The sequence below is a fragment of the Leucothrix mucor DSM 2157 genome, assembly GCF_000419525.1.
In the GTDB taxonomy this organism is placed as follows: domain Bacteria; phylum Pseudomonadota; class Gammaproteobacteria; order Thiotrichales; family Thiotrichaceae; genus Leucothrix; species Leucothrix mucor.
Genome location: NZ_ATTE01000001.1, coordinates 1,611,744 through 1,669,414 on the forward strand (window position 1 = coordinate 1,611,744; position 57,671 = coordinate 1,669,414).

Genomic DNA, 57,671 nt, shown 5'->3' on the forward strand with positions numbered 1-57,671 from the left:
TTTTCTTGCTGGGTTCACTGCCCGTCGACGGCGTAAATAAATAATCCAATACCTCCGCTTGCCGTGCAGATTGTGCATCCAATGTTTGAATGCCATGGGCTTCTGCGGAAGGGTCGAGCACCAAGCGCCAACGGCTTAAGTTCTGGCGTTGCTGACGTGAGAGTTCACTGAGTTTTTTCATATTAGTTTTCCGTGCTGGAGAAGCAAGACCACTGTTTCATAATACCTGCAACCTGCTGATCCAGTTGTGCGAATACCTGTAAACCATCTGGAGTCGCCGTATCCAGCTGAAGCTCCTCAACTTCCGTTAATCCATAATGCTGTGCAACGGCATCACCCAAACGATTGCGTTGTGACCTTGAAAAGTGCTCAAATCCAGCTCGTAAATGCACGAGCATCAGGTCAAAGGTTGTTTGGTCGACGCGCTCCAGCAATGAATCAATGGCGGCAATCAGTGCTTTAGCGCCTAACAGTATCGACGTTTGTGACGTGGTCATGACGCCCTGGATAAACTGACTGCAATGCACAACCTCTTCCGGCGGTGCATAACGATACTGTTCAATATGCGCGGCTAAAGCCTGTCCATCACGTTGTTTTATCTCCATCAGCACTCCCCAGAAACTACCTTGTAAAAAGGGAGCCTGATAGCTGTCTGCGGCTTGTTGCAGGTATTCGATAAATAAGTCTCGATCAAGCCCTGGCAAATCATCACTAAGGTAGGTCTGAGTCAGCTGCAATAAGCCTTGAATAATCGCTGTATCATTTTCTCCGGGTGTGCTGCTAATCAGTAGTAAGCTATGCGTGGCCCGCAAAAAACACTGCTCCAGTAACGGCTCCAGCGATGGAATCTGATGATCCAGTCGCGCGAGTTGATGCCTGCAGCGCTGTAAGTTGGCGACACTGTTAGCCAGTGATATGAAGTGTTGATCTCGTTGTAAGGCTTGTTGACACAGGCTATGCGCTTTCATGATGACCTGCGGTAAGTCCATCTTCAGTGCATCGAGCAAAGTGTGACTGATCGCCTGCATGGATTGCCGTGCATTGGCGAGCTGGTCATTAATATGACCGAGTATGACCGTCTCAATCGTATCGCCATAAGGGCTAAGCCTGATTAGGCTTTCCTCGGTACCCACCTGAAACTCACAGTGCCATGTTTCGGTAAATATCAGATTGTCGTCATCCGATGAAAACTGCTGTTCAGAAAATGGAATGCTGAGATAACTCAGCCGGTGTAGAAACGCACTGGTAGAGCGCCCATTTTCCGTACGGATATCAAGCTTACATTGCCAGCCATAACCCTTGTTCTTGTTTAATTCATACCGCGCTAATAACTGATAAAAGTGACTCACCAGCGGTAATTGGCCGGCACGCGGCGTAATGTATCCGCGCTTTATACCAATCAGGGCTTTATCCAATGCGCGTTGCAGGGCCAGGCCTTCTTGTTCAGGGTTCCCTTTACAACAGCAAGTGATGATTGCATCCAGTATGTCATCGAGGATTGGCCGCATCCGGTTACGGAGTTGGCATAACATAAGCGCGTGTTGGCTACTCGATAAGGTATCAGCAGCGGATAAGCTTTCACCTTGCTGGCGGGCGCTATGGATCAGATATTGCATGGATTTATACAGGGCTTCTTCGTTCAGCTGTTCGGCGATTAGGTTTTGCCATTGCAGCTGGTAAAAGTAGGGCGCGCGATTGCCCGCCTGATAGCCACTTTGCTCGGATAGCCGCTCGTAGGTGTAAGGCACCAGCGTGTGATAAGCCTGTCCAATATTATCTTGATAAGCGATGTGGCGCTGATGTTGCTCCATAAATAGGTGCAAGCCACCACACACGACCATTGCCTCATCCGGTTGTTTTAGGTGTTGCTGAATGTGTTGCCACATAAACGCCTCGCGCTTCAGCGTATCTGCGCTGAGCTGCGTGGTTGCCCGTACGGCCGCGCAAAAGCAGGCCAGTTGATAGCGGAACTGTTCTGGCTCAATGGCATCCCGTTCAAAATGCGCATCCCAGCATTCATTCCAGCTTTGATAGCCACCGTTCTCTACTAACTGCTGATAGAAATGACTCGTGAGAAAAGGCGTGATGTCATCCGACTCATCGGCTTCATCGCTATCAGAGTTCGCTTCGGTGAATGACGGACGCATATACGCAGGCAGGTCAATCAGAATGACTTCTGCGCCTATTTCCTTGGCGAGCTGAATCGCCACGTATTCAGGTGAGTAACTTAGCAGCGGGTGCCAGGTGCCCAAGCTGGGCATGATGTCGGCTGAGGGCGTATTGATGTTAGCCAGACCAAGCTCATTATGTTGGTCGCTAAAGCTAGAATATAGCGCCACGGGCGGCTTGGTTTGAGGGTCGGTGAGTAGGGGTAGTACTTCTGAAAACGAATAGGGCAGTTCAATAAAGATTTGTTTGGGACGACGCTTGAGAATGGCCTTACGCAAAAAATAAGCACAGTGAGGCGAGTGATGGCGTATCGGAAACCAATACAGTGCCTCATCCAGACGCGTTTGTACCTGATCTTGCAGTTGCTCAATGAGCGGCTCATCTAAACCGGCTTGCTGCCAAAGCGTGTTGATAGCGGGCACCTTATAGTGCCGCGCGAGTGGCCGCGTAAAACTTATCCCACAAGGCGCTATCGGCTGCCCGTCGTTTGGCGACGAGATTCAGGTATTCGCGCAGGGTGTTGCGGTCCGCTTCATCTTCTTTAACCACCGCGCCCACCAAGTTTGCGGCGATGTCATCGATGCGTACTTTACCGCCACCTAAATACTGGGCATGAATGGCAGCATCCAGTAAAACAGAGATACTTTCAGCCGTTGATAAGGTGCTATTCACCTCGGTAATCTTCACTCCCTCGGTCGTTCGCCCCTGCCGTAACTCCCGAAATACCGTACTGAGTAGTTCAATGATATTAGGCTCAATGTCTACCTGTAGCTGATACTGGCTACTCAATTCAGTGATGCGTTGTCGAATAATCGCCTGTTCGGTGGCGCTATCCTTAGTCATGGGAATATGGATGTAATTAAAACGGCGTTTTAGCGCAGCTGATAACTCATTCACCCCTTGATCTCGTGAATTAGCCGTGGCTATGACATTAAAACCGGGCGTTGCCCAGACCATATTGTCATCCGGTAGCTCAGGGACTGCGATGGATTTTTCCGAGAGGATTGAAACCAGACTGTCCTGCACATCAGGCACACAACGCGTGATTTCTTCAAAGCGTAATAGGCCACCTTGCTGCATGGCGGTCATGGACGGCGACGGGATGCGGTTTGAGCTGCTGTAACCTTCGGCAATCACCTTGGCGATATTCCAGGTGTATTTAATATGCTCTTCTGTGGTGCCCGCCGTGCCTTGAATCGTTAGCGTTGAGTTGCCACTAATGGCCGCAGCCAGATTTTCAGATAACCAGCTTTTACCAGTGCCCGGATCACCGATTAGTAGCAAGGCGCGCTCTGAGGTCAGCGTAACAATGGCACGCTCAACTAAGCGATGATCCCCAAAAAACTTGGTAGGAATCTCCACCTCAATGGTTTTGCGTCCTTTTTTTAAGGTTTGAGGCTTGCCACCCACAATAAACTCCAAGACCTTACGGGGAGATAGCTTCCATGAAGGGGGCGCAACATCGGTATCATTCTGTTTTAAGGCAGCTAACTGCTCGCTGTATTGTTGCTCCAGTGGCGCTCGGAGTACCTTGTTTTTAGTGGCCATATTGTTACCGTAATTTTTTTAATAGTGTTTTATAGTCTGTTTTATCCTGACCCAACATCAAGTGGCGTGGGCCATTTTCTTCCAGCACGCTGAGTGGCTGTAACACTCGCTGCCCCAACTCGTAATGCATCAATGCAAATAAAGGTGGATGCGATGCTGACTTTTTCAATGCATTGAGTGCCAGTAATAAAGCCTCGCCTTCGGTGTAACTGCTGACCAAGGCAATGTAATCCGTGCCTGCTGCTCTGATATCGATGACGTAACGATCTTCAAAAGCCGGATCATGGCGCGTATCACCCATTTCCCAGGTCTCTAATAAGATCTCACTTTGCAGATCAATCTCCAGATCAAAAGGGCTTGGGCAATAGTTTTTTAACTGCGCCCGAACAGTTTCAGGGTTTTCGCGTGCTAGCGTGGAAAGTCCATCCTGATGCGCTATGGGGTGTAAGGCTGTCACAGTAGAATCTGGCGTTAATGTGAGCCTTGCTCGCTGCTCGGTTTCATGACTTATTTTGACATGACTAAAACGAATAGCGTGAGAAAGCAGGAAGCGAGGGTAATAGTTTTGTGGTTGGCTAAAATCGAGAAAAGCTTCAGGGTGAACAGTCGCTTCCTTGCCTTTGGACGCTAGCGAAAACACCAAAGAAAATATCAACGTTTTACCTGCTAAGGCATGCTCTTGGTCGAGCACTCGCAGTCGAAACTCAAAGGCTGCAAACACATTGGCGATCAGTTTTTTGGAGACACCTAAGGTAATCACTTCGAGGTCATCCAGAGTTTCAGTGGAGGGCGTTAGATTTAGCGATTGCCAAAGTGTTTCGTTCTGTTGCTGCATGGCTTCCTGTAAGCCTTGGCACATCAGCCAGCTACGGTTTAAAAAGAACGATAAGCGTCTCGCGGAAAAGGCATCATCTTGCTTAACATAGCGCTGTATTTCCTGAGTTAATAAACGCAGATTAGAGCCTAAACGCGTGACACCTAAGCTGGAAATATGACTAAATGATTCACCAAATTGGGCGACGGTATGATCGGAGCTGGTGCTCATGCCTGTTTGCAACAATCGCTCAATGGCCGTACTGGTTTGGGTGAGGGCAATAATCAGTGCCTTGCCTTGAGAAGAGTCTGCACAAATTAGCTGCATTATATATCCACTCCAAAACCTTGCTCATCATCACTTTCAACGATGTCGGCTAAACAAGCCTGCTGGGTAAATAAGCGCTCAAATAGAAAGAGTGCGGTTTGTAATTTTAGGCACGCGATGGCCGCATCGGACTGTTGGTGAATGGCTTCGGAGAGTTGCTTTAAGCAATCGGCGAGATAAGTCGCATCTTGTGATGAAAAAAGTATTTGGGCTTGTTCCAGTAATTGCAGCTCGGATTCATCGACCGAACTTAAGCCGCGTAATAGCAGCCTGTCGAGTAAGCTTTTTAGGTAAACCAGAGTGTTTACCACTTCTTGTCGAGTGTCAGAATCAATCATTTTTATTTTTATAAATAGAACAGATCGGGCAATATTAGCACAGATTAGTGGACGATATTATGGGAACCCATTCCAATAGACGGCATGGGCTAAGTGGGTCTAATCATCTCTTGTAATTGGCTTTTTGTAGCGTATTGTTAGGTTTAGATCAAATAGCAATTAAATCAAGGATTTTCTATGTCTCCACGTTTTCAGGTATCCAGACTATCACTTTGTTTATGCCTAGCACTCTTCGCGCACCACGCCAGCGCGGATGAGAGTGAAGCGCTTGCTGATAAACTGAAAGCAGTTGCCATTTCAGCTCAATCAATAGAATCCAATAAAGACTCTAATTTACGGCCCGTTGTTCTGGAAACAGAGCGTAAGTTAGTGATGCCTGCCTATTTACGAACAAGACTTCCCGAATCAGCCATAGCGTATGCCAGAGTGCCAAATATCTGGAGCGCTTTAGGAACTGCGAGTAACGATGTGCTTGATTCTGCTAACGGCTCACAAGCATTCGTAAATGCCACTCGCTCGATAAAAGAGGGATTTGTCGAGACATTAATCCCAGAATTCCCCCAAGGCTTACGCCAACTTGTAGAGCTAGTACTGCAACATACAAACTCTCCCATAGAAGCCGTTGCATTGAAAAGTGCCGCTTCAGGTCCTCTTCCTGCGAACCTACTTATCACCACTGCAGCAGACTTTGAATCACTTGATGTGCTTAAAGAAATATTGACTGAAATAGCGTCACGTTCTCCTAAAATAACAATCCAGCAAGCATTGGACGAAGACGGCTTTTCAGAAATAATCGTTGATGATTTAAAAGTACAAATCGTTTGGAGCAAGACACTATCCCGCCTGTTTTTCTTCATTGGCCAAGGCGCTACAAAAGAGAGTGTGATAAGCCTCGCCACTAATTTGAAACTCAATGAAAGTCACACAATGCTCGTCGCAGAAAAAGACATTGATGATAGTGAGCAGGGTAGTTTTCTTTGGGTAGGTCCGCCGCAGCTAATCAGTATAGCCAAGAAAATAGGATTCTCATCAAGTGATCTGTCTGTGCTTTCAACAGCAGGGGTAAACACCATGAGCAGTGCCGCGGTAGGTATTGGCTCTCACAATGGAATCAATCATTTGAAGCTTGCTTTTGACATGCAAGCAATGGGCTTGAGAGCACTGATCCCCAGCATTGATACTTTTCCGACCTTTAACTTGAATGGAAAAACCAGCCTGGTTGCGACCATAGGCCTTCCAGAAAAGTCACACATCATGGCTTATGAAACGATGATGTCAATGGGCTCACCGGAGAGCATGGCGGGCTACAACCAATTCAAAAAAGCCTTTGCAGAGACCGCGGGGTTTAAGCTGGAAGATATCTTTGACTTTTTTGGTCAAGACATCAGTATTGTGTTTGGCGAAAGCGGCACCTTTTTCGCAGTGCGTTTAAGCAATGAAGCCGCATTCAAAACAGTCCTTGAAAAGTCGGTTAAAGATTTTAATCTGGCCTATGAGCAACGAGAAATATCTGGCCACACCTACCATCATCTACAGCTACCAAATATTTCTCTTGATGAGGCAGTAATCGCTAATCTAACCAGCAGCAATGGTATTGTTGCTAAGCGACTGCTCTCTGTTCCGACGCATTTGTATTGGGAGCAAGAGGGTGAGTATTTAATTATAGCCAGTCTTCCCCAAACATTGATGGATCGACATAATGTGTCACCCTCTGTACCAGCCAATGAGTGGCTCAAGGATACCCAACGCGTCGACCCTGATGGGGCATTGCTGATGGTCTCGGCCGTCACTGAGGGCGTTCCTGCGTCTGTTTATCGTACGCAACTGTCCATGCTCAGCTTTTTTGGAGACTTAACCGAGCGGCCTGTGGATCTTTTTAAATTACCCACGCCCAGAGAAGCCAAGCTCCCCAAGCAAGGCACTTATGGGTTAAAGCTAACGTCCAGTGACACAGGACTTGCGATAGAACTTTCTTTTGAAGACAATCCCTTTGAGTTGTTTGGCGGCAGCACTTACCTCAGCACTGCCGTTGCAGGTGCTGCAGCACTCATTGGAATATCCGCACAAGAGGAATACGAAAAACAACAGGTTCGACAAAAAGTAGCCGTTGGCTTTACTGCAGCTAAAAGCGTCAGCGATGCACTCGACCAGTACAAGACTAAATACGGTAACTACCCAGACCAAGCAACCATAGATTTACTTGATTTAGAAAGACAAGAAGTGACTTATACGCTATCTATTGAAGATACTACCGGCATCGTGAAAATTGAGTACCACATCAATAAGTACTTGGGTGGAGACGATCAATTAATACTGCAGCCACCCTCCGGTGAGTCATTAGAGTGGGTCTGTGAGTCAGGTATTTTCTCTTGGTATTTACCGGAATCATGCCTGTAATACGGGTTGATATCAGTAGCGACAGAGCCAACAAACGAAAGTGTCGCTGGCTCTGCGCACTGTCTACTTATAGCGATAATGGAAAATAACACCCCCTAAAATTGCACCAATGACCCAAGCATATACAAAGCAGCTTATTTGCTAAATTTAATCAAAAACTGATATATAATCCGGCGCTTTAATACTACTTTAGAGAATAATCATAATGAAAAGTAAGATACTAACAGCCACCCTAGGCGTAATAGTGATGACGGGTTGTGCACCTTCATTTCTTATAGATAAGAACCTAGAAGCACAAAATTCAGCTCGTATCAAAAACGCCGTAGCAAAAGACTATACGCTGAACACTCAAAAAGCCTATTTAACCAAAGTTGACGGCGACACGATTGCTGAGATTCCACGAGAGTTTTTCCACTTTGTAAAATCTGGCAGACGCCAGTTAACTGCTCGGTGTTTTTACAAGCTTAACTCATTTAAATCTTACATCGGCGAAGAAACTATCACAGCAGACTTAGTTAAAGGGCGTTCATACGAGCTATTCCCCATTGTTGATCTTAAGAAAGTCCCGAAGGATGAGACTTGTAAGGTTGGCATCAGAGATATTACCGCTGAATAAAGGGTTATGAGAAGGGGCTTATCTAGCGTTTAAAATTCAAGCGCACTTTAGGCAAAAATTGATTCTAGTCAATCCGCATAGGCGCAGCTTCGGCTAAAGTCTGCGACCGTCGATTAACCAGCCAGCCAATAATTATGAGCACAGAACTTCTCTCACCTGCCGGAACCCTAAAAAGCATGCGCTATGCCTTTGCCTATGGCGCAGATGCGGTCTACGCAGGCCAACCACGTTACAGCCTGCGGGTTCGCAATAATGAATTTAAGCACTTAGAGAACCTGCAAGCGGCGATCAATGAAGCCCATGCACAGGATAAGAAGTTCTATCTGGCCAGCAATATCGCCCCGCATAACAGCAAGGTCGATACCTACCTGAAAGATCTGGAGCCGGTGATCGCCATGCAGCCGGATGCGCTGATTATGTCAGACCCCGGGCTCATTATGATGGTGTGCGAAGCGTGGCCGGAGCAAACGATTCATCTCTCGGTACAAGCCAATGCGGTAAACTACGCGGCGGTAAAATTCTGGGCGAATCAGGGCATTGAGCGCGTCATTTTATCGCGCGAGTTATCCATTGATGAGATTGAAGAAATTCGCCAGCGCGTGCCAGAAATGGAGCTTGAGGTGTTTGTGCACGGTGCGCTGTGTATTGCGTATTCCGGGCGCTGTTTGCTGTCTGGCTATATGAGCCATCGCGATCCGAACCAAGGGGCTTGCACCAACTCTTGTCGTTGGGAATACAACGCGCACGATGCTAAAGAAAATGAAATTGGCGATCTGGTGGCGGTCGATACCAGCGCAATGGGGCAATGGTCGCCGCACGATGAAGTGCAGCCGGTATTGCTGCAAGAGAAGAACCGCCCCGGTGAGTTTATGCCTGCTTATGAAGATGAGCACGGCACTTACATTATGAATTCCAAAGATTTGCGCGCGGTGCAACATGTCGAGCGGCTAGTGAAAATGGGGATTCACTCCCTGAAAATTGAAGGACGCACCAAGTCGCATTACTACGTCGGGCGCACCGCTCAAGTGTATCGTCGGGCAATCGATGCGGCAGTGGCAGGTGAAACCTTTGATATGAACCTGATGACGCAGCTGGATCATTTAGCTAATCGTGGCTATACCGAAGGCTTTTATCGTCGCCATGTACCGAGTGAATATCAGAACTATGGCAAAGGCGCGTCGGATAATCCGAATCAGCAATTTGTGGCTGAGGCGATTGCCTGTGATACGCAAGCTGGGTGGTTAACGCTGGATGTGAAAAATCGCTTTGGTTTGAAAGATGATATGGAATTGGTCACGCCAGCGGGTAATATCCGCTTTAACTTGCAGCAGCTGGAAACACAGACTGGGCAAGCGATTGAAGTGGCACCTGGCTCTGGGCATGTGGTGCGTATTCCATTGGATAATTTGGCAGGGGTGAAGTTGGCTGAAGATGGCGGGTATGCTTTGTTGATGCGGCATATTGGCTAATGCAACTCTGACTTACCTTGGAGAGGTTAGATTTACTTTTCTAGCAATTTGCCAATGGTGGCAATCGGCAAGAATAAGTTATCTAACTTCTCCGGCAGGCTAAGAAAACCAAACTGTTCGTAATATTGCTTGGCAGCGTTATGTTTGGCGTCAACAAATAACCCAGCTATACCCAAGTTCTGAGCTGCCAATAATGTCTTCTCCATTGCGTCAATCATCATCAGCTGGCCATAGCCTTGCCGCTGCATTTGGTTATTAACTGCTAATCGGGCTAATTTGGCAGCTGGGATAATCGCTGGATATTTCTTTGCGGATTTCTCTGGAATCTCAGCTGAGGCTACTTCACAAACAGTTATTGTCATATAGGCAAGAATGTCGGAAGGGGCAGCTGAGTCAATGAGTACGAATGTTCTCGAAATACCTTTGTCGATGTGCTGTCTGGCAACCTTGACCAAATAGTTATCTAGTGCTTCATCACCACAACTGAACTGAGTACGATTATGCTTTTTAGTGAGTACTTCAATATTTAATGACAAAGGAATTAACCTATCTTTAGTCGATAGTTAGCAAGTGCTTTCTTTAGCTTTTGATTCGGCTCTGGCGGGCTATCCAAGGCATCAAAAAATAGCTCACTGTCCCTTCTTCCAAGATAAATTACCCGTTCTTTTTCGATAATGGCTTCTGCCTTCTCTAGTGCAGCCTGTACCAAAAATTGGTTTAAGGTCGCGCCGACTAGCTCAGCAGCAGCGCTTAGTGTGCTTTTCACCTCATCATTAACCCTTGCAGTGATGCGATCATTTTTTATTGTAGACATCGGTCCTCTCCAGTGGTGTCATAATGACACCGTATTTCTTTTTATGGATATAGTCAAGTCAACTAGGGGCGATTCATTGTCATTTATTGATCCAGATGACCAACAAATGCAAATTGTATTAAATATCATTGGGTCGAGAGTAGATACCTTATCGAATCCTCTAGCGAAAAATGATGAGCTCTGTAGCTCAATGATAGAGTTTGGAAAATTACTTATCAAAATAGGTGAAAGTGGGCTTCCAAAGTGATTCAGGCGCTGCGCCGGTGGCCGCCCAAACTCCATAATTTCTCCACGTTTAAACCTGACCACTGGATGTCTATCAGCGCATAATGTTGTCTTAATTTTATTGTTAACTACTTGCAAACCAAGCAACGTCATTAAGAGAGTTAGTTATGAAATACCGATATTCAGCTTATGCTTTACCTCTAACAGCCTTGCTCAGCCTATCGCTAAGCAGTGCGCAAGCAGCTAGTTATCCGCTAGTCGATACCATGCAGGATAAGTGCTTTGATGTGGCGGGTAATGCGATTGGATGCCCAGCTCCGGGCGCAGCGCTGTATGGTCAGGATGCGCAGCACAAGCATTTGCCAGCGTCTTATACCAATCTGAATAATGGCACGGTGAAAGACAACAATACCCAGCTAATCTGGCAAAAAACGCCCACCAATCAGCGCTTGCAATTTGCAGAGGCAAAAACTTATTGCGGCTCGCTTAGCTTAGGTGGCTTGTCTAATTGGCGCGTACCCACCATTAAAGAACTGTATTCGCTGGCCGATTTTCGCGGTGAATTGCTCAAGCCAGAGCAGGGCAAGCCGACGCCATATATCGACACCACCGCATTTGACTTTAGCTATCCAAACCCACCGATGGTATTTGCTGGTCAGTACTGGAGCAGCACGCTGTATGTAAAAGGGCCGGTAATGAATGGTAAGAATGAGGGCGCATTCGGCTTTAATTTCGCGGATGGTCATATTAAAGCTTATGGCACGGGTTTGGACTTTTTTACGGGCAAGGCAGCGGCCAGCAGTGGCTTATCTAATGGCCCAAAAGATGGCAAAGCGCCGGGTAATTATGTGCGCTGCGTGAGCGGTGATGAGAACAACTATGGCATGAATGCCTTTGTTAAGCATGACGATGGCACAGTTTCAGATACGGCCACAGGGCGTGTTTGGCAGCAGGCGGATGATGGCGTCAGGCGCGAATGGAAAGAGGCTTTGGCCTATTGCGAGGGCTTGGAGCTGGCAGGGTATAAGGACTGGTATTTGCCGAATTCTAAAGAGCTTCAAAGCATTGTGGACTACGATAAGAAGGATTTTCCTGCAATTAATGAATCGCTATTTGGTATCACCAAGGACTCTGAAACACTGGATTATTGGACCAGTACCACCTTTGGCGATATTAAAAGCCATGCCAATGTAATTGCTTTTGGAAAGGCACTGAGTAAGGCCGGTGACCAAACTGAGTATACGGATTGGCATGGTGCGGGTGCGCAGCGCTCATCCATAAAATCATTGGCAGATACCGCACTGACCGAGGAAGATACCTGTTCGGTGAATGCCTGTGATGTGGATCGGCCTGATAATCTGGTGCGTTGCGTGCGGCTTGGTTCCTAAGCTAATGCGTAATTAAGGTTGAAGCGCGCACCTCTAGCTCAAAGCCAAGGTCAACAATTCTAGCCTCATTACTGAGCGGCTCTTTCTGGGCCGCCAGTATCATTTCAACGGCTGTTTTCCCCACTTCAAATCGTGGCGTGTGCACGGAGGTTATCTCCGGATAAATCTGCGACGTGGTTCCCAAATCATTAAAGCCACAAATCCCAAAATCGTCCGGAATCCGAATGCCTTTACGTTGGCATTCAAAAGAAGCACCGACTGCCAAGTCATCATTGCTAAAAAAGCCTGCATCGCACTCTGGCACATTGCTGAGTAATTGATTAAACAACTTACGGCCAAGTTCGGCGCTGGAAGGTTCTGGGGTCGTGACTATCAGGCGCTCATCAAGCAAGCCGTGGGATTGCATCACTTCGCGATAGGTCATCATCCGTCGTTGAGTTCGAAGGTCCATGCGTGCGGCGACAAAGCCAATTTTCTTAAAGCCTTGTCCGATCATGTGTTCTAGCGCTTGGGTCGTGGCGTCTGCATTGGAAAACCCCACAATCATATCGAAGGGCTGATCGCTTAAGTCCATCACCTGTACCACGGGGCATTGCGCTTGGGTTAACAAGGCTTTGGAGTAGGGCGTTTGATCGATTCCGGAAATAATCAGGCCAGCGGGTTTTACGCTTAAGAAGCTGGCGAGTTGCGCTTCTTCCATTTGCTGGTTGTATTGCATATTACCGATCTGGATATTAAAACGGGTGTCTTTAGCGGCTTCATAGGCGCCGGCCAATACATCGGCAAAGACGCTATTGGAGAAGGAGGGAATCAGCATGCCGATAATGTTTGAGCGGTTGGAGGCCAGTGTTGCGGCGGCAGAGTCTGGCACGTAGTTGAGCTTTTTAACCGCAGCGGCCACTTTCAGGCGCATGGCTTCAGAGACCAAGTCGGGCTGGCGCAGGGTGCGGGATACGGTAATCGGGCTAACTCCGGCTTCCTGTGCGACATCTATTAGCGTTGGCTTTTTCATCCTCTCCCCATTAAATTTTGAGCCGGATTTTACATTGAATTCAATGCTATAGCAGCTACTTAATAAGCATCTCCAAAATTATATTGGTTGACTTATGATTGCGCTATCATATACTTGCCACAAATGATTGCGCAATCATTTTCACTCCGGTTTATTTATTCAAGCAATGACCGGTTCAATGTTCCATTAGGAGGAAACATCCATGAAACAATTACTTAGCACACTATTAGTGAGTGCGGCAGTAAGCGTTAGCGTTGCAGGTACAGCATTTGCAGCTGACTATAATTTCAAATTCCAGTCTTCAGACCCTTCAGGAAATTCAAACTTTATTCTGCAACAAGGGTGGACTGAGCGCGTTAAAGCAATGTCCGATGGCAAGATTGAAGTGGAGTTGCTGCCGGTAAACTCAATCGTGGCGCACACTGAAACTCAGGATGCGATTGCCGGTGGCATTTTAGATGGCCACATCACTGATACCTCGTATTTCTCCGGTCGTGATCCCGCTTTTGGTTTGATTGCTAATCCGGTTGGTGCGTGGTCTGCACCGCAAGAAATGTTTGATTTCATGGCGACCGGTGGCGGAAAAGAGCTAATGAATGAGCTGGTTGAGCCCTATGGCCTGCACTTTATTGGCGCAACAACACCGGGCTTGGAAGCGTTTATTTCCAAGAAACCACTGAATAGCGTTGCGGATTTAAAAGGCTTGAAAATGCGTGCGCCAGAAGGTTTGGTACAGCAAGTGTTTGCAGCCGCAGGCGCATCGCCGGTTAATCTGCCGGGCTCTGAAGTGTTCACTTCCTTGGATAAAGGCGTAATTGATGCGGCTGATTATTCGGTGTATTCCACTAATGACGCGCAAGGCATGCACGATGTCGCGCCGTTCCCTGTATACCCAGGTTTCCACTCTATGCCATTGGTAGAGATCTCGATGAACAAGCAAAAGTGGGACAAGTTACCGGCTGATTTGCAGGAAGTGATGGAGAAGTCAGTCACTGAGTTTGCAAAATCCCAAGTGGCAGCGCTATCTGAAAAAGATATGGCCGCGGTTGAGAAGGCGAAAGCTGGTGGCAAGGTGACCGTGTCTGACTGGTCAGCAGAAGAGCGCGCTAAGTTTCGTACGATCGCCACTAGCCAGTGGGTCAAAGTTGCTGAGCGTTCGCCCAATGCAAAGAAAGTTTACGATGTCTTGACGACTTACCTGAAAACCAATGGCTTGATGAACTAAAGCCGCCTCGCACGATGAATGACAGGTGGGTCGGGTGAGTGCCCGATCTGCCTGATAACGCTAAGGAGCTTAACATGCTTGAGCAGGGAACAGAGAGACCTGACGAGGTGGTCGAGGTCGCTATTCCGGAGTCGGGATGGCTTGGCAAGGTCGTAGATAAAGTGGGGATCGTGTTTGCGTTGGGCATTCTCGCTTCAATGGCGATTCTGATTAATGAAATCGTGTTGCGCTATGTGTTTAACGAGCCGACCAATTGGGCACACGAAACCACAATATTCCTGTGCGGGACCGCGTTTATATACGGCGGGCTTTACTGCACGGTACGCGACAAACACATTCGCGTTGTACTCATTTATGACATGGTGCCGGCTGGTGTGCGGCGCGTGTTTGACTTTGTTATCTCGGTCATTTCAGCGGTGGCCAGCGGCATGTTCGCTTGGGCCGCTTGGGTGATGGTAAAGCGCGCGGCGTTTATGCCCGATGGCAGTTTTCGATTAGAGCGCTCCGGTAGCGCGTGGGACCCGGTGTTTCCGGGTTTACTGAAAGTCTTTCTATTTGTAGTACTGGTGCTGATGGCTATTCAGTTCTTAGTGCTGGCAGTCAATTATATGCGGAGAGCTAAATAATGGAGTTTTTTGGTTCACTGCAATCGCTGGGGATTGAGTACGGCACCTTGGTTATGTTCGGGCTGTTACTCGCGCTATTAGTTAGCGGGATTCCTCTGGCTTATGTGACGTTATTAGTCGCACTGGTATTTGCGCTGGGTTGGTTTGGGCCGCAGGTGGTGCCACTGATTACCAGTCGCGTGTATTCCTTTGTATCCTCGTTTGTGTTTGTCTCGGTGCCCATGTTTGTGCTGATGGCCGCGATACTCGACCGCTCCGGCATTGCCCGCGATTTGTTTGATGCGATGCGCATTATCGGAGGCCGGTTACGCGGTGGTATTGCGGTGCAAACGATTCTGGTTGCTGTTGTGCTGGCGGCCATGAGCGGCATTATCGGGGGCGAAATTGTTCTGCTGGGCTTGGTGGCTTTGCCGCAAATGTTGCGCTTAGGCTATGACAAGCATTTGGCGATTGGTGTGGTATGTGCCGGTGGTGCGCTGGGTACCATGGTGCCGCCATCCATTGTACTGATCATCTATGGCTTAACGGCGAATGTGTCGGTGGGCGATCTGTTTACCGCTTCCTTTTTACCGGGCTTAATGCTGGCAAGTTTCTATGTCGCCTATGTGTTGATTCGCTCTTACCTGAATCCGAATTTAGCGCCGATCCCAGAAGCGGAAGACATTCCAACCGCTGAAAAGATGCGCTTAATGAAGGGCCTGTTTTTACCAATGTGCGTAGTCACGGGGGTCTTGGGTTCTATTTATGGTGGTATTGCCAGCGTGACCGAAGCCTCAGCAGTCGGCGTGGCGGGAGTCATCCTATCGACCGTGGTGCGCGGTGAATTCACCTTTATCATGATTAAAGATGCCGCGCTGCAAACCTTGCAAACGGTTGGCATGATCGTCTGGATTGGAATGGGGGCTAGTGCCTTGGTTGGTGTATTCAATCTCATGGGCGGCATCAATTTTGTCTCCGATCTCATTACTGGCGTGTCAGACAATCCAACCATTATTTTGCTGTTTATGATGCTGATTTTGTTTGTGCTGGGTATGTTCTTAGACTGGGTGGGTATTGCGCTTTTGACTATGCCGATCTTCGTGCCGATTATTGTGACGCTGGGGTATGACCCGGTTTGGTTCGGCGTGTTATTTGCCATGAATATGCAAGTGTCGTTTCTCTCGCCGCCGTTTGGGCCCGCCGCGTTTTACCTCAAAAGTGTGGCACCCGAAGGCATTACTTTGGCGACTATTTTCAGATCATTGCTGCCATTTATCGCACTGCAAGTGTTAGCGGTGGCGTTGCTGATCGCCTTCCCCGGAATCACCGGGCGTTAAAGGCGAGGCGGATTAAAACAATGACTGAACTCAATACAGTATCAATTTATAGGATGATGGAAATGACAACAATTGCAATGCGTGGGCTTTGGCTTAAGGAGTGTAACTAATGACATTTGTACCGGCTAAATGGCCTCGCAAACTGCGCTCTACAGAATGGTTTGGTGGCGTTTCCAAAGATCATATTTATCATCGCAGCTGGATGAAAAGCCAAGGCTTACCGGCAGACTTATTCGATGGCAGACCGGTGATTGGTATCTGCAATACCTGGTCGCAGCTAACACCCTGTAACTCGCATTTACGTGACTTGGCTGAGCGGGTAAAGCATGGCATCTATGAAGCCGGTGGCTTGCCGATGGAGTTTCCGGTGTTCTCTGCCAGTGAAAGTGCGCTGCGCCCAACGGCGATGATGTATCGCAATTTGGCGGCGATGGATGTTGAGGAAGCCTTGCGAGCAAATCCATTGGATGGCGTGGTGCTATTAGCAGGCTGTGATAAAACCACTCCGGCTTTACTCATGGGTGCAGCAAGTTGCGATATTCCGGCGATTATGGTTTCTGGTGGTCCAATGCTCAATGGCTGGTTCCGTGGTGAGCGCATGGGCTCAGGTACCGCCATTCGCCAAATGAATGAAGATATTAAAGCCGGCAGAATGTCGACCGAAGATTTTCTGGAAGCTGAGCAGTCGATGTCGCGTAGTGCCGGTGGGTGTAACACCATGGGGACCGCCTCGACCATGGCGAGCATTGCTGAAGCACTCGGCATGGCGCTCTCAGGTAATGCGGCGATTCCGGCAGTCGATAGCCGTCGTCGGGTGATCGCGCATTTAAGTGGTCGCCGCATTGTTGATATGGTTAAAGATGACTTAAAGCCTAGCGATATCTTAACTCGCGATGCCTTTGAAAACGCGATGCGGGTGAATGGCGCAATTGGTGGCTCTACCAATGCGGTTGTGCATTTATTGGCGCTGGCAGGGCGGGTAGGCATCGATATCACGCTGGATGACTGGGATATTCAAGGGCGCGATATTGCGACGATTGTGAACTTGATGCCATCCGGCGAATACCTGATGGAAGAGTTTTTCTATGCCGGTGGCTTGCCTGTAGTGATCAAGGCGTTAGCGGATGCGGGCAAGTTGCATTCTGATGCGCTGACCGTTTCTGGCCTTTCAATTGGCGAGGAAGTTGAGGGCGTTAAAAACTGGAACGAGGATGTGATTCGTCCCGTTGAACGCGCACTGACTCAGCAAGGTGGCATTGCGGTGTTACGCGGCAATCTCTCGCCCAATGGTGCGGTATTAAAGCCATCTGCAGCGTCTCCTGAGCTAATGAAGCATCGCGGTCGGGCAGTGGTGTTTGATGATATCGCCGACTATAAAGCCAAGATCGAAGATGAAGACTTGGATATCGATGAGACCTGCGTGATGGTGCTGAAAAACTGCGGCCCTCGCGGTTATCCCGGTATGGCCGAAGTTGGCGATATGGGCTTGCCGCCGAAGATATTGCGTAAAGGCATTAAAGATATGGTGCGTATTTCGGATGCCAGAATGTCGGGAACCGCGTATGGCACGGTAGTGCTGCACGTCTCGCCAGAAGCGGCTTTAGGTGGTCCACTGGCTATCGTTAAAAACGGCGACATGATTGAGCTGGACGTGGAAGCACGACGACTGCATTTGGATATCTCAGATGAAGAGTTTGCACAGCGAATAGCGGATTGGGAACCAACCATTCAGCCGCCTGCCAGTGGCTATGCTAAGCTATTTTTCGATCATGTCGAAGGGGCTGAAACTGGGGCCGACTTTGACTTTCTGAAAGGCTGTCGTGGCTCTGCAGTGCCTAAAGAAAGCCATTAAGTAATGGTCAGTAACGCACCAAACAACACACCATTTGATAAGCACAGCTCATAATAAAGGAACCAAATTAATGACAGTACCAAGTTGGATAGGCGTGGATTGGGGAACCAGCAACCTACGTGCCTTTGCAATTAATGCCTCCGGTAATCTCCTTGCCGAAGGCGGCTCAGATCGCGGTATGGGCACTTTGGAGCCGGATCAGTTCGAGTCGGCGTTGATCGAAGTTATCGGCCCATGGTTGACGGAAGGCAAGGTCACGCCTGTGTTTGCCTGCGGCATGGTTGGGGCGCGACAAGGCTGGGTTGAGGCGCTGTATCGCTGCGTGCCTTGCGAGCCGGTTAGTGGCAGTGGCTTGACCACCGTTCCCACTAATGATCCTAGGATTCAGGTACAAATCCTGCCCGGTTTATCGCAAGCCGAACCCGCTGATGTGATGCGCGGTGAAGAGACGCAAATTGCAGGCTTGCTTGCCGATCAACCGCAATTTAGCGGTGCTATCTGCTTACCCGGAACACATGCGAAATGGGTGCGAATGGAAGCCGGACAAGTACAGCAATTCCAGACCTTTATGACCGGTGAGATGTACTCGGTATTGTCCAAGCATTCGGTATTGCGCCATAGTATTGCGGCTAATGCGGAGCTGGATAAAGAGGCCTTTTTAAGCGCCGCGTTAGAAGCTGCTGCTAAGCCTGAAATGGTCGCCAGCGCCTTATTTAGCCTGCGGGCGACGTCATTGCTGCATGGCACATCACCCGAAACGAATGCGGCGCGACTCTCTGGCTTGTTAATTGGTCAGGAGATTGGCATTGCGCGCAGCTACTGGGATGGCAAGCCAGTTGTTCTAATCGGCGCGACAGAAATCACCCAACTATACGCTGAGGCTTTACAGGCCTTAGACATCAATTCAACGATTATCAATGCGGCTAAGGCAACCATAAAAGGCTTGTTTATCGCCGCGACACAACACAGAGAATTAAACTAATGAGCAGAAATTTGATTGCGATTCTTCGCGGCATCCAACCTCATGAAGTAGAAGCAGTTGCTGAAGTTTTGATTGATGCGGGCATTACCAAGATCGAAGTGCCACTAAACTCACCAGAGCCATTTGATAGCATTGAGCGAATCATCAAGCGCTTTGGCGATGTTGCAGAAATTGGCGCAGGGACTGTGGTCAAGGTTGCAGATGTGCAGCGCTTATCTGGGATTGGCGCGCGCATGGTGGTATCGCCCAACTGCAATGTTAAAGTGATTGAAGCGACTAAAGCGGCGGGAATGAGTTCTTACCCTGGCGTAATGACGCCGACCGAGTGCTATGCCGCGTTGGATGCAGGGGCTGATGGCTTGAAGTTTTTCCCATCATTTTTGGTTGGCACCAAAGGCTTGGAAGCGATCGCGACTATCTTGCCAGCGGAAACAGAGCTGTTTGCTGTGGGTGGCGTAGGGCCGGACAATTTTGCGGAATGGGTAGAGGCTGGGGCGACTGGCTTTGGGATTGGCTCAGCGTTGTATAAGCCGGGTAAGTCGCTGGAGTCGATTGAAGCGGTGGCTAAGCAAATGGTTGTGGCATTTGATCATTGTATGGCCAAGTAATATTAGTATTCTGGCTACGGCTCAAATGTAGATGGGGCGCAATGCAGGAAGTTAATCTGTATTGCGCCCAATCTTTATGCCAAAAAATCTCAGCCATGCACCAAACTAAGCCCCGCCACATCAAACAAATGCAGCTTATCGGCCTTAGCAGTAAACGCAACTTTATCACCACGCTTTAGCTCAATAATACCGGGCAACTTCGCCACAATCGGCTCTTCATGATCTGCGATATTCACATACAGCATGGTCACTTCACCCAGCGACTCAATAAACGACACCTTACCCTTTAAGATGCTGTCTTCAGCATCGCACAGGGTTAAGTCCTCAGGGCGTACCCCAAAGTGAACAGGCTTAGCTTGTTGCGCCGCATCGACTGCAATTGGCAATTTAATCCGATGCTTATCCACCAATTCAATTTCACTACTTTCGCCGGTAGCCGTTACCGTCGCAGGTAAAATATTCATTGCTGGCGAACCAATAAATTGCGCCACAAATAGATTCGCAGGGCGGGTATACAGCTCTAGCGGGGAGCCCACTTGCTCAATAATTCCTCGTGATAACACCACAATCCGATCAGCCAATGTCATGGCTTCCACCTGATCATGGGTTACATAAATCATGGTAGTTTCAGGCATGCTTTCTTTGAGGTTGGCAATTTCTAAACGCGTTTTTACCCGCAGCGCCGCATCAAGGTTGGATAGCGGCTCATCAAATAAAAACACTTTCGGATTACGCACAATCGCACGTCCAATAGCTACCCGCTGACGCTGCCCACCAGACAAAGCTTTCGGCAAACGATTCAAGTATTCCGTCAGCTGCAGCATCTCTGCTGAGTCACGCACACGCTTATCGATTTCCGCTTTGCTGGCTTTAGTAATCCGCAGGCTAAAGGCCATATTGTCGTACACGGTCATGTGCGGATAGAGCGCATAACTTTGGAAGACCATGGCGATGCCGCGCAATGAGGGCGGTACTTCATTTACGCGCTTGCCATCAATTTGCAGCTCGCCATCAGTGATGGATTCCAGCCCGGCAATCATGCGCAATAACGTTGATTTACCACACCCTGAAGGGCCAACAAACACAATAAATTCGCCTTTCTCGATCTCCAGATCGACGCCGTGCATTACTTCGACTTTACCGTAAGATTTCTTGATATTGGTGAGTTTCAATCCGGCCATCTTACAGTTCCTTAGCGTCGGTGTTAGTGGATAAATGCAGGTGTGGAATGCGCACAATCGAAGCACTCCAGGCAGGTAGCGCCAGTGATTGATCGCTGAGTGTGCTATTAAACAGCCCATGCTCAGCAATGTTTTCAGCACCCACGGGTAGCTCTACTGTCACCGCCTGGTCGCTAATATTAAAAGCGCAAAGCAGGCTTTCATTATCATCGTGACGTACAAATTGCAGTAGCTGATCAGTCGCCTTTAGCTCACTTAACGCACCTTTTGCGAGTACAGAATGTCTACGGCGCATGGCTAGAGCAGATTGGTAGAAATGAAGCATTGAGTGCTCTGCTTCTTGCTGTGTATCCACACTTAAAAAGCGGTGTGGTTCGGCCAGTGGCAGCCACGGTTGATGGCCACTAAATCCGGCATTCAGCGCTTCATGCTCCCAAGGCATTGGCGTGCGGCAACCATCGCGGCCTTTGAATTTTGGCCAGAAGGTGATGCCATACGGGTCTTGTAAATCCTCAAACGCCACATCGGCTTCTGGTAAACCCAGCTCTTCACCTTGGTACAAACACACCGAGCCACGCAGGCATAAAATCAGCGTCGTCATCAGGCATAGGTAATCATGTTGTTGTGGGTGATGCTCAGCCCAACGCGTCGCATGGCGAACTACATCATGATTGGAAAAAGCCCAGCATGACCAACTCTCCGGCGCTTCAGTCATAAAGCTGCGTAATACCGCTTCGATGCGTGGCGCATCGGGCGCATCACCAGATAAAAACTCAAAGGAGTAACACATTTGCACACGCTTATCGCCAGCGGTGTAGTCCGCCAGTATTTGCATGCCGTATTGCGCATCGCCCACTTCACCGACGGCAGCAGCTGCAGGGTATTCATCCATCACGCCGCGCAAGCGCTCCAGAAATTCAATGTTCTCTGGTTGGTTTTTGTCGTAGAGGTGGTTCTGGAAATTATAAGGATTCACCGAGGGCGCAATGCTGCTATTGCGTTGGCTATCGGGTAGGGCAGGATTATCCCGCAATAATTTATCGCAGAAGTAGAAGTTAATAGTATCCAGACGGAAGCCATCGACGCCACGGGCTAACCAGAAGTCCGCCACATCCAATAAAGCATCCTGCACCTTAGGGTTATGGAAGTTGAGGTCGGGCTGCGAGGTTAAAAAGTTGTGCATATAGTACTGGCAACGAGTGGTATCCCAAGTCCAGGCTGGGCCACCAAAAATGGAGAGCCAGTTATTGGGTGCGGTGCCGTCTGGCTTGGCGTCTGCCCACACATACCAGTCATGGTATTCATTATCCCGACTGCTGCGACTTTCTTTAAACCACTCGTGTTGATCAGCCGTGTGCGAGAGCACTAAGTCAATCATGATTTTCAGGCCGAGGTGATGCGCCGTTTTAATCAGCTCATCAAAGTCATGCAGATTACCGAAGATTGGGTCGACGTCTTTATAGTCAGAGACATCGTAGCCAAAGTCTTTCATTGGCGACTTAAAGAATGGCGAGATCCAAACGGCATCTACACCCAATCCTGCAATATAAGGCAGGCGCTGGGTAATGCCTTTTAAGTCGCCAATCCCATCGCCATTAGCGTCTTGATAAGAGCGAGGGTAGATCTGATAGATTACGGCGCCACGCCACCAGTCTTTATCAACGTCTGGAACAACTGAAATATTTGAATTCAAGGTCTAGCCTCCTTTAACCGAGCCAGCGAGTAGTCCACGGACCAAGTAACGCTGCAAGCTGAAAAATACTAATAAGGGAACAGTGATGGTGATGAATGCGGAAGCGGTCAGGATTTCCCAGTTACCACCCCGCGAGCCGAGCATTTCACGCAAGCGGCCGGTTAGTACTAATTCATCCTCGCCATTGCCTAAGAACACCATCGCAATCAACAGGTCATTCCATACCCAAAGGAACTGGAAAATGGCGAATGACGCCAGCGCCGGAAATGATAATGGCAGTACTATTTTTCTGAAAATGGTGAAGTGATTCGCGCCATCAACACGCGCTGATTCCATAATTTCACGGGGCAAGCCAGCGATATAATTACGCAGTAAATAGATGGCAAGTGGTAAGCCAAAGCCGGTATGCGCCAACCATATCCCGAGATAGCCTTTTGCACCCACGCCAAAGAATGCACCAACGCCGTTGTACATTTGGAGTAGGGGGATGAGCGACATTTGCAGCGGTACAACCAGTAAGCCAACCACGGTTGCGATCAGGATTGCACGTCCGGGGAATTGCATCCAAGCCAATGCATAGGCAGCAAAGGCGGCGATCAATATCGGAATCACGGTGGCGGGAATGGTAACCGTCAACGAGTTGATAAAGGATTGTCCGATGCCTTCAGAACTGAGTACTTCGCGGTAATTATCCAGCGTAAAGCGTGGAGGAATATCGGCGGTATAGAATACCCGCTTACCCCGCGAACCGGTCCAAGGCTCGGGCGAGCTGAACTCGTATTGGCCATCGGCTTGCACGGTGAGTTGCTGACCTTTGCGCATTTCTGCGGTCACGCCTGGGGGAAATTCAGCGGGGTTTTGTGACTGCCAACCAAAAGCAGAGACCACACCAGTACCTTCCTCGAATACATTGCCCGATAAAATATAGCGGCCATCGCGCTCGATTTGTTTATCAGGGTCTAGCGAGCGACCGACTAAATTTTGCTGCGAAGTCGCTAGTGACGTCCACCAGCCAGAGACTGCCAGTTGGTCTTTATCACGCAGAGATGAGATAAATAATCCGGCGGTAGGAAGGGTCCACATAATCACCAGAATCAATACGCTGAGGTGTAAAAAAACAGTGACAGCGGCACGGTTTTTCGTTGCTTGTAACATCTTATCGTGCTCCTGAATCCTGATTAGCCTGACGAATATTCCAGATCATAATCGGAACCACCAATATCATAATAACCACCGCAATCGCGGCACCTCGCCCGAAGTCACCGCCACCGCGGAACATCCAATCGAACATGAGGTTCGCGAGTACTTGTGTGCTCCACTGGCCATTAGTCATAGCGAGTACGATGTCGAATACCTTAAGCACTAGGATAGTGATGGTGGTCCAAACCACGGCAATCGTGCCCCAGATTTGCGGGATCATAATTTTAAAGAAAATCTGAAAACCATTTGCGCCATCAATCACCGCAGCTTCAACCGTTTCCTCTGGAATGCCTCGCAATGCGGCCGATAAAATCACCATGGCAAAGCCGGTTTGTACCCAGACCAAAATGATCATCAGGAAGATATTGTTCCAAAATGGCACGGTAATCCATGCTTGGGCATCGCCACCAAAATACTGAACGACGGCATTTAACAGACCAATTTGCTCAGCACCTTCGCCACGATAATCGTAGATAAACTTCCAGATAATGGAGGCACCGATAAAGGAGATGGCCATCGGCATAAAGATTAGGCTTTTGGCGATATTACCCCACCAAACCCGGTCGGTCAGGGCGGCAATAATCAGGCCAAAAAAGGTGGAGAGCGCCGGTACCACGATCAGCCATAACATATTGTTTTTGAATGACTGACGGAATTCTTCATCATCAAACAGCCACAAGTAATTGGCGAGCCCGACGAACTCCTCACTGCTGCGCCCATAGAGCGACAGTCGCAGCGATTCAAACACCGGATACACCAAGTAGATCCCGAGTGCCAGCAAAGCCGGCCCCATGAATAACCACGGGCGTATCATTGCAATGCGGCGTAAATTGCGCGAGGCAACATCAGGAGATTTCCCCTCAATGCTGTAAATGCGGTCCAATAACACATTGGAGCCGACAAAATATAAAACACAGCCAGCAATGCCAAGCAGCATGACTAGTAGGGCGGATAGGATTTGTTCCATAACTTTCAACGACTAGAAGGTTAGGTAGCGGATAAGCCAGACTCGAAAGTGGAGTCTGGCTTAGGTCAGAACGTGCGGGGCTTTACTTTTTCAGGTCATCCCAAGTCTTTTGGATGGCTGCGCCGACTTCGGCAGAAGATTTGCCGCCGGCATAATCAACCATGCCAGTCCAGAACGCACCGGCACCGATTTTGCCCGGCATCAGATCAGAGCCATCAAAGCGGAAGGTCGTGGCTTCCAGCAGAATATTACCTTGCTTCTTCAGCGACTCATTGGCGTACAGCTCAGGGTTAGCACCCTTGAATGGAGTCAGGAAGCCTGATTGCGCCATCCAGACTTCATGCGCAATCGGCGTTTTCAGGAAGTCGATAAAGGCCGTTGCTGCCTTGGATGGGTTGGTAATCGCGAATAACGTACCTGCGCCCAATACCGGCTTACCCAAATCCTTTTCTGCATAAGCAGGGAAGTAGAAGAAGTCAGCATCTTCGCCCAGCTCAGTGCCTTCAGGAAAGAAGGATGGAATAAATGACGCTTGGCGGTGCATGTAGCACTTTGGTGGCGAGCTAAACAAACCTTTAGGGCTTTCACGGAAGTCATTAGTCGCAACAGAAGCTGAGCCACCATCGACGTATTTATCGTTACGGGCGAACCAACCAAACTCATCAATGGCACCCAATACTTTAGGGTCATCAAATTTCAGTTCATTGCTTACCCACTTATCATAATCTTCAGGAGATTGTGTGCGCAGCATCATGTCTTCAACCCAGTCGGTTGCAGGCCAGCCTGTCGCACCACCGGAACCCAGACCAATACACCATGGCTTGCCACCATCGGCAGCAATTTTCTTGGTCAACGCTTTGAGCTCTTCCATTGAAGTCGGGACTTCATAGCCCGCATCCTCAAAGTTCTCAGGGATGTACCAAGTCAGTGACTTCACATCGACTTTATAAAAGAAGCCGTAGTATTCCTTTTCGCCTTCTTTATTGGCGTACGTTCCCAGATCAACCCACGACTGGCCCGCACCGTAATTCTCAGCAACCCAGGCTTTCGTGTCATCACCTAATGGTGAGAGCAGGCCTTTGGAAGCTAGGTCAGCAGCCAAGCCAGGCTGAGGGAAGATGGAGATATTAGGAGGGCTACCCGCTTGGGTATCAATAACGATTTGCTGCTCAAAGGAGTCAGAGCCTGCGTACTTTACTTCAGCGCCAGTGGCGGCTTCAAAGTAGTCGATGACGCTTTCGATTAAGTCTTTATCGGGGCCAAGCCAAGGGCCAAATACCGTGATTGACTCACCTTTAAGGTCGGTTTTCTTTAGGGCTTCATAGCTATCCCAGTTAAAGCGCTTGTCTTTGCCTGGTGCAAATTTAAGCTTTGGGGTATCTGCCATGACACTGCCACAGGTCAGGCTAGCGGCAATGGCTGCCGTAAGTAAAAGTTTGTTCATCGTCTGAGTATCCTCCCGGTAACTCCAGTCAAAAATAGAAACTATCAATTCTAAAAGTCTGGCCTTATCCAAAGCGCTTTGGTTTTGCGTTTGGGTAATCTGGAGCCTATAGGAAAACAAAAAGACAGGATTAAGTCAATGAAATGTTAAAAATCTGCAATATAACCGTGAGGCTTGTTAGTTTTATTGGCTTGGGCTATATTCGGTAAATTGAAATAACCAAAGCGCTTTGGGTGCTTTGATGAAAATCAGGTGGCTATGAATCTCAAACAACTTGCTCAGCATCTTAAGCTTTCGCCGACGACCGTTAGCCGTGCGTTAAATGGCTACCCCGAAGTCAGTGAACGGACCCGCGAGCGAGTCATGAGCGCCGCCGCGCAACACAATTACCATCCGAGTCATCATGCCACCAGCCTTGCGATTGGTAAATCCCGAGCCATCGGCCATGTGGTGCCGCTGACGGAGCATAGGATGATTAACCCGCATTTCTCGGACTTTATTGCAGGAGCAGGGGACGCCTACGCCAAAGCGGGCTTTGATATGTTATTGAGTGTCGTGCCTGAGTCAGAGGAGGAAGCGGTCTACCGACGCTTCGCCAAAGACGGGCGAGTCGATGGCGTGATTGTGCATGGCCCTTTGGTTGAAGATTCCCGCATTGAGTTATTACAGTCTTTAGGATTGCCATTTGTGGTGCATGGTCGCACCTTGGATGAGGAGTCTACCTACAGTTGGATGGATGTGAATAACTTCCGCGCCTTTGAGCGGGCGACTCAGTTTTTGATTGATTTGGGTCATCAACATATCGGCTTAGTGAATGGTTTTGAATACATGAACTTTGCTGCACGACGCCGTGATGGCTACTTTAAAGCCTTGAGAAATGCTGGTATTCAACATGACCCTGAGTTGCGCTTTAGCGGGGAAATGGTCGAGCCGCAAGGCTATCAGGCGGTGCAAGCACTAATCGCTGCGAATAAAGTCCCAACAGCTTTGCTGTTTTCCAGTATTTTACCGGCACTTGGTGCGGTACGGGCCATGCATGAGCATAATTTAGTGCCGGGCAAAGACATTTCATTAATTGTCTATGACGATCAATTATCATTTCTGCAAAACAGTGGCGACATTCCGATGTTTACCTCACTGCGCTCATCGATTCAGGATGCAGGGAGTAGCGTCGCGCAAATGTTAATCGACATGATTAATAGTAACGATACCCAACCCCGAAATTTACTTTGGGAAGCCGAGCTGGTGCTTGGTAGTTCGACTGCGCCGCCGCGTTCCTTGTAAATGACAGCGCTCACCGCCAACTCTTGTTAATAACTACCTAATAAACTTGACCACTAAATCTCGACTGATAACCGCTATCACTAACCCCAGCCAATTTTAGAAAACGGATAAAACCATGACTATTGAATTCACACGTAAAGATTTTCCCGAAGGTTTCGAATTTGGCGTAGCAACCTCAGCCTATCAAATTGAAGGTAGTCAGTTTGGTGGTTGCGGCCCCTCACAATGGGATGACTTTGCGCTCACGCCGGGCAATGTGGTGCGGGGTGAAAATGGCTCACGTGCCTGTGACCATTACCATCGCTGGGCGGAAGATTTAGACTTAATTCAAGGCTCGGGCTTGGACTCTTATCGCTTTTCAACCTCGTGGTCGCGAGTGATGCCAGAAGGACGCGGACAGGTAAATCAGGATGGATTGGATTATTACGACCGGTTAGTAGATGGCTTACTGGAACGCAATATCAAACCCTATGCCACCCTATATCATTGGGAATTGCCCAGTGCCTTACTGGATATGGGCGGCTGGCGTAACCGTGATATCGCGGATTGGTTTGCGGACTTCACACAAGTCATTATGGGGCGCATTGGTGATCGTGTTGAAGCGGCAGCGACTTTTAATGAGCCTTGGTGTATTGCGTGGCTGAGTCACTTTCTTGGGCATCATGCACCGGGCGTTAAAGACATTCGTGCAGCCAGCCGCGCCATGCATCACATCCTGCTAGCCCACGGCAAAGCGATTCAAGCCATGCGTGGTTTAGGCATGGATAACTTAGGTGTGGTGATGAACTTTGAATACGCCACACCGGCGGACAACTCCGAAGAGGCCATTGCCGCAGCGGATCTTTATGATGGGATTTATAACCGCTGGTTCTTAGGTGGCGTATTTAAGCAGGCATACCCTGAAGATGTCTTAGTAGGCTTGGAGCCTCACTTACCCAAGAATTATGCCGATGACTTCCCAACGATCGCCACCCCAGTTGATTGGCTCGGCGTGAACTACTACACCCGTAAATTAATTGGGCCAGATGGCACTAATCAGTTCCCATACCACAAGGAATTTCCGGGGCCACTGCCAAAAACTGCCATGGACTGGGAAATCTACCCCGATGGCTTACATCATTTCCTAACCTGGGCTGATCGTGAATACACCAAAGGCTTACCCATTTATGTGACTGAAAATGGCATGGCTTCTTACGATGAAGTGGCTAATGGCGCTGTATCCGATCAGGCACGTATCGAATATTTGAATCAACACTTAGCTGCCGTGAAGCGCGCAATTGATGATGGTTCGCCGGTTAAAGGCTATTTCATCTGGTCGTTATTGGATAATTACGAGTGGTCGCTAGGCTATGACAAGCGCTTTGGGCTGGTGCATGTTGATTTTGACAGCTTAAAACGCACACCAAAAGATTCGTATCTGGCATTGCAGAAAGCCTTGCGTTAAATACTGATATCGCGGTCAGCTTTACGGTAGAATGAGCGATTGATTGATTGTTACTGTGAATACCATGCCTACTATACCTGAAGTTCATCCATTCGCTCGTTTTGAGCTGGATCCCGTATTGCTGACTGCGATTACTGCGCAGGGATTTTCGCGTCCTATGCCGATTCAGGGGCGTAGTATTCCGAAAATCATCGAAGGCCGCGATGTGCTGGCCCGCGCTGAAACCGGTAGCGGAAAAACCGCCGCGTATGTGCTGCCACTCCTGCAAAAGCTGATTTCTCAGCGCCGCGAAGAAGGGTTGCAAGCCGCTCGTGGTCACCATATCCGTGCGTTGATTTTAGTGCCAACCCGTGAGCTGGCCTTACAAGTGTCAGAAGTGGTTGCGGCACTCGGTGCCGAGATGCGCCCAACCGTGCGTTGCGCTTGTGTATATGGCGGTGGTGATATTGAGCATCAAGTCACGGTGTTAAAACGCGGCGTTGAAGTGTTGGTTGCGACACCGGCTCGCTTGCTGGATTTGATCTCTGCCAAAGCGGTAGTCTTTAACAAGCTCAGAACCTTGGTGCTGGATGAAGTTGATCGCATGGTCAGCGTTGATTTTCAGGATGAGGTAGAAACGATTCTGCGCCACCTGCCAAACAGCCGCCAAAACCTATTCTTTACGGCCACATTCCCGGATTCCATTCGTGACTTAGTGCGTAAGGTGCTGGACAACCCAGAAGTTATCGATGTACCAGCAGGCCCTAAAATCCTGATTGACCAACACGTTGCCGTGGTTAATTTGCGGGATAAGATCCATGCGCTTAACTACCTGTTAAAAGAGAATGACTGGGAACAAGTACTGGTGTTTGCCACCACGAAGACCAGTTGTAATGAATTAGTCGCAGCGTTGAAATCGTTAGGGGTTGATGTATTGGCGCTGCACGGCAATATTCCTACTGATCAGCGCGAAGCAGCGCTTACTAAGTTTAAAATGGGTGATTTGCGTGTATTGGTGGCTACCGATATCGCTGCCCGTGGCTTGGATATTGGTTCGCTGGATTGTGTAATTAACTACGAGTTACCACGCCAGGCGAATGATTATCAGCATCGGATTGGTCGTACTGGTCGTGCCGGTAAAACCGGTCAGGCAATCAATCTGGTTGCGCACCATGAAATGACGCACTTTGAAGCGATTGAAAAGTTCTACCGTGAGCAATTCCCACGTGAGACGATTCCAGGCTTTGAAGCAGATGCTGTTGCACCGCCACCACCTGCGCGTAAAAAGCCGAAGAAAGTGATTGGTAAAAAGCGCAAGGTGCAGCGTAAAGTGGAGAAGAAAGGTCGTCGCGAGAAAAAGCCATTTGGCTCTAATCTTGCAGCAAGCAAATCTGAATCGACTAGCCCGAATAAAAAGACGGAGTCGGAAAGCAGCTCAGTGTATGGCTCAGCCAAAACGACGAGCACTTCTAGCAGCCCTTACAAAAAATCGACTCCAGCTACACCAGCTTCTGATAAGCCGGTCGCAGCAAAGAAGCCCGGCGCATCTTTTTACAAGAGTATGCCGGACTCCGACGACGATTAATTAATCGCCTTAGGCACAGTGCAGTGTGGCATCACTCGATGCGCACTGCACGACAGCAACCTTTAAACGTATCCCCATCCAAATTGGCTTCAACCCAATAATGCACACGCTCATTGCGTAAGGTGTAGTTGCATTGCTTGGTGTATTTGATGGTCATGTTAGTGCTGAATGGGCCATTGGTGGCTTTCAGTACCGTCTTCATTGCCGTATTCCAGCGGTTACGATTCTGCTTCTCATAGGTAATTGGCAGCATGCCGATAGCTTGGCCGTGCTTATTCACATCCAACGCTTTAGGGTGAACGACTACCCGCCAGAATGGACTGCGATCGCCACACTCTAATACCCATTTACCTTTAGAGTTACTAACAGCCGGGGTTCGCGCAGTGGTTGGGCGTATCGCTTGCGGCTGAGCTGCAGGTGGCTGCGCATTAGCCGTATTACGAGAGGCTGGCGCAGCAGGTCTGGGGGCAGGGGCTGGCGCACTAGCCGCTTGCATTGGGCGAATATAACGAGAGCTAACCCAGCCATTTCGGCCTTGCCAGATCACATTTACCCAAGTGGTATTACCCACCTTAACTTGCTTTCCGAGATGGCGGATATTTTGACCATTAGCTGGGATTTTGCCAACCACGCTAGCCGATGCGCCGGGCTTTGCGCGCATGTTTAAAGAGTCCCAATTGGCAACACCTGCAATTTGAAACATGGAGGCATGAGCCATTTGAAAGCTCAGTAGCGTGCCCGCAGCCATCAGGCAGACCTGTTTGATCGTACGAATGCTTTTCATATAAACAATCCTTATTATTGATAGACAAAAAAAGCCCCGAAACAAGATCCATCTTGCCGGGGCTATATTGGGGTCTGACATACGGGGGTATTAGTTTTGTGCTTAAATTAATACCAGTTGAGTCATTCCGTCACCCGCTAAACACTGACCAATGGTCATAAAAGCGTGATGACCGACCCCAACACCACAGGCAATTAGCGAGCACCGCCATAGTTGTGGTTATGCGAGTTAGCACCGTTTAAATGGGTATGTGTCACTGAGTTGGTGAACTGATTCTTAGGGTGCGTATGTGTATTAGCAGAGACTTGAACTTGCTGCTGCGCTTGAGTCTGTACCGCAGCTCTAGGCATCAGGAAGTCATGTGGATGAATCACATCACCGCCAGCATGGGTATGTGTCACTTGCTGGTTATACTGTGTCGCTGGGTGAATGTGAGTCACGAGTGCGCCTTGCGCTACTGTAACCTGCTGGCGAACTTGCTGCTGTTGAGTCGCTGCATTATTTCCTGCACGCTGACCGCCATAGTTATGACTATGACCCGCTGTACCACCTGGGTGGCTGTGAGTTACTGCATTGGTAAATTGGTTACGTGGATGAGTGTGTGAACCCGCCTGAGTAACACGAACCGCAGTTTGGCCTTGGTTCACATTCGCTGCACGTACTTGCACTTGTGGACGCGCTGCTGGTTGAGCTTGGCCTTGGCAACTGTAGCGATGTGAATGCTGGTTAGCACCGTTTGGATGCGTATGAGAAACCGAGCGTGTGCAACGGTTAGCAGGGTGGCTATGCGTATTTGCAGTATTGGCAGCTGCTACTTGTGTGCGGTTAACATAAACTGGGGCTGGGCGTTGCTTGCTAACAATCGGTGGCAAACCTGCGCCAGGGCCAACATAGACACTTCGGGTCGCGCCGGTATTAGTGGATGTTGATGAGCCTGCGGCATAAATGCTAATGCCTGAGCGATTAACCGTTGCTGGCAGTGGTGTCGGCGCAGGTCTTGGTGCTGTTTTTACCGCAGGAATTGCGCTGTAGCTGTAATCAGTCGCCAGATAGCGCTTGTTAACCCAACCACTGACACCATTGTAAGCCACTTTTACCCAAGTACTACGACCAACCTGAGTGCTTTCGCCATTACTGGTTACGTTGCTGCCGGATGCTGGAATCTCACCAATAATGGTGCTGCTAGCATTTGGCTGGCTGCGCATATTCAGGGTATCCCAGCTCGCAACGCCTGAGACGATGTAACGCTCGGCAGCCACTGTCTGGCTCATTGGCGCCATGCCGAGGCTGAAAATAATGGTAGACACAGAAGCTACCTGCTTTAATCGGCTCATAACATTCATAAATGTTCCTTCCCTGATATCGGTTTTATTAAATTAGTCAGTCAACTCGGTAACTTACTGTACATTTTGAGCGTTTATCTTATAGCACTAAGCAAGTAGTATCAAAGGTTTGCACGGACTTTGTTATAAACTTATGCGCTTATCCAAGATGCTCTGAGCACATAATAATCAATGTGCTTTTAATGCCGTTAGTCTGTCATTTCCGACTCCCTATGCCGACCAGAGGTTCCCTGAGCGGGCAATAAGAAGCCAGCTGATTAATAACTTGGCCTGAAGTTATTAGGTTAATCGATGATCTGGAAAATGAAGCTGCTATGATGCGAAGCTATTAAAAATAGCCATTTATCAACGAGGTAAGCATGTCAATTTCATTAGTACTAGGTGGTGCTCGCTCAGGCAAAAGCCGCTACGCCGAAAATCTGGCTAAAGCCGCGGCGCAGACGGTTGTGTATGTCGCCACTGCCGAAGTGCGAGATGAAGCTATTCAAGCCCGAGTCGAATTACATCAGGCAGACCGTCCTGAGTATTGGCAAACCGTTGAAAGCCCTTTGCAATTGGCTGAGACCTTAAAGCGTCATGCCAGTGAAAACACTACGCTACTTGTTGACTGCCTAACCATGTGGATCACCAATCTATTATGTGCGGAGGAGGCCGTTGATATTAAGGGCGAGACGCAAGACTTTCTTGAGGCGCTAGCAACACTGCCGGGGGAGATCATTCTAGTGAGTAATGAAGTAGGTATGGGCATTATCCCAATGGGCTCGCTTACACGGGACTATGTCGATACTGCCGGTCGCTTACATCAGGATATCGCACACATTGCAGATCACGTGGTATTGGTGGTTGCAGGCTTGCCGATGGCATTCAAAGGAAAGGCATAAACGGTATGGCCTCCCGTCTGATGATTGATTGATTCGTGTTTTATGGCGTTATCATTCAGCTACCACTAATAATAAGGGAGTTTAGCCATGTCTGACCTGTATATAAGCTATGGCACTCGAGAACGACACTGGGTCTCTTTATTGGCCTCACGATTGGATGATGCCGGTTACGATGTCTGCTGGAATAGTACCGTTGTACCCGGACAAGATTTTTATGAAAGCAATGGCCAAGCCATGCAAGCCTCGCGCTGTATTTTGAGTATCTGGTCTGAGACTTCAGTAGAGGATTACTGGGTATTAAACGATAGCGAAGCGGCGATGGCTAATAATACCTTGCTGTCATTACGGCATCGTGAGGTCGTTATTCCTGAATCCATGCGCATCGCTCCCACTGTAGATGTCACGGCTTGGGATGAAGGCTCATTAGATAGCGTATTAGAACCACTACTCAAGCTTGTTGCCAGCCGCTGCGAACCGAGCAAACCGACCTTATTAGAGCGCAAGCAAGCGGCAACAGAGCGAGAGAATCGGCTCAAAGCGGAGTCAGCTCGTCGTGAAGCTTCGCGCCAGAAGCGTGAACAGCGCGCAGCCGGACGCCGTAAAAATACCGTCAGTAGTTAGCCGAATACGTTTATCGCCGTATTTTTGTGTGCTTTGGTTTTACTCTGCCAGTAATCCGAATACACTAGGGAAGATATAAATTTCCCAGGAGTTGATTATGGTTGTAATGCCCGAGAGTGTGACATTGTCTCAACGCTCTGATGTAATAGAAGTTCTTGAGATCGACAATGAATTTGCAGCCGCCTCAATTTCTTTGTGGGGTGCCCACATGCTGAGCTTTGAGCCCAAGCATGATAGCCGTGAGCGGCTGTGGGTTAGCGAGACGGCACGCTTCGATGGCAGTAAATCTATTCGCGGTGGTATTCCGGTCTGCTGGCCTTGGTTTGGTAGCCGCGATGACGACTTACAAGCACATGGCTATGCCAGAAAGCGCTACTGGCGAGTGATTAATGCCTCTGACGAGCCATTATTTACCGAAATTACACTGGAGCTGACCGATACGGCCGGCAAAGGCTTTGAAGGGTCTGCCAGCTTATTGCTGACCATTCGGGTTGGCGACTCTTTATCCGTATCATTAAGTACTGAAAATACCGGCGATACCGCGTTTACTTATAACGGTGCCCTGCATACGTATTTTGATGTGCTTGATATTAATCACACTGAGTTGCAAGGCTTGTCTGGCGACTATTCTGATAAAACGCAGAACTGGGCCATTCTGCCAACGCCGGAACCGTATCGCTTTAGCGAAGAGACTGACCGCATCCACTTGAACCCTGTAGGTCGTGTGAGCATTGCGCAGGGCGATGGTAAAACGACGGTGGACTCCGTTGGGCATGACAGCTTGGTGGTTTGGAACCCGTGGACTAAGCGTTCGGCAGATCTTGTCGACATGGCTGATGATGGTTATCTGGGTATGTTGTGCGTAGAAACCGCAGTCACTCAGGGAAAAACCTTGGAGCCTGGCGAAGTTCATGTGCTGGAACAGACCATCTCTTAGTGTAAAATTAAAACTCAATTATTGGAATTATACTACGCAAGGATATGCGCCGATCTGACTAATTATAAAGCAATGAGAGAGGCTCAATTTTCAGATAAAACAGCAATTGGCAAGTCTATTATTTCTGTTTTTTAGCTAAAATGAGCCGTTTTTCGCTTGACTCGGTAGTCTGCAAACTTGTCCACAGAAGTTGTGGATAAGTCTGTTAGTAGTGTTTCAAAAAGCCGCTTCAGACCTTTAAATATCAGACTCTAAGCAGATTGATTAGTTTTTATTCATTTATTTTTTTACGCTTACAATCAATAACTTAGAGTGCTTTACAATATTGCACATTTACACCCTAAAAGGTCTTGACATTTCGTCGCCGACGAACGGTATGTGTGAATAAGTGACAAAGCTACTACGCCAAAAATGGCCGAAACCGATATGGCGTAAGCCCGCTATAATGACACTAATCTTTGAACGTGAGACACTTCAGGCATGATTAAACGCTATACCTTAATTGCAGCAGCGTTCTCGCTGCCTTTACTCGCTGCATTCTTCTGGTGGTTTCAAGGCAACCTAATGGCCACCGGCTTGTACCTTGTGGTCGCGGCTGTGGCAGTCCTCAGTGTGCCATTAGTCTATCGCTTCGCGGGCTACTCCGAGTCAGATGATGTGGAGTGGCTGGAGGAGCGGGAAGCCAAAGAACATGCCGAAATGAGCCAACGGCTCAAAGACATTAAAACCGAACTCAAGCAATTGAAGCTTGATGAGGGGATTCGTCAGGCCGATGTACTCAATGACATCATTGATGATTATCATTCGGTGGTAGAGACTCGCTTCTTTGGCAAACCCAATAGCCCGGTTACTTATTTAAGTGCTGCGCGTACCGTTCAAAAACATGCCATTCAAAACTTGGCCGATATTACGGCGGTGAGCCACAGCATGTCATCCTTATCGCGCAACTACCGCCAACAAGAACAGATCGGAACCAGCCAGCAGCAAGAACGCCACGATAAACAAACCGAGCTCTATGATGAGCAACAGCAGCGCATGAATAAGCTACTGGAAGAAAATAATAAATTGTTCCACTCATTGACTGAAACAGCGGTTGAGATCGCCAATATCCGCTCCTTCAGCCAGTTTGAGCGAACCGATGCCTTGGCCCGACTGGTTGCTCTGGCCCAAATTGCTAATAATGATCGCTAATAAAGCACAGGAATTTACTATGTCACTCCCACGCTTCACCCGTCACGCTAAACGATTTTCAACTTTGTTTATAGTTAGTACGGTGGCTATCGTTCTGAACGCCTGTACCACCGAAATTGATTCTCCTGAGAAAGCCGCAGAGAACATTAAGAAACTGGTCACCGAGACGGTTCAACCGACTTATCGTGAGAATCAGGTTCGCGCCAATATCCAGCTGACTAAAACCAATCTACTGTCTATGTTGCCAGACTTGGCAGAGTACCCGATTTCACTAAATGCGCGGGATGATATGCGTACTGAGGCGGTAGAGATTTTCACGTCCTCGGAGAAAGCCGGGCAAGGGCGTGATGGCTTCTATATTGAGATGGCAGAAGCCTTTAATCGTCAAGGCAAAACCATTAGTAATGGCAAGCAGGCTAAGATCGCGATTCGTAAAATGGCATCGGGTTTAGGTGCTCAGTTTATGCAAGCGCGCCGCTATATGCCGGATGCTTATTCGCCAAGTAGCCAGCTTTGGGCTGATTTGCTGAATGCCAATGGTGTGCCACTGGAAACGATTGCGGAAGTCACTGCACCCAATACCGCCGGCATTATCGTTAAAAAATCCAAGGTGGATATGATTGCCACCGATGGCAAACTGGATGTCGCCAAGCTGTTGACCAATGTAAGTAGCGGCAGCTTTGCAATGGGTTACACCAATCCTTATCAATCCAGTACCGGTCTTAACTTCCTGCTGACTGTATTGAACTCCTTTGCTCAAGGCGATGAGTCACAAATGCTGTCACCAGATGTGGCAAGCGCCTTTGAAGCGTTCCAAACGGGTGTGCCATTTGTCGCGCAAAACACCATCCAGATGCGTGATGCCGCGCAAGGTAGTGGGGTGCTGGATGCCTTAGTGATGGAGCATCAGACTTGGGTAAATGTCTCCGGCATGAACGACTATCAATTCTTGCCATTCGGGGTACGCCATGACAGCCCACTTTATGCAACACCTGAAGCCGATCCTGCTGAGCGCGAAGTGTTAAAACTATTTGCTGAGTTTATTGAATCCCAGCAGTCAGTTTTTGATCGCTTTGGTTTTGGTAAAACCAGTGATTACAAAGATGCTTATGCATTTAAAGATGGCTCGATTATTGGACAGGCACAGAAGCTTTGGAAATTGAAAAAGTCTGGCGGTCGCCCAGTTGCTGCAGTATTTGTTGCGGATGTCTCCGGCTCAATGGAAGGCACACGAATTAAAAACCTGAAGCTCGCTTTGGCCGAGTCCTCTGATCTGATCAGCTCAACCAATGCCATCGGCTTGGTTACTTACAGTGACAAGGTGAATGTAGATTTATTTATCCGTCCATTCGATGTTCAGCAAAAGGCGTTGTTTAACGGCGCAGTAGGGCGCTTAACCACTGGCGGGCGAACCGCAACGAATGATGCGGTGTTGGTCGCTTCTGAACTGTTATTAGAGTTTGGTAAGCAAAACCCGGATCATAAGAAAGTCATCTTCCTGCTGTCGGATGGCGAAACTAACCGTGGCGTTGATTTTGCTGATATCCAGACAACATTAGAATGGTCTGGCATTCCAATTCACACGATCGCTTATGAGCTTAGCTCAGAGCACTTACGTTCGCTGGCCAGCTTGGCAGAAGGGGCTTATCTTGAATCAAGCACTGGCTCTGCCTCTTACCGAATTGGTAACTTGCTGAACTCGGAGATGTAATTTCACTATGAAACTACTGAAGGTGTTTTCGCTATTTATTGTGCTACACGTTGCGAGCTGGGGTGTCGGTCATTGGTACTTCAGCTCACATCAGTCCCAAGTACTGGTAGTGGTTGATACTTCCTACTCCATGAAGCCGAAATTTGCGGATATGGATGATTGGATCAGTGACTTGAAATCAAGCTCTCGCTATCAAACCGTGATTGTCGGTACTGATAAGGCCATGCTGGGCGAGCTGGATGCGCTGAAGTCGCAATCAGTGATTTTTCGCACTGCCTTTGGACGCATGACTGAGGAGAGCTTGAATCGCTATACAGGCTCATTGGCCAAGCAGAAGATTCTGCTATCCGATGGCTCGATTCAGCCTCCGGGTTGGACCTTAGTGAAGTTTTAATTACTTACAGATAAGCCTATGAATACGATCAATCCTAAGAAGCTGCTTAATAGCAAATGGACTGCGGTTAATCCACTAAACCGTGAAAAGCATTTCATGGTGACAGAGGTGGAGTTTGATGAGGAGGGCGTTGTTATTGCTTGCCTGATCGAAGCCGTGCTATCAAAGCGCGCCACGCCGATTGAGTGGCAGGACTTAAAAGACAGCGAGCAATGGCTGCAGGGCTGGAAGTAAACCGCTACGCAACCAGTATAACTAGGAAAAGGCTTTGTTTCTGACAAGGCCTTTTTATTGCCTTATCAATGAGCCACTGACCTTAAGCCTAATCGTTGACTGGTTCGCGCTCCGCAGGGCCAAAAGCATAATGAGTTACCTTATTACGCCCATCCGTTTTGGAAGCGTACATGGCTTGATCTGCCAGCCTGAAGAAATCCTTTACCGCCATTTTTCCATCTGAAATATGATGAACTGTGCCAATCGATAAGGTTAGATTGAGATCACCATCCGGTATTTTAAGTGGCGTAGTTTGTGTTAAGTAACGGATGCTTTCAGCGATTCGCGACAAGGTTTTCTGGTCAGCCGAGTGAATGTAAATAACGAACTCATCCCCACCCAAACGTGCAAGTACATCCTCTTTGCGAACGGCACGTTTAAAAATCGCTGCTAAATGAATCAACGCGGCATCACCGATCTCATGGCCATATTGGTCGTTAATCGACTTGAAGTGGTCAACATCAATAAATATAACGCCGATAGACTCGCGCGTTTTGCGAGATAGCACTTCGTCCAAATGGTTGCTGAAATAGCGTCGGTTAGGCAGTGATGTTAGGTGGTCTAAAATACTGACTTCATACAACTCTTTATTCTTGGCCAGCAATGCTTCAGTCGCTTTTTCAATATCCTGACTCAGCGACACATTAAGCCGCTTAATCTCTTTATTTGAGGCTTGCAAACCGGTTAGCAAACGTGAGAATGAGCGCCATAGCTTTTTGATTTCCTTGGGGCTGTTGTAAGGAATTGCGCCCAGACTGAATGAATCACGACGGTGTTCCAGGTTTTCAGTTCTAACGATAAGCTCTTTAATTGGGCTAACAATTTGCACCGATAAGCGCCATGCCACCCATGCAGCAATAAGTACCCCCGCCAGTAGCCAAAGCAGGGTGTTATTGCGTACCGCATTGAAGGTATAGACCAGCTCAGACTTAGGCTGAGGAATCATAACGCCCCAGCCTAGCTTCGGAACGGCGCTAAAGCCCGCGACCATTTGAGCTTGCAGTGCAGGTGAATAAAACTCAGTAGTACCTGATTCCCCAGCCATCATTTTTTTAACGATACTAACTTTTGATATATCACGAATGTCACTAACCCAGTTTTTATTGGGGTGTGCAGCCACCTGACCTAGGTTATCCACAATCGCGCAGTGACCTTTAACACCAAAGTTAATTTTTGAGCACATCTTGGCGATATTGAACAATGATATCTCGGAAAATAAGGTGCCTAGCAGCTTTCCGTCTTCGTCCAGTACACCATACTTCAACAACACAACTGGCTTTTTAGTCACGCTACTTTTAAATACTGCCGATAAGTAATCAGGCTCTGAAGCCTCTGGAACGGCACTGCTAATGGGGTGAGCCAAAACATCGTCATAATTGGGCCTAAACTCACGATCAACTCCAAGCTGATTGGTCGCAACACAATGGATTTTGGAGTCTGCGCCGGGAGCAAATGACAGTGCAACCATGTCGCTGAAGTTTCGAAAATGGCTATCTAAAATAGTTTGGACTGCCGCCTTCCTATCGATAATAGAGGGCTTTGAGAAAGCGTGAACAATGTTAGCACCGACCATACGCAGTGATTGCTGACGGGAGGCAATAAAAAAATTTAATGGCTCAACTAGTGCCGAAGAGATTAAATGGTGCTTTTCCAGCATGCTTTGTTCGGCCTGATCCCAAGAGTGTTGGTACAAACTATTGATGAAAAAACCAATCGGAAGCAGCAGCACAATAACAAAGCTTGCGATGACTAAACGGCTGATCGATTTTTCAAAAAAGTCTGGAAATAGGGTAACCATGTGCTGAAAAGTGCCTTTCTTATTGTTCTAATGTTGTTTAAATATATATCACTTTTGGGGTCAAGTACACAGGATAAGCGGTAAGAAAAGCATCAAAACAATCGATCTATTGAGGGATATGACCGGATTAAAACAAAAGGCGTACACTCAGCCCATGAGCAAGTATTCATTCCATCCGGCTGTTGCGGATTGGTTCGATCAAAGCTTTGATCAACTGATTTCTGGGCAACTTCAATCCTGGGCCGCCATGGCAATATATGCATTATCATATATCGCTATGATGCATTAACAAAAAGCAATAAAAGCAGAAAATCCTTGATCGGTGGCTGTATTATGCCTATTCTAAACATCCCCAATCTAGCAGTACCTCTGGCTCACTTCGGTCTCCGATCTGAGCCGGTTTTTTATCTGGACCAAACACATTTTATTGATCGGGGCATCCTTACTTGAATATCTGCAAACAATCCGGCTTATTATCAAACGCACGCTTTGTGGCTTCGCCCAATTTTGATGAGCGCAGCAATCCGGACGATATCAAACTTATCGTTATCCATAATATTTCCTTACCACCGAATGAATTTGGTGGGCACTATATCGACCAGCTATTCACTAACTGCCTATGCGCCAACGAGCATCCGTTCTTTGCGGAGATTGATCATTTGCGCGTCTCCAGTCATGTGTTAATCCGTCGGGATGGCGAGATTGTGCAGTATGTTCCGTTCCATTCTCGGGCATGGCATGCGGGTGTTTCTTGCTTTCAGGGTAGGGAAGTGTGCAATGATTTTTCGATTGGCATTGAGCTGGAAGGTACTGACACCGAGCCATTTACGGATGCGCAATATACTGCGTTAAATACGCTCGTCCCGTTACTGCAGAAAACGTATCCCAGCCTTGAAAAACAAGCGATTACCGGTCATGAGCATATTGCTCCGGGTCGCAAGACTGATCCCGGTCCATTTTTTGAATGGGATAGAGTTGGCGAGGCTTTAGCGCTTAAGTTGCCAGCTGAGGCGGGGTTACCCAATGATACTGAGCAGACTGCCATTAGCTAATCTGCAAAATAATGAATGGCTTGCAGAAGTGATGCGGTTTTAGCTAGCCGCATCATCCTTGGTCGAGATCAAACGTCCGGCCAAGTTAGCACCTTGTTCTAATTCGATATCATCGTAGTGAATATTGCCAATCACAATCGCGCCGGGTTTTAGATTAATCCGGCGAGCAAATACATCACCCGTGATTTTGCCTTTCACCATGATGTACGGCGCTCGCACTTCGCCCGTGATCGTTGCGCTGGGCTCAACCAACAAGGTTGCGTCAGAATCTGCCGGTGCGATCACATTCCCATAAATATTTCCCTTGAGCTGCAACAGGCCAGAAAAGGAAATATCCCCCACTAATTTGACATCAGGCTCTAACTGCGAGGCGATTTGTTTTTTAGGTTGAGAGGGGGCAGGTTTAGTCTTTTTTCCGAACATGAGTGCGCAGGCCTTTGGGCGATTTAAACGGTTTTTTCTTGTCGATTTATACTAACAAAGCTTAGTGCTACGGTGGCGATACAAGCCAGCAATAAATCGATTTAATGTGTTTATAGATGGCTGTGCAGTATAAAGCCGGATGATTTTTATTATCAATGCTTTCTTGGCGGGACTGAAAAACGTGTGTGAAAAAACACCTTGCGTGTATCTTTTTATTTACCTTTCTTATAAAGTCACGACAGTCACATTCCAGAACTCCTTGAGTGTCAATCAGGATTTTAGGTAACAAACTCATATGAATGTAAGCCGTTTACCCGCAAATGCGCTGGACGTCTGCCAATTGCCTGCCACATTCAGCATGGATAATCTTAACGCGTTACAGCTGGATGCTAGATATACGTCACCCCCATGTCGTAAACATTTAGCCCACCATGTAAAGCGGTATCCGCTGGATCTTCGTGCGCAAGTGCAACGCGTTTTAGCTAGCCAAGACCAAGATAACCTGCCCGGTGTGTTGCAGGATTTATTCATTGCCTTGAAAGATAAAGGGCTAAAGCTGCGTGGCTTGGTATTTGAGCAAGTGCGTGAAAGGCTCTCTGAGGCTGATCAAACCTATTTCTCCAATTGGCTAACCCACGATTTTGAGCACAGTTATGATGGCCGCTTTCTACCAGGCTCAGTGCTAGCCACTGGCGTCGCTCAAGCACCTCAGCCATTGATTGTGCAGGCCGCGAGAGTACAAAGCAGCTACACCAGTTTTTACCAGGAAGCGCTGGATTGTTTGGAATACGGGCAACTTGAAACGGCTCAGGAATTACTGGAGCAGGAGCTATTAAATCCCGAAGGGGATGAGCGCGCAGAGCAAGAATTGCTGCGTGTTTATAGCTACACCAAAGATTATGAAAGTCAATCACGCTTGATGCAGCTATTGCAGTCGCAGGGACGTGAACCGGGTGCGGAATGGAATCTGCCCGATCCGGATACTAAGTAACATTGACAGAGACCTAATGATGGTTGAAACCAAGCAGAATATGACTTTGAAGGTGTGTCTTGAGGATGTAGGCACCCATAACAAGGCAATTCTCGATTTCTTTTTTACAAAACTCGGACAGCATATTTTCCAGCAGGTGGACAGCCAGCAAGCGGCGAATACGTTGATCATTGATTATGATTATCCGCCAGCACGTCAACGCTTTGAAGTGGATTATAAGGATTGGCAAAAGCCTGCCTTAATTCTGTCCATTGCGCCGGTGGCGCTGGATAATGTGATCTGGCTGGCAAAGCCACTGACCAGCCGTGCTTTGCTGGAAGCTGCTGAAAAAATTCAAGTGCAGTTGCGTGATGGGATTAGTCATTCTGATCCAGCGCCTGCCGCAGTTTCAGAAGCACCAGTTAGCCCGGTAACTGATACCCCAACTGAGTCACAAGCTCCCGCTAAACCGGTTGAGCAAACAACACGATTTGCACCTCCCGTACAGCGACCAGAAAAGAAACCTGCCACAGCACCGGTTAATTTACCGCTGGTTAAAGATGCCAAGGAAGAGGCGGCAGCGGACTCAACGTCTGCACCAATACCGGTGGCTTATCGCAAATCATTACTTTCAGAGTCCGAACAAACTCAGCGCAGGATTGATCTGTGTGGTGAACGAGATGATGTGCCCACCACAACGGATGTGGAAGAACTACAAGGCGATGACCGTTTTTTCCTCTCCAGCTTAAAAGATGCGGTGAGATTAGCCAGACAATGCCAACAAGGCGTGATGCTGGATTTCCCACAACTTAGAATTTATGTGTTACCAGAAATACATCGGGTGTTCTGCGCGGTAGATCTTTACAGTGATGAGTTTATTCGCCTGACCAGAGAGTGCAATGCAGGACAGGGCGGCAAGATGCACATCCTTAGCACTAAAGAGATTCATGAGCTCAATGACATGATCGCTCAGCAGGTTTCAGCCTTATACGACCTGGAAGCTTTCCTCTGGAGTAGCGCACTATTATCATCACAGGGATTGTTATCTCGGGGACTTGATCCAACGCAGGCTGTGGGCTTACGGCACTGGCCAGGACTGACCCGAATTGAGCACTTTCCGCACGTTATGTCGATTGCCGCACAGTGGTCTGTCGCAGCCATTAGCGCATTTGAGGTTGCAAGGTCATTAAATATCCCGCAACGCTATGTGTTTTCCTTTTATAATGCGGCAAATGCCCTAGGTTTGATCGAACAGGATCCTGATAAGTTGATTAAGAAAAAGTCCGTACCCCGTACCACCGAAGCCCCGCGCGGCCTATTCTCGCGGTTATTGAAACGGTTGATTGGGGGGTAATGACACTATTATGAGTACCGTTAACAGGAAAATAATTTTCACTGGTCCAGTCGGTGCGGGTAAAACAACCGCCATTCGCTCCATCAGTGATATCGAAATTGTCACCACTGACGAGCAAGCCTCCGACATGGCTAAAGCCCGTAAACCAGCGACCACAGTGGCCATGGATTATGGAATGATTAAGCTTGGCGATGAAGAGCGGGTACACCTCTACGGCACGCCGGGTCAGGAACGCTTTAGCTTTATGTGGGACATTCTCACTGAAGGCGGCATTGGTCTGGTGTTATTGCTGGATAACTCCCGCAAAGACCCACAGCAAGACCTCAAATTTTACACCCACGCATTTCGCGACTTTATTCAGGCACAGCAATTGGTGGTTGGTATCACTCGTATGGACACGCATCGTGTGCCAGCGGTGAACGATTACCGTCAGTGGCTGGATCAGTTAAAAATCAAAGCACCCGTATTTGAAATTGATGCCCGTCAGCGTGACGATGTGTCTCTCTTAGTACAGGCGATGCTGATCTCTTTGGCACCGGGAGCAGAAATAACATGAGTGAATACGTTTCAAGCGAAGGACTGTTCATGGGAGTCACTCCCGGTGGCAGCTTTTATGCCGTTCAGGATGATGCAGACGAGTTTGGTCGGCAATTCTTGCGTCGCCTATTGAGCGCCGATGAGACACCGTCCTTTAATTTAGAGATTGCGCAAGACTTAAGCGGCCTGAATGATCAAACCGAAACAATGGAGTTTGTGCATTTACTACAAGATGCCGGCTTTATTTATGGTCAGGCAAAAAAAGAAGCGGCTCCGGCTGGCAGCTTGGAAAGCATGCTTCCGGATATCTTGCAGCGCTTATCGGGTGATGGCCGTGCCGTATTGGCTGAGGGACAGGGCTTGTATCTAGGCAGCTCTGGCTTTCCTCATGAGGCCGCTGAAGAGCTAGCCGCATTGAGTGCCAGCTTGAGCGCTATTTATCGTCGCCATAAAGATGTATTGAAAGGAAATTTGGGCTACCGCCAACGCGCCTGGGGATTGATTGACGCGGCGGGTAATAGTGAAATTGGCTTCTGGCCATTATACATAGGTAAAGATCGTTTTACCTTGATTGTTGGCGGGATGCCACAATTGAATCAACCAGCTTTTACACAATTAATCTGGGCACTTGAGCGTCGCTACGGCTCAACAAGCCCATTACAGCTAAATTAAAATACGTTACCGGAGAAAGGGATATGCGTGCGGAAATGTTAAATTCGATATTGAGCGACCTGAATGGGTCAACAGCTGACATTGAAGCGTCAGCTGTGCTATCAAAAGATGGTCTGATGATGGCGGCTTTGCTACCGGCATCGATGGATGAAGATCGGGTTGGCGCAATGAGTGCGGCAATGTTGTCACTGGGTGATCGTACAGCTCAGGAGCTGGCACGCGGTACGTTGGAGCAAGTCCTAATCAAAGGTGACCACGGTTACATTCTAATGACGCATGCGGGCCATGAAGCAGTTGTTACCGTATTGGCAAAGCCAAATGCACGCTTAGGTTTGATCTTCTTAGATGTGAAGCGTGCTGCCGAAAGCATCGCCAAGATTCTTTGAGGGTAATCTAATGACAACCCATTCACACGTGGCTTTAGGTGTTAAACGCGCGCTAGGTTTAGCGGTACTGGCTACCTCTATTAGCTTGCCATTGGCGCATGCAGATACCAATTATGGTCCTGTTCGCCCCGGTGAAACACTGAGCGATATTGTGAATGGGCATTATCTGGTCAGCCCGCTATCTGATCAAGCCATTATGCAGGCGATTGTCCGGAATAATCCCGGCGCCTTTATTAATGGTGATATTGGGCGGTTGCGGCAGGGTGTGATTTTAAGCTTGCCAGCTGATCCTGCAATCAGTCAGCTGCAAAATGGTGGCATTGATCTTGATGCGGTGAGCCGCCTGGTGAGTTCGCAGTCAAGCCGACCTGCGCCACGTGCTGTGGTCAGCGCGCCTGTCACGCCATCACCTTCTAATACTTCCGAGCTGAGCAGCCTCCGTCAGGACCTATCTCAATTGCGTCGCGAACGGGATTCATTGAAAGATGAATTAAGTACGCTGGAGCAAAACACGGATGAGCTTCGAAGCAAACTGCAGGCGCTAGAAACCGAAAACAGGCAGGTCAATCGTCAGTTGTTATCGGCTGAAAGCTCATTAAATACGGTACGTGAGCAACTTAAGCAGGCCGAAGCGGATAAGGCTGAAGCATTGGAATCAGCTACTGCCGCTCAGGCGAAGGTTGAGGCGTCAGAAGAAGCCGCGACAAGTGCTCAGCAAGCTGGTATCAATACTGATATCAGTAGCAGTGAGCCAGCTAACGATAATAGAGATATAACATCTGAAAGCGAATCAGCGGCAGCGCCAGATCCTGAAATACTGGCTAAAGAAGGTCGCCGTGTTGCCGAGTTAGAGCACACCATACGGGAAATCCAAACTCAAAAAGAGCGTGAGTTGGCAGACTTACGTGATGCAATCGCTGAGAAATCCACGATTCAAGAGGCCATGGAAGGAAATCTCAATGATCTTGATGAAACGGTACGACGTTACGAAGCAGAAATATTCGAATTAAAAACAACAATCACCACACTGAATGATCGCATTGATGCAACGGCATTAACGGGTGAGGCTCCAGCGGCTTCAACCCAAGTTGTTCAGGAAAACAGCAGTACTGAAATCATTACTGAAGCTTCGCAAGCGCTGACTCAAACCACCGCCTTCGATCCATTTAGTGTTCGCTCGGTTGATGATTTAAAGCAGTCAGTCAATGTACCGCTCTGGGGCTTACTACTTGGCGCTTTGGCACTGGCCTTAACCAGCTTAATGACCTTACTAGGGCGCAGAAAACGTCATGATGAAGTCATTGCATCGCCGAAGATTACTCCAATTATCGAGAATGAGCCGGCAGCGGAATTGGTATTCCGCACCGGAGCCTCTCAGCTGCAAGACCCTGATGTAGAAAGCTTACGTGTACCCCCAAGACGTGATGCTTCTCGTGTTGCCGTATTAGACCCAAGCATCATCTCGAGTACAGAAACTGCAAACGAGCCGGAAGCCACCGAGTCGGAATACACTGCAGAGCAATTACAAGAAGGGCAGCTAAAACTCGCGATGGCAGAAGCTTATTTAGAGCTTGATGATGAGTCAGCGGCAGCGGAGCTACTGCAGGAAGTGCGCCAAGAAGGCTCGACTGAGCAAATTGCCACAGCCAATAAGTTACTGAGCCGACTGGCTTAACTCGCTAGAAAATACCGTTAGTCTGTTTTTAAATGATTTTGCTAAGACTGGTGATACATTGTCAGGCATGATTCGTGCCAAAATAAAATAATAACTCGCACAAATTCCGGAGCCATCGAAACAACTCGTTGGCACCTGTCTGGAGCATAACAATAATGACAATGATTACTTCCCTTCAAAACATTTCCCTTAAACCACTCGCCAGTGGCTTAGCCTTTGCCTTGATCGCAGGCTTAAGTTCACCTGCTTTTGCCGATCAGGTTTATGGGCCGGTGGCATCGAAGGACACGCTGGGGAAGATTGTTAATCGTTTTTATGTAGGCCCCAATCGCAGCACGATACAGCTAATGCGCGACATCGTACAAAAGAATCCCCAAGCCTTTATTAGCGGCAATATGAACCGGCTAAAGCTAAATGCCTTACTGACATTGCCTGGCGATGAGTGGCTAGTTAATGAGCCCCGTTTTCGTACTCCCGGCGCACAAGCGGCTGCGGTAGCCATTGCCAATAGCCGCAGTATTCCTGTTAGTATTGCGAAGACTGTCTCTGCTGATTTGCCAACGGATAAAATGCGTTCACGTTTAGTCTTTTTGGAGGCCGAACGTAGCAGCTTAATCAGTCAGGTCGCTGAACTTGAGCGGGAAACCGAGCGCTTAGAAGCGGTTATTAAGCAGTTAGAAATCAATAGCCGCGCCAGTGATGAGCAGTTGCGCGCATTAGATATTGAAATTTCTCGCCTGACTAAACTACTTGAAGGTAAGCAGGGTGTACCGCTTGCATCGGGTGAAGTGATGCAATTAAGTGCTCTGCAAGATCGCCTCGAAGCAGTTCAAAACGAGACGCAATCCTTACGCCGTGAGCTTTCAAAAGCCAATACTGAATTAGCAAATAACGCCTTTTTAAAGCAGCAAGCTGACGAGACGATTACCAAGCTAACTCAGGAAAACCGTCAGCTACATCATTTACTTCAAGATACTCAGCCGGGCGTTAATTACTTCGGCGAGAAATCTGAAGAATACCAATTAAGCTTTTTCGACGGCAAACTTCAGTTTCCACTCTGGATGGCGATTGTTGGCGGAGCCTTGTTGTCTGTCATGATGATCACTTTGCTTGCGACACGCCGTAAAAACCGTTCACCAGAGCCGGAGCCAACGGATGCATTGAATGATTCCACTCCGGCGAATTACAATGATTTACTAAGTGGCCATACCGATCACATCGACCCAGAGATTAACCCTGAAATTCCTGAAGAAAATGTCTTCAAAATGTTTGATGAGGGCTCGCTGGAAGTGGAGCTTAAGCTAGACATGGCTGAAGCCTATCTGGAAGTGTCTGACTTTGATTCGGCGCGCAATATTTTGGAAGAAGTCATGGAAACAGGCAGTGAAATGCAGCAACGTAAAGCAGCCCGCTTGTTAAAGCAGGCCGCTTAACACCAAGCGATTATGGCTGGTCGACATGCTTACCCGCTTGTGACCAGCTAGAAAACCCACCATGTACATTAGTCACAGAGTTGAATCCCATTTGTTGTAGGGTTTGAGTCGCCAATGCTGAACGTCCACCCGTTTGGCAAAACACTAACCAGTTATCATCTCGACCATCACGAAGAGCAGGGTTAGCACCTTCAAAGTCAATATCCGCAGCCGCTTCGAGCAAGCCGCGAGGTACATTTAAAGCGCCCTTAATGGTTCCATTCAAATACTCACCCGGCTCGCGAACGTCTAAAATACGATAGCCTTGTGCCATCAATTTCTCTGCCTGATCAATATCCACTTCTTTTACATTTGATAGCGCTTCCGCAATCATCCCTCTAAATGTTTTATCCGACATAGTCAGTCCTCATGGTTAAATTTTAAATTAATGTATTAGCAAATACTTATATTGTCAATTAAATAGTTCCGCTTAGTGTTTGCCTGTAGCCTTTAATAAGCGCCATAATTGGCTTATTTGGCAATCGCATCATTTTAAGACTTATGACTGAAGCAGCAGTAATCACTATCGACGGCCCCGCAGGTTCGGGAAAAGGCACTATTGCAGAGCGGGTTGCATCCGCTTTGGGGTGGCATATTTTGGATAGCGGTGCACTGTATCGTTTGGTGGCGTATTCTGCCGAACAAAAACAGGTCAGTTTTGACGATCCTGACGGCTTAACTCAGATTGCGCTTAATTTAGATGTGACCTTTCAGGCGCAACCTGAGGGCATCGTACTGACCATTCTGGAAGGTGAAGATGTCAGCCAAGCCATTCGCAGCGAAACCGCGGGGGAGGCGGCTTCTAAGGTCGCCGCAGTTGGTGAGGTTCGTGATGCTTTGCTAACACGCCAACGTGCATTTGCCACAGCGCCCGGTCTGGTGGCTGATGGGCGAGATATGGGAACAGTCGTTTTTCCGCAAGCACCGCTTAAAGTCTATCTCACGGCAAGTGCCGAAGTTCGTGCACAAAGACGCTTGAAACAGTTGAAAGATCATGGGCTTAATGCTAATCTCGCCGGCTTGGTAAGTGATATTCAGGAACGTGATGCCCGCGATATGAATCGGGAGCATTCACCTTTACGTCCGGCAAGCGACGCGGTAACAATTGATACCAGCGCGCTAACGATCGATGAAGTAGTGGCAAGAGTTTTGTCATTTTTCGAATCCCGCAAACCATAATAATAGCAAGCACTGCATAACGCCCTGTTGACTACGTTTTCTTTTTTATCAGTCATTTAGCCGTGTAAGCTGATTTGTTTTTCCAGATAATACTGTCTTGGAAAAAATTAACTCAACCCCGACGTAGGCAGGGTGCTGTCGTCTATATTTATTTAAGGTTTTATACCATGAGCGAAAGTTTTGCAGAGTTATTTGAAGAGAGTCTAACGTTTATCGAGATGACACCAGGCTCTTTAGTCAACGCTACCGTTGTCGAAGTAACTGCTGATTTTGTTACCGTAAGCGCAGGCCTGAAATCTGAAGGCGTTATTCCTGCTGAGCAGTTCAAGAACGAAGCCGGCGAAGTGACTGTTGTCCGTGGCGATGTTGTTGAAGTTGCACTGGAAAGCGTTGAAGATGGTTTCGGTGAGACTAAGTTGTCTCGCGAGAAGGCTCGTCGTCTGCGTGCGTGGGAAGTTCTTGAAGAAGCGCTCGAAAATGACGAAATCATTACGGGTATCATCAGCGGCAAAGTGAAAGGTGGTTTCACTGTTGAGCTGGGCGATATTCGTGCATTCCTACCAGGTTCATTGGTTGATGTGCGTCCTGTACGTGACACAACTTACTTGGAAGGTAAGGAACTAGAATTCAAACTGATCAAATTGGATCAGCGTCGTAACAACGTGGTTGTATCACGTCGTGCAGTAGTTGAAGAAGAGTACAGCGCAGAGCGTGATGCACTTCTGGAAACTCTGGCAGAAGGCAAAGTAGTTAAAGGTATCGTTAAGAACCTGACTGACTACGGTGCATTTATCGACTTGGGTGGAATCGACGGTCTGTTGCACATCACAGATATGGCATGGAAGCGTGTTAAGCATCCTTCTGAGATCATCCAAATGGGTGACGAGATCGATGTTAAGATCCTGAAGTTCGACAAAGAGAAGAGCCGCGTATCTTTGGGTCTGAAGCAGTTGGGTGAAGATCCATGGCAAGATCTGGTACGTCGTTACCCGGTTAACACACACCTGTTCGGTAAGGTGAGCAACCTGACTGACTACGGTTGTTTCGTGGAAATCGAAGATGGCGTTGAAGGTCTGGTACACGTTTCAGAAATGGATTGGACTAACAAGAACGTTAACCCATCTAAAGTTGTAACACTGGGCGAAGAAGTTGAAGTCATGATCCTTGACATCGACGCAGAACGTCGTCGTATCTCTCTGGGTATGAAGCAGTGTAAAGCGAATCCTTGGGATGAGTTTGCTAAGTCATTCAACAAGAACGACATCGTTAAAGGCAACATCAAGTCAATCACTGACTTCGGTATCTTTATCGGTTTGGACGGCGGCATCGACGGTCTGGTTCACTTGTCTGATATCTCTTGGAGTCTTCCGGGTGAAGAAGCAGTTCGTGACTACAAGAAGGGCGATGAAGTTGAAGCAATCGTTCTGGCTGTTGATCCTGAGCGCGAGCGTATCTCTCTGGGTATCAAGCAGATGGATCAAGACCCATTCACAGCATTCTTCGCAGCTAACCCTAAGGGCAGCATCGTGAAAGGTACTGTGGTTGAAGTGACTCCTAAGATGGCTAAAATCGACTTAGGCGATGGCATCGAAGGTTCACTACGCGCCTCTGAGTTGTCTCGTGAGCGTGTTGAAGATGCTGGTACTATCCTGAAAGTTGGCGAAGCTATTGAAGCTAAGTTCATGGGCGTGGATCGTAAGAGCCGCACTATCAACTTGTCTATCAAAGCGAAGGAATTCGCGGATGAAGCTGAAGTAATGAAAGAGTACAGCAATCGCTCTTCTTCAGGTACTTCACTGGGTGATATCTTCAAAGAGCAAATGGGTGAGTAATTACGTAATCACTACGTAGAAAACCCCGATAAGATAGACCGTTTTATAACGATCTGACTTATTAAAAAGAGCCGGTTATGCTGATGCATGATCGGCTTTTTTCATTGAAATTCAAACCCTTATTAACTTTCATTCTATTAATTTGTATAGAGTCGTAGTAAACTCTAAGCGAATCATGTCAGGAGGACACCTTGTATGACTAAATCCGAAATTATTGATATCCTTTCCAGAAAACAAAGTCACCTCAGTGCTCGTGATGTGGAATCATCAGTTAAAATTCTGCTGGAGCAAATGAGTGATACCTTGTCATCAGGTGGGCGTATCGAAATCAGAGGATTTGGCAGCTTTTCTCTGCATCACCGTGCTGCCCGTCGTGGCCGCAATCCGAAAACGGGTGAGACTGTAGATTTGTCACCGAAACATGTCCCACATTTTAAGCCAGGTAAAGCATTGCGCGACCGGGTTGATGCCTCCAAGGATACTTTCCCAATTCGCGAGCAATAAATCTCACCTGCTAAGATCAACTCCGAGAGGTCGCTTATCCATGAATGAGCTGTTGTTTTTACTGCTACCCATTGCATTTTATTCCGGGTGGCGAGCTTCCGGAAAAACTAGCAAACGCAAAGCGCCCGAAAAACGTCCACTGTCTGATAACTTTGTTAAAGGGGTAAACTACCTCTTAAGCGAAGAACCTGACAAGGCACTGGATGTTTTCTTAAACCGCCCCGAAATCGATGAATACACCGCTGAGACTTACTTGTTATTAGGTAATCTGTTTCGTAATCGTGGTGAGGTTGATCGCGCCCTTAGCGTGCATCAAAACCTGATTGGGCGAGCAACGCTAAGCCGCGAGCAAAAGACAGTCACCATGTTAGCGCTGGGAAAGGACTTCCTGGCTGCTGGCATGTTGGACCGCGCTGAGCGAGTTTTCAATGAGTTACTGCAAAGTGACAGTGAAGATATCGAAGCTCGCGAGGCCTTACGCGCTATCTATGAGCAAACTCAGGAATGGGTTAAAGCAATTCAGGTCACCGAAGAAGTCCAGCGCCTGAAAGCCGAAGATGTTTCCAATCTAATTGCCAATTACTATTGTGAACTTGCCGAGCAAGAGCTGGATAAAGGCCACCTACACCGCTGCGCTGAATACCTGACTCAAGCCGGCGAAGTCTGCCCGGAATCTACTCGCACTCAAGTACTGCTCGCCAGCATGAATGTGCTACAGCAAGAATACCCACAAGCCTGCGAGCGTTATCTCGATATCGCTCACAAAGCACCGCGCTTGCTGGGAATGATCTTTGAGCCGATGGTCAATGCCTATGAAAAAGCAGGTATTATCACTCAACTGCAAGATCAACTCTTTGATGTGTACGAAGAGTGTAAGGACGTCAAAGTATTGGAGTTCACATTACGCTTAGCTATTGAGCATGGCGTAAGCGATAAAGTAAAAGAACAATTACCCGACGTACTCAGCCAAAAACAGCTCAATGTGCGGACCATCAGCAAAGCAGTCAGCTTATTCCGTGATCAAAAGCCTGTAGAAGCGCCGGTAGCGTTAGAGCTATTGGAAAAGTCGATGGGTAACTATCTGTCAACACAGCCTGGCTTCCAATGCCGTTTTTGCGGCTACAAAATGCATGATTTCTTATGGCGCTGCCCAGCGTGTAATCAATGGGATGAAGTGGCCCACGTCTAATATTTTAATACAGGATTTTTATGTCTAGCATGTTAATTGTTGCTCTGGATTTCCCAACAGCCGATCAGGCTCTACAGTTTATCGAGCCATTGTCGCCTGAGGACTGCATTTTAAAGGTAGGTCTGCAGTTATATGTCGCTTCAGGGCCAACATTTGTAAAGCGCCTGGTTGATGCCGGTTTTCGGGTATTTCTGGATCTTAAATTCCATGATATTCCGAATACCGTGGCAGGCGCCTGTCAAAGTGCTGCCGACCTTGGCGTATGGATGATCAACGTGCACGCTTGTGGTGGCCCGGTCATGCTAGAGGCTGCCGCCAAATCATTACAGCAATACAAGCAGGCTCCGTTGCTTATCGGCGTAACCGTATTAACCTCGATGGATCAGGCTCAGCTTGAAACCACGGGTATCAGCATCGAGCCACAAGATCAGGTTAAACGCCTTGCTAAACTAACGGCTGACTGCGGATTAAATGGAGTTGTATGCTCAGCCCAAGAGTCTGCCATTTTGAGAGCGCAGCAGGGCAGTGACTTTGTACTGGTTACACCGGGAATTCGTCCAGCAGGCTCAGCTCAAGATGACCAGCAACGAATTATGACACCGCTCGATGCAAAAAAGGCCGGCTCCAACTATATTGTGGTAGGCCGACCCATTACTAAAGCAGAGAATCCTGTTTCAGTGATTCAAAGCATCAATCAATCGCTGAGTTAATCACTTAACGTAATCTGATTTTACTGCCGACTTTAATCGTATTTGATTTTAGTCGGTTCAAACGCTTTAGTTTTGCCACCGTCGTATTGTTTGCTCGCGCAATGCTGTAAAGCGTATGGCCTGTCTTAACATGATGTGCCTTCTTAATGCTGACTCTTCTTGTATAACGCTTGCTTTGAGCCTTACGTGCTTTCACACGAATAGTTTTAGCGCTACGCTTTTTGTACTTTCGTCCCTTACTTAGCGTGTTATAAGCGCGCATCACATTTCTGGAATAGCGTTTTACCTGCTTAAACTTCGGCCCATGTACCTTGCTGACCGCACCTGGACCACCATTATAAGCGGCGGCTGCAAAGTGCTTATTGCCGTTGTAACGATCTAACAAGCTGCGTAAATAACGCGTACCGCCATGAATATTTTGCCAAGGGTTGTAGCCATTTTTTACACCCAGCTCGCGAGCCGTTCCGGGCATTAACTGCATCAAACCTTTTTCACCCAAGCCACCACGGGCACGAGGGTTAAAGCAGCTCTCTACAGCAATCACCGCAGTTATAAAGTGAGGGCTGACATTATATTTTCGGGACGCCTGATTAATGGTCTTTCTAAAGCGAGCCGATTTGCGTATCAACGTTTTGTGACCGTACTGATCACAAGTAAACACGCGGCGGGGCTTTTTACGACGTTTTGAGGATTGCTTATAGCCGAGGGACTGCTTGCTGACAAGCTGACTTTTAGCGGATTTGGCAGAGGTTTCTGCGAGCGATAAAGACACCGGACTCAGGGCTAACATTACTGCCAAAGTACTCAGGCAGACAAAAAACTTGTTCATTACAACTCCATGCAACATATCATCCGGCCACGAATAAGTTGGAGTGACCGTAAAATTCCGGAACAGATTTTTTGACTAATGGGTAAGTAGAACAAGCAGCTATCAATTGAATAAGCACATAAAAAGACGGTCAGGTAACACGACCCAACCATCCATAGCATACACAGTTCATTTATTTTGGCTATATGCCGAATAAACGTTTATCCAGGCTAAAGGTAAGTTTCCAACATCCTTGTTCTAACAAAACCGTTAGTCGATAAATACACAAGCTTCGGGGGTAAAACTGTGCATTAAAGCACCACAACAGTCCATTCCATTTGATCCATTGTGGCCCTATAGCGAACCCTTCCAGTTCAGCTGACGCTAAGGTCTCATTAAGCTTATGCGCATGCAAATAAATAATGATAATTTGGTGTTATTATTAAAATGAATCATTTTACTATTCAAAGTGAATAAATTGCTTATCTAGTAGACACTCAGGCTAATTAATATTCTAATAATGATCAGTAAGCCTATGAACCTAAATTAGAAATTTATTTCACCACAATCGGTTTAGTCCAATTATAGTGAAAATAGAGGTACGTAGATCAGGATTAAAGCTCACCACTAAACCCCCTAAAAACACAGTCATTGAATTTATTAATACCACCATAAAACAGCTATAAATGCATAGCTGATCGACAAAAAGGGAGAAAGTGAACCCTGAACTTTATTTTTTAGTTTGCTAATATGAACGAAATAACGATTAAAACCGACACTCAATTACTCCCCTTATTCCTTTAATCAAGTGATCTGAAACCATCTATGTTAAAAGCATCCGACACGCTGGACTCTCTGACACACAGTCAGATTCGTGATAACAACTTCATTCGCTTCCTGCCTAGCGGTGGCGAGTCGTACGAGGTTCGCTGGAAATTGTTAGACAAGGCTCGGCACTCAATTCACATAGCCACCTTTTCAATGATGAAAGATGAGACCACCGACCGCCTTGAAAAAGTGCTCATGGAAAAATTGAAGCAGGGTGTTGAGGTTCGGATTATTCTGGATGAAATCGTTAATCGCAGCACCTTCGCTGGTCCAATGATTAAACGATTACGCGCAGCGGGCGCGATGGTTCATGGCTATAACGGTTTGCTGGAAGAATGGTTGCCAACCCCGGCTCACCTTGGCCCATTCAAATATGCCATGCGCAATATCAAGCTTAAGCTAAAGCGCCATTATCATGAGAAATACATGATTGTGGATGGGCGTGATGTGGTTCTGGGTGGCATTAACTGGGGTGACAAGTATGCTTACGGCGGCATTAAATCTTTCGCTTGGCGGGATACTGATGTGTATATGCGTGGCCCGGTGGTTAACGATATCCAGATTCAGTTTCTAAAAGATTTCACTCGCTATCAAGACTGGGATCATCGTGATTCCTCTCAACCGGGCGGCTATCCGGAGTTTGTAATTCAGCAACAAGTACCGAGCGAAGCCGATATTCGCAACCAATACCCAAAGCACATTCCCGCACAAGCTGCCGAGGGCACCGCTGCAGTACGCTATGTGGCGCACAAGCCTTACGATGATAATGACCTGCCATTGACCAATGCGTTTTTATCCTTGATTGAGTCGGCAGAGCATTCTATTTACTGGGGCTGTCATGGTATTCGTCCGCCTAAAATTGTGGGTGAATACTTGGCTCAAGCCGTGGCTCGCGGCGTTAAAGTGCATTTGATTACCAATTCCCAGTACTCCTCGCAGTCGCTAATGGTCAAAGGCTTATTAGGTTGGATGTATAAGGAGTGCACCAAGCATTACCGCTGGTTACTAGAACGTGGCGTACACATCCACGAATGGCAGTTGGAAGGCGCATTTCACTCTAAAAACTTTTTGGTCGATAATGAAATTGCCTCAATCGGTTCATACAACATTGCACGTGGCTCGACCTATCATCACTCCGAAAGCAATGTCTTTGTGTACGACGCAGGCTTCTGCGCACAAGTCGCTCAGCAATTTCAGGATGATCTAACGCACTGCAAACCCATCACCTTAGAAGAGCATGGCGCACGTTTGCCCGCAGAAGATGCTTTTGCGCGCCCACTGCACGAGCGTGATCTGATGGTGAATAAGGAACTCATTCCCGAAACTATCCAAATGGAATTGGATACTGGTAATTACATAAGGATTTTGACATGAGTCTGTGGACACAGATTTACAACACCACACTAAAAATATTTGGTGATTTGAAGGTTTACAAGTTTCCGTTTTTCTTCCTGTATGACCCCGGCAGCTACCTGATCAAGGGCGATGAAACCCGCGAGATCATGAATATCTTAAAGCCCGGCGATATTGTGGTTCGTGGTTATAAAAATTACCTGGACGGCTACTTTATTCCAGGCTTTTTCTCACACGTGGGCTTGTATGTGGGTAATGTGCCGAACGAAGATAACATCACCTTATTACCCT

54 protein-coding genes (2 of these 54 cut by a window edge) are annotated in these 57,671 nt (G+C 48.0%); 35 read left to right on the forward strand and 19 right to left on the reverse strand.

Features of this window, described 5'->3' with window-relative positions; genetic code table 11:
• The 5 genes in view from LEUMU_RS25060 to LEUMU_RS0107175 are tightly spaced (at most 4 nt apart) and all read right to left on the reverse strand, a layout consistent with a single transcriptional unit that may run on beyond the window.
• On the reverse strand, window positions 1-181 hold the start of the coding sequence (locus LEUMU_RS25060) for a VWA domain-containing protein (protein ID WP_022951596.1). The gene continues 971 nt to the left of window position 1, outside the view; only the first 181 of its 1,152 coding nucleotides appear in the window; its start codon is at window positions 179-181; its stop codon lies off the left edge, out of view.
• 1 nt (window position 182) lies between these two features.
• Window positions 183-2,591 carry a DUF5682 family protein gene (locus tag LEUMU_RS0107160; protein WP_022951597.1) on the reverse strand — a complete coding sequence of 803 codons (2,409 nt, stop codon included), beginning with the start codon at window positions 2,589-2,591 and terminating at the stop codon, window positions 183-185.
• 1 nt (window position 2,592) lies between these two features.
• Window positions 2,593-3,717 carry an AAA family ATPase gene (locus tag LEUMU_RS0107165; protein ID WP_022951598.1) on the reverse strand — a complete coding sequence of 375 codons (1,125 nt, stop codon included), beginning with the start codon at window positions 3,715-3,717 and terminating at the stop codon, window positions 2,593-2,595.
• Between the two features lie 4 nt (window positions 3,718-3,721).
• Complete coding sequence (locus LEUMU_RS0107170; RefSeq protein WP_022951599.1) at window positions 3,722-4,858, reverse strand: hypothetical protein; 1,137 nt, start codon at window positions 4,856-4,858, stop codon at window positions 3,722-3,724.
• Complete coding sequence (locus LEUMU_RS0107175) at window positions 4,858-5,196, reverse strand: hypothetical protein (RefSeq protein WP_022951600.1); 339 nt, start codon at window positions 5,194-5,196, stop codon at window positions 4,858-4,860. Before LEUMU_RS0107175 ends, LEUMU_RS0107170 begins: the two co-directional genes overlap by 1 nt.
• 177 nt (window positions 5,197-5,373) lie before the next feature.
• Between LEUMU_RS0107175 and LEUMU_RS0107180 the strand changes: the two genes are divergently transcribed.
• The 3 genes from LEUMU_RS0107180 (at window position 5,374) to trhP (ending at window position 9,678) form a co-directional block, all read left to right on the forward strand.
• Window positions 5,374-7,593: a hypothetical protein gene (locus tag LEUMU_RS0107180; RefSeq protein WP_022951601.1), complete on the forward strand. Its 2,220-nt coding sequence runs from the start codon at window positions 5,374-5,376 to the stop codon at window positions 7,591-7,593.
• Between the two features lie 205 nt (window positions 7,594-7,798).
• A complete protein-coding gene (locus tag LEUMU_RS0107185; RefSeq protein WP_022951602.1) occupies window positions 7,799-8,209 on the forward strand; it encodes a hypothetical protein in 411 nt (136 codons plus the stop codon).
• A 131-nt stretch (window positions 8,210-8,340) separates the two neighbouring features.
• On the forward strand, window positions 8,341-9,678 hold the full coding sequence (trhP, locus tag LEUMU_RS0107190; RefSeq protein ID WP_211223072.1) for a prephenate-dependent tRNA uridine(34) hydroxylase TrhP: 1,338 nt from the start codon (window positions 8,341-8,343) through the stop codon (window positions 9,676-9,678).
• Window positions 9,679-9,710: 32 nt separating this feature from the next.
• Here the strand turns inward: trhP and LEUMU_RS0107195 are convergent, their stop codons facing one another.
• Window positions 9,711-10,214: a GNAT family N-acetyltransferase gene (locus LEUMU_RS0107195; protein ID WP_022951604.1), complete on the reverse strand. Its 504-nt coding sequence runs from the start codon at window positions 10,212-10,214 to the stop codon at window positions 9,711-9,713.
• A gap of 5 nt (window positions 10,215-10,219) precedes the next feature.
• On the reverse strand, window positions 10,220-10,492 hold the full coding sequence (locus LEUMU_RS0107200) for a type II toxin-antitoxin system TacA family antitoxin (protein ID WP_022951605.1): 273 nt from the start codon (window positions 10,490-10,492) through the stop codon (window positions 10,220-10,222).
• Between the two features lie 392 nt (window positions 10,493-10,884).
• On the opposite strand from LEUMU_RS0107200, the gene LEUMU_RS25070 reads away from it, so the two are divergent.
• Entirely contained in the window at window positions 10,885-12,105 is a 1,221-nt protein-coding gene (locus tag LEUMU_RS25070) for an Lcl C-terminal domain-containing protein (RefSeq protein ID WP_022951607.1), read from the forward strand.
• Between the two features lies 1 nt (window position 12,106).
• On the opposite strand, the gene LEUMU_RS0107210 is transcribed toward LEUMU_RS25070, so the two are convergent.
• On the reverse strand, window positions 12,107-13,117 hold the full coding sequence (locus LEUMU_RS0107210) for a LacI family DNA-binding transcriptional regulator (protein ID WP_022951608.1): 1,011 nt from the start codon (window positions 13,115-13,117) through the stop codon (window positions 12,107-12,109).
• A gap of 202 nt (window positions 13,118-13,319) precedes the next feature.
• Between LEUMU_RS0107210 and LEUMU_RS0107215 the strand changes: the two genes are divergently transcribed.
• The 6 genes from LEUMU_RS0107215 to LEUMU_RS0107240 all read left to right on the forward strand — a co-directional run bounded on the left by LEUMU_RS0107215 (window position 13,320) and on the right by LEUMU_RS0107240 (window position 19,726).
• Entirely contained in the window at window positions 13,320-14,342 is a 1,023-nt protein-coding gene (locus LEUMU_RS0107215) for a TRAP transporter substrate-binding protein (RefSeq protein WP_022951609.1), read from the forward strand.
• A gap of 74 nt (window positions 14,343-14,416) precedes the next feature.
• A complete protein-coding gene (locus LEUMU_RS0107220) occupies window positions 14,417-14,968 on the forward strand; it encodes a TRAP transporter small permease subunit (RefSeq protein ID WP_022951610.1) in 552 nt (183 codons plus the stop codon).
• Window positions 14,968-16,284: a TRAP transporter large permease gene (locus LEUMU_RS0107225; protein ID WP_022951611.1), complete on the forward strand. Its 1,317-nt coding sequence runs from the start codon at window positions 14,968-14,970 to the stop codon at window positions 16,282-16,284. Before LEUMU_RS0107220 ends, LEUMU_RS0107225 begins: the two co-directional genes overlap by 1 nt.
• A gap of 109 nt (window positions 16,285-16,393) precedes the next feature.
• Entirely contained in the window at window positions 16,394-18,136 is a 1,743-nt protein-coding gene (gene araD, locus LEUMU_RS0107230; protein WP_022951612.1) for an L-arabinonate dehydratase, read from the forward strand.
• A 70-nt stretch (window positions 18,137-18,206) separates the two neighbouring features.
• Window positions 18,207-19,118, forward strand: a complete 912-nt coding sequence (locus tag LEUMU_RS0107235) for a 2-dehydro-3-deoxygalactonokinase (RefSeq protein WP_022951613.1) — start codon at window positions 18,207-18,209, stop codon at window positions 19,116-19,118.
• Window positions 19,118-19,726 carry a 2-dehydro-3-deoxy-6-phosphogalactonate aldolase gene (locus tag LEUMU_RS0107240; RefSeq protein ID WP_022951614.1) on the forward strand — a complete coding sequence of 203 codons (609 nt, stop codon included), beginning with the start codon at window positions 19,118-19,120 and terminating at the stop codon, window positions 19,724-19,726. Before LEUMU_RS0107235 ends, LEUMU_RS0107240 begins: the two co-directional genes overlap by 1 nt.
• Before the next feature lie 89 nt (window positions 19,727-19,815).
• On the opposite strand, the gene LEUMU_RS0107245 is transcribed toward LEUMU_RS0107240, so the two are convergent.
• From LEUMU_RS0107245 to LEUMU_RS0107265, 5 genes are all read right to left on the reverse strand, one after another.
• Window positions 19,816-20,907 (reverse strand): ABC transporter ATP-binding protein, encoded by a 1,092-nt coding sequence (locus LEUMU_RS0107245; protein ID WP_022951615.1) that lies wholly within the window; start codon window positions 20,905-20,907, stop codon window positions 19,816-19,818.
• 1 nt (window position 20,908) lies between these two features.
• Complete coding sequence (locus LEUMU_RS25075) at window positions 20,909-22,600, reverse strand: alpha-amylase family glycosyl hydrolase (protein ID WP_022951616.1); 1,692 nt, start codon at window positions 22,598-22,600, stop codon at window positions 20,909-20,911.
• Between the two features lie 3 nt (window positions 22,601-22,603).
• On the reverse strand, window positions 22,604-23,755 hold the full coding sequence (locus LEUMU_RS0107255; protein WP_022951617.1) for a carbohydrate ABC transporter permease: 1,152 nt from the start codon (window positions 23,753-23,755) through the stop codon (window positions 22,604-22,606).
• Between the two features lies 1 nt (window position 23,756).
• Window positions 23,757-24,767, reverse strand: a complete 1,011-nt coding sequence (locus LEUMU_RS0107260; RefSeq protein WP_022951618.1) for a carbohydrate ABC transporter permease — start codon at window positions 24,765-24,767, stop codon at window positions 23,757-23,759.
• Window positions 24,768-24,849: 82 nt separating this feature from the next.
• Window positions 24,850-26,211 (reverse strand): ABC transporter substrate-binding protein, encoded by a 1,362-nt coding sequence (locus LEUMU_RS0107265; RefSeq protein WP_022951619.1) that lies wholly within the window; start codon window positions 26,209-26,211, stop codon window positions 24,850-24,852.
• A gap of 258 nt (window positions 26,212-26,469) precedes the next feature.
• Here LEUMU_RS0107265 and LEUMU_RS0107270 point away from each other — a divergent pair, with 258 nt between their 5' ends.
• From LEUMU_RS0107270 to LEUMU_RS25080, 3 genes are all read left to right on the forward strand, one after another.
• On the forward strand, window positions 26,470-27,495 hold the full coding sequence (locus LEUMU_RS0107270) for a substrate-binding domain-containing protein (RefSeq protein ID WP_022951620.1): 1,026 nt from the start codon (window positions 26,470-26,472) through the stop codon (window positions 27,493-27,495).
• Window positions 27,496-27,610: 115 nt separating this feature from the next.
• Entirely contained in the window at window positions 27,611-28,939 is a 1,329-nt protein-coding gene (locus LEUMU_RS0107275; protein ID WP_022951621.1) for a GH1 family beta-glucosidase, read from the forward strand.
• A gap of 64 nt (window positions 28,940-29,003) precedes the next feature.
• Complete coding sequence (locus tag LEUMU_RS25080) at window positions 29,004-30,503, forward strand: DEAD/DEAH box helicase (RefSeq protein ID WP_157474280.1); 1,500 nt, start codon at window positions 29,004-29,006, stop codon at window positions 30,501-30,503.
• A gap of 31 nt (window positions 30,504-30,534) precedes the next feature.
• On the opposite strand, the gene LEUMU_RS0107285 is transcribed toward LEUMU_RS25080, so the two are convergent.
• Both LEUMU_RS0107285 and LEUMU_RS25085 read right to left on the reverse strand, forming a co-directional pair.
• Window positions 30,535-31,287: an SH3 domain-containing protein gene (locus tag LEUMU_RS0107285; RefSeq protein WP_022951623.1), complete on the reverse strand. Its 753-nt coding sequence runs from the start codon at window positions 31,285-31,287 to the stop codon at window positions 30,535-30,537.
• A gap of 194 nt (window positions 31,288-31,481) precedes the next feature.
• Window positions 31,482-32,630, reverse strand: coding sequence for an SH3 domain-containing protein (locus tag LEUMU_RS25085; RefSeq protein WP_022951624.1), 1,149 nt, complete (start codon window positions 32,628-32,630; stop codon window positions 31,482-31,484).
• Between the two features lie 359 nt (window positions 32,631-32,989).
• On the opposite strand from LEUMU_RS25085, the gene cobU reads away from it, so the two are divergent.
• The 7 genes from cobU to LEUMU_RS0107325 all read left to right on the forward strand — a co-directional run bounded on the left by cobU (window position 32,990) and on the right by LEUMU_RS0107325 (window position 38,599).
• On the forward strand, window positions 32,990-33,511 hold the full coding sequence (cobU, locus tag LEUMU_RS0107295; RefSeq protein ID WP_022951625.1) for a bifunctional adenosylcobinamide kinase/adenosylcobinamide-phosphate guanylyltransferase: 522 nt from the start codon (window positions 32,990-32,992) through the stop codon (window positions 33,509-33,511).
• Window positions 33,512-33,598: 87 nt separating this feature from the next.
• Complete coding sequence (locus tag LEUMU_RS0107300) at window positions 33,599-34,132, forward strand: toll/interleukin-1 receptor domain-containing protein (RefSeq protein ID WP_022951626.1); 534 nt, start codon at window positions 33,599-33,601, stop codon at window positions 34,130-34,132.
• Between the two features lie 97 nt (window positions 34,133-34,229).
• Complete coding sequence (locus tag LEUMU_RS0107305; protein ID WP_022951627.1) at window positions 34,230-35,069, forward strand: D-hexose-6-phosphate mutarotase; 840 nt, start codon at window positions 34,230-34,232, stop codon at window positions 35,067-35,069.
• Window positions 35,070-35,549: 480 nt separating this feature from the next.
• The gene (locus LEUMU_RS0107310) at window positions 35,550-36,260 is read left to right on the forward strand and encodes a hypothetical protein (RefSeq protein ID WP_022951628.1); all 711 of its coding nucleotides are present in this window, start codon (window positions 35,550-35,552) and stop codon (window positions 36,258-36,260) included.
• Between the two features lie 19 nt (window positions 36,261-36,279).
• A complete protein-coding gene (locus LEUMU_RS0107315; RefSeq protein ID WP_022951629.1) occupies window positions 36,280-37,971 on the forward strand; it encodes a vWA domain-containing protein in 1,692 nt (563 codons plus the stop codon).
• 7 nt (window positions 37,972-37,978) lie between these two features.
• Window positions 37,979-38,365 carry a hypothetical protein gene (locus tag LEUMU_RS0107320; protein ID WP_022951630.1) on the forward strand — a complete coding sequence of 129 codons (387 nt, stop codon included), beginning with the start codon at window positions 37,979-37,981 and terminating at the stop codon, window positions 38,363-38,365.
• Between the two features lie 18 nt (window positions 38,366-38,383).
• Complete coding sequence (locus LEUMU_RS0107325; protein WP_022951631.1) at window positions 38,384-38,599, forward strand: TIGR02450 family Trp-rich protein; 216 nt, start codon at window positions 38,384-38,386, stop codon at window positions 38,597-38,599.
• A gap of 88 nt (window positions 38,600-38,687) precedes the next feature.
• Here the strand turns inward: LEUMU_RS0107325 and LEUMU_RS0107330 are convergent, their stop codons facing one another.
• Window positions 38,688-40,436, reverse strand: a complete 1,749-nt coding sequence (locus tag LEUMU_RS0107330; RefSeq protein ID WP_022951632.1) for a sensor domain-containing diguanylate cyclase — start codon at window positions 40,434-40,436, stop codon at window positions 38,688-38,690.
• 446 nt (window positions 40,437-40,882) lie between these two features.
• Here LEUMU_RS0107330 and ampD point away from each other — a divergent pair, with 446 nt between their 5' ends.
• On the forward strand, window positions 40,883-41,488 hold the full coding sequence (gene ampD / locus LEUMU_RS25090) for a 1,6-anhydro-N-acetylmuramyl-L-alanine amidase AmpD (protein ID WP_022951634.1): 606 nt from the start codon (window positions 40,883-40,885) through the stop codon (window positions 41,486-41,488).
• 39 nt (window positions 41,489-41,527) lie between these two features.
• Here ampD and LEUMU_RS25095 read toward each other — a convergent pair whose 3' ends face one another.
• Window positions 41,528-41,911, reverse strand: coding sequence for a bactofilin family protein (locus LEUMU_RS25095; protein WP_022951635.1), 384 nt, complete (start codon window positions 41,909-41,911; stop codon window positions 41,528-41,530).
• Window positions 41,912-42,206: 295 nt separating this feature from the next.
• Here LEUMU_RS25095 and LEUMU_RS0107350 point away from each other — a divergent pair, with 295 nt between their 5' ends.
• From LEUMU_RS0107350 to LEUMU_RS0107380, 7 genes are all read left to right on the forward strand, one after another.
• Window positions 42,207-42,902 carry a hypothetical protein gene (locus tag LEUMU_RS0107350; protein ID WP_022951636.1) on the forward strand — a complete coding sequence of 232 codons (696 nt, stop codon included), beginning with the start codon at window positions 42,207-42,209 and terminating at the stop codon, window positions 42,900-42,902.
• A 16-nt stretch (window positions 42,903-42,918) separates the two neighbouring features.
• Window positions 42,919-44,235 carry a hypothetical protein gene (locus LEUMU_RS0107355; RefSeq protein WP_022951637.1) on the forward strand — a complete coding sequence of 439 codons (1,317 nt, stop codon included), beginning with the start codon at window positions 42,919-42,921 and terminating at the stop codon, window positions 44,233-44,235.
• 10 nt (window positions 44,236-44,245) lie between these two features.
• Entirely contained in the window at window positions 44,246-44,791 is a 546-nt protein-coding gene (locus tag LEUMU_RS0107360; protein WP_022951638.1) for a GTP-binding protein, read from the forward strand.
• A complete protein-coding gene (locus tag LEUMU_RS0107365; protein ID WP_022951639.1) occupies window positions 44,788-45,444 on the forward strand; it encodes a hypothetical protein in 657 nt (218 codons plus the stop codon). Before LEUMU_RS0107360 ends, LEUMU_RS0107365 begins: the two co-directional genes overlap by 4 nt.
• Window positions 45,445-45,479: 35 nt before the next feature.
• The gene (locus LEUMU_RS0107370; protein WP_245570688.1) at window positions 45,480-45,830 is read left to right on the forward strand and encodes a roadblock/LC7 domain-containing protein; all 351 of its coding nucleotides are present in this window, start codon (window positions 45,480-45,482) and stop codon (window positions 45,828-45,830) included.
• 10 nt (window positions 45,831-45,840) lie between these two features.
• Complete coding sequence (locus tag LEUMU_RS0107375) at window positions 45,841-47,505, forward strand: FimV/HubP family polar landmark protein (protein WP_022951641.1); 1,665 nt, start codon at window positions 45,841-45,843, stop codon at window positions 47,503-47,505.
• Between the two features lie 155 nt (window positions 47,506-47,660).
• Window positions 47,661-48,938, forward strand: coding sequence for a motility hub landmark protein FimV (locus tag LEUMU_RS0107380; RefSeq protein WP_022951642.1), 1,278 nt, complete (start codon window positions 47,661-47,663; stop codon window positions 48,936-48,938).
• Between the two features lie 10 nt (window positions 48,939-48,948).
• Here LEUMU_RS0107380 and LEUMU_RS0107385 read toward each other — a convergent pair whose 3' ends face one another.
• Window positions 48,949-49,335 carry a rhodanese-like domain-containing protein gene (locus tag LEUMU_RS0107385; protein WP_022951643.1) on the reverse strand — a complete coding sequence of 129 codons (387 nt, stop codon included), beginning with the start codon at window positions 49,333-49,335 and terminating at the stop codon, window positions 48,949-48,951.
• Between the two features lie 143 nt (window positions 49,336-49,478).
• On the opposite strand from LEUMU_RS0107385, the gene cmk reads away from it, so the two are divergent.
• The 5 genes from cmk to pyrF all read left to right on the forward strand — a co-directional run bounded on the left by cmk (window position 49,479) and on the right by pyrF (window position 54,391).
• Window positions 49,479-50,156 carry a (d)CMP kinase gene (gene cmk / locus LEUMU_RS0107390; RefSeq protein WP_022951644.1) on the forward strand — a complete coding sequence of 226 codons (678 nt, stop codon included), beginning with the start codon at window positions 49,479-49,481 and terminating at the stop codon, window positions 50,154-50,156.
• A gap of 167 nt (window positions 50,157-50,323) precedes the next feature.
• On the forward strand, window positions 50,324-51,988 hold the full coding sequence (rpsA, locus tag LEUMU_RS0107395) for a 30S ribosomal protein S1 (RefSeq protein ID WP_022951645.1): 1,665 nt from the start codon (window positions 50,324-50,326) through the stop codon (window positions 51,986-51,988).
• Window positions 51,989-52,183: 195 nt separating this feature from the next.
• The gene (locus LEUMU_RS0107400) at window positions 52,184-52,492 is read left to right on the forward strand and encodes an integration host factor subunit beta (RefSeq protein WP_022951646.1); all 309 of its coding nucleotides are present in this window, start codon (window positions 52,184-52,186) and stop codon (window positions 52,490-52,492) included.
• Window positions 52,493-52,532: 40 nt separating this feature from the next.
• Window positions 52,533-53,681: a hypothetical protein gene (locus tag LEUMU_RS0107405; RefSeq protein ID WP_022951647.1), complete on the forward strand. Its 1,149-nt coding sequence runs from the start codon at window positions 52,533-52,535 to the stop codon at window positions 53,679-53,681.
• Between the two features lie 20 nt (window positions 53,682-53,701).
• A complete protein-coding gene (pyrF, locus tag LEUMU_RS0107410; protein ID WP_022951648.1) occupies window positions 53,702-54,391 on the forward strand; it encodes an orotidine-5'-phosphate decarboxylase in 690 nt (229 codons plus the stop codon).
• Window positions 54,392-54,395: 4 nt separating this feature from the next.
• Here the strand turns inward: pyrF and LEUMU_RS27830 are convergent, their stop codons facing one another.
• Window positions 54,396-55,220: a lytic transglycosylase gene (locus tag LEUMU_RS27830; protein ID WP_022951649.1), complete on the reverse strand. Its 825-nt coding sequence runs from the start codon at window positions 55,218-55,220 to the stop codon at window positions 54,396-54,398.
• 804 nt (window positions 55,221-56,024) lie between these two features.
• Between LEUMU_RS27830 and LEUMU_RS0107420 the strand changes: the two genes are divergently transcribed.
• Both LEUMU_RS0107420 and LEUMU_RS0107425 read left to right on the forward strand, forming a co-directional pair.
• Window positions 56,025-57,401, forward strand: coding sequence for a phospholipase D-like domain-containing protein (locus LEUMU_RS0107420; RefSeq protein ID WP_022951650.1), 1,377 nt, complete (start codon window positions 56,025-56,027; stop codon window positions 57,399-57,401).
• Window positions 57,398-57,671: the beginning of a YiiX/YebB-like N1pC/P60 family cysteine hydrolase gene (locus LEUMU_RS0107425; protein ID WP_022951651.1), read on the forward strand. It continues 425 nt past the right edge of the window; the window shows 274 of its 699 coding nt (coding positions 1-274); the start codon lies at window positions 57,398-57,400; its stop codon lies off the right edge, out of view. Before LEUMU_RS0107420 ends, LEUMU_RS0107425 begins: the two co-directional genes overlap by 4 nt.

Coding starts and splice junctions, on each gene's coding strand:
- araD (WP_022951612.1), top strand. CDS start 16,394: ATGACATTTGTACCGGCTAAATGGCCTCGCAAACTGCGCTCTACAGAA.
- LEUMU_RS0107315 (WP_022951629.1), top strand. CDS start 36,280: ATGTCACTCCCACGCTTCACCCGTCACGCTAAACGATTTTCAACTTTG.
- LEUMU_RS0107220 (WP_022951610.1), top strand. CDS start 14,417: ATGCTTGAGCAGGGAACAGAGAGACCTGACGAGGTGGTCGAGGTCGCT.
- LEUMU_RS0107350 (WP_022951636.1), top strand. CDS start 42,207: ATGAATGTAAGCCGTTTACCCGCAAATGCGCTGGACGTCTGCCAATTG.
- cobU (WP_022951625.1), top strand. CDS start 32,990: ATGTCAATTTCATTAGTACTAGGTGGTGCTCGCTCAGGCAAAAGCCGC.
- LEUMU_RS0107365 (WP_022951639.1), top strand. CDS start 44,788: ATGAGTGAATACGTTTCAAGCGAAGGACTGTTCATGGGAGTCACTCCC.
- LEUMU_RS0107270 (WP_022951620.1), top strand. CDS start 26,470: ATGAATCTCAAACAACTTGCTCAGCATCTTAAGCTTTCGCCGACGACC.
- LEUMU_RS0107385 (WP_022951643.1), bottom strand. CDS start 49,335: ATGTCGGATAAAACATTTAGAGGGATGATTGCGGAAGCGCTATCAAAT.
- LEUMU_RS0107175 (WP_022951600.1), bottom strand. CDS start 5,196: ATGATTGATTCTGACACTCGACAAGAAGTGGTAAACACTCTGGTTTAC.
- LEUMU_RS25070 (WP_022951607.1), top strand. CDS start 10,885: ATGAAATACCGATATTCAGCTTATGCTTTACCTCTAACAGCCTTGCTC.
- LEUMU_RS0107370 (WP_245570688.1), top strand. CDS start 45,480: ATGTTAAATTCGATATTGAGCGACCTGAATGGGTCAACAGCTGACATT.
- LEUMU_RS0107355 (WP_022951637.1), top strand. CDS start 42,919: ATGATGGTTGAAACCAAGCAGAATATGACTTTGAAGGTGTGTCTTGAG.
- LEUMU_RS0107420 (WP_022951650.1), top strand. CDS start 56,025: ATGTTAAAAGCATCCGACACGCTGGACTCTCTGACACACAGTCAGATT.
- LEUMU_RS0107170 (WP_022951599.1), bottom strand. CDS start 4,858: ATGCAGCTAATTTGTGCAGACTCTTCTCAAGGCAAGGCACTGATTATT.
- LEUMU_RS0107165 (WP_022951598.1), bottom strand. CDS start 3,717: ATGGCCACTAAAAACAAGGTACTCCGAGCGCCACTGGAGCAACAATAC.
- LEUMU_RS0107260 (WP_022951618.1), bottom strand. CDS start 24,767: ATGGAACAAATCCTATCCGCCCTACTAGTCATGCTGCTTGGCATTGCT.
- LEUMU_RS0107405 (WP_022951647.1), top strand. CDS start 52,533: ATGAATGAGCTGTTGTTTTTACTGCTACCCATTGCATTTTATTCCGGG.
- LEUMU_RS0107320 (WP_022951630.1), top strand. CDS start 37,979: ATGAAACTACTGAAGGTGTTTTCGCTATTTATTGTGCTACACGTTGCG.
- LEUMU_RS0107265 (WP_022951619.1), bottom strand. CDS start 26,211: ATGAACAAACTTTTACTTACGGCAGCCATTGCCGCTAGCCTGACCTGT.
- LEUMU_RS0107210 (WP_022951608.1), bottom strand. CDS start 13,117: ATGAAAAAGCCAACGCTAATAGATGTCGCACAGGAAGCCGGAGTTAGC.
- LEUMU_RS0107255 (WP_022951617.1), bottom strand. CDS start 23,755: ATGTTACAAGCAACGAAAAACCGTGCCGCTGTCACTGTTTTTTTACAC.
- pyrF (WP_022951648.1), top strand. CDS start 53,702: ATGTCTAGCATGTTAATTGTTGCTCTGGATTTCCCAACAGCCGATCAG.
- LEUMU_RS0107325 (WP_022951631.1), top strand. CDS start 38,384: ATGAATACGATCAATCCTAAGAAGCTGCTTAATAGCAAATGGACTGCG.
- LEUMU_RS0107375 (WP_022951641.1), top strand. CDS start 45,841: ATGACAACCCATTCACACGTGGCTTTAGGTGTTAAACGCGCGCTAGGT.
- LEUMU_RS0107185 (WP_022951602.1), top strand. CDS start 7,799: ATGAAAAGTAAGATACTAACAGCCACCCTAGGCGTAATAGTGATGACG.
- LEUMU_RS25085 (WP_022951624.1), bottom strand. CDS start 32,630: ATGAATGTTATGAGCCGATTAAAGCAGGTAGCTTCTGTGTCTACCATT.
- LEUMU_RS0107360 (WP_022951638.1), top strand. CDS start 44,246: ATGAGTACCGTTAACAGGAAAATAATTTTCACTGGTCCAGTCGGTGCG.
- cmk (WP_022951644.1), top strand. CDS start 49,479: ATGACTGAAGCAGCAGTAATCACTATCGACGGCCCCGCAGGTTCGGGA.
- LEUMU_RS0107225 (WP_022951611.1), top strand. CDS start 14,968: ATGGAGTTTTTTGGTTCACTGCAATCGCTGGGGATTGAGTACGGCACC.
- LEUMU_RS0107285 (WP_022951623.1), bottom strand. CDS start 31,287: ATGAAAAGCATTCGTACGATCAAACAGGTCTGCCTGATGGCTGCGGGC.
- LEUMU_RS0107300 (WP_022951626.1), top strand. CDS start 33,599: ATGTCTGACCTGTATATAAGCTATGGCACTCGAGAACGACACTGGGTC.
- LEUMU_RS0107380 (WP_022951642.1), top strand. CDS start 47,661: ATGACAATGATTACTTCCCTTCAAAACATTTCCCTTAAACCACTCGCC.
- LEUMU_RS0107200 (WP_022951605.1), bottom strand. CDS start 10,492: ATGTCTACAATAAAAAATGATCGCATCACTGCAAGGGTTAATGATGAG.
- LEUMU_RS0107245 (WP_022951615.1), bottom strand. CDS start 20,907: ATGGCCGGATTGAAACTCACCAATATCAAGAAATCTTACGGTAAAGTC.
- rpsA (WP_022951645.1), top strand. CDS start 50,324: ATGAGCGAAAGTTTTGCAGAGTTATTTGAAGAGAGTCTAACGTTTATC.
- LEUMU_RS27830 (WP_022951649.1), bottom strand. CDS start 55,220: ATGAACAAGTTTTTTGTCTGCCTGAGTACTTTGGCAGTAATGTTAGCC.
- LEUMU_RS0107400 (WP_022951646.1), top strand. CDS start 52,184: ATGACTAAATCCGAAATTATTGATATCCTTTCCAGAAAACAAAGTCAC.
- LEUMU_RS25080 (WP_157474280.1), top strand. CDS start 29,004: ATGCCTACTATACCTGAAGTTCATCCATTCGCTCGTTTTGAGCTGGAT.
- LEUMU_RS0107275 (WP_022951621.1), top strand. CDS start 27,611: ATGACTATTGAATTCACACGTAAAGATTTTCCCGAAGGTTTCGAATTT.
- LEUMU_RS0107305 (WP_022951627.1), top strand. CDS start 34,230: ATGGTTGTAATGCCCGAGAGTGTGACATTGTCTCAACGCTCTGATGTA.
- LEUMU_RS25095 (WP_022951635.1), bottom strand. CDS start 41,911: ATGTTCGGAAAAAAGACTAAACCTGCCCCCTCTCAACCTAAAAAACAA.
- LEUMU_RS0107235 (WP_022951613.1), top strand. CDS start 18,207: ATGACAGTACCAAGTTGGATAGGCGTGGATTGGGGAACCAGCAACCTA.
- LEUMU_RS0107180 (WP_022951601.1), top strand. CDS start 5,374: ATGTCTCCACGTTTTCAGGTATCCAGACTATCACTTTGTTTATGCCTA.
- LEUMU_RS0107330 (WP_022951632.1), bottom strand. CDS start 40,436: ATGGTTACCCTATTTCCAGACTTTTTTGAAAAATCGATCAGCCGTTTA.
- LEUMU_RS0107240 (WP_022951614.1), top strand. CDS start 19,118: ATGAGCAGAAATTTGATTGCGATTCTTCGCGGCATCCAACCTCATGAA.
- LEUMU_RS0107310 (WP_022951628.1), top strand. CDS start 35,550: ATGATTAAACGCTATACCTTAATTGCAGCAGCGTTCTCGCTGCCTTTA.
- LEUMU_RS0107215 (WP_022951609.1), top strand. CDS start 13,320: ATGAAACAATTACTTAGCACACTATTAGTGAGTGCGGCAGTAAGCGTT.